A 57671-nucleotide genomic window follows, 5' to 3' on the forward strand; every position below is an offset into this window, starting at 1 on the left:
TTTAGTTCCGTAAGACAATATGTTGTTCAGTAAATTCAGGACTAGAGGCTTGCCCAGCTATCCTTCCTCTGGCTCGCTGGTTACATCCTCTGGCTCGCTGGTTACATTGTCACACTCCGGATTGTTGTCCTTGCGGATGGTGCCTATCAAGGTGCTCACCACCACGCAGCGGTTTTCGCCCTGGGAGTAGGTGCTGCTAACTACAAAGCGACCCAGTCGACGGGCGCGGCCATCGGATTCAAAAACCGCCCTTCCGTCATTGAAGGTGTTAGCCACAGTTACAAAATTGTTCAGGCGTAGCCGCTGACAGGGGGTAGGTTCATCGCAGAGGCCCTCCTCATCCTGGATAACCAGAGTCGGCACGTTTGGCTCTGAATTGTCCACCCCCACCACCCAAGCTCGGCCCAGGAGAGAAGCTCTGGCGTTGGTGCGGGCGGTGCGCAGGGCGCGCTCCACCTTGTTTTGGGCATCCTCCAGTTGGATCCGCGCCCAGATGTTGATCCCGGAGGGGACGGCCAGCACGGCCAGAATGCCGATAATAACCACCACCGCCAGGACTTCTACCAGCGTAAAGCCCAGGGATCGAAGCGGCTGAGCTCGGCCAATTGCTTTTTTCTCCAAGGCCAACATGGTGGACATTCCCCCTAGGAGAGCTGACGGTTGATAACACCGCGGGCAGGAACCCGTGTTTGCATTGGCAGCAAGTAGCGCGACACCTCTGAGATATCGACGCTGGTGGCATTTCGGATGTAGCGACGGAAAAGGCCAGGGTTGGCCCGCTCCATGGCCGTGGCGGTGATGTTGATGATCACATCCTGCGGTCGGTCAGCACCGGGGCTTTGCCGCACGCAAACGTAGAAGCCCACGTCGTTTTGGTTATTTCCCAACCCCGAGAAGGTGACGCCGTTGGGTCTGCCGCCGCCAAAGGCATAGCCCTGCGGGCAAGCGGGTGCAACCTGCGGACTTCCCTCCCGGCTGCTGAAGATGTTGGAGACCAAAGTTGTCAGGCGGGGGCCATCTGTGCTGCCGGCAATCGGGATCTGGCGTGCTCGGGCCTGCTCGGAAGGCCAAGCGAGAAAACCATCTCGGAAAGGATCGGGATCTTCGACAAAGAACGGGCTGCGCCCGGCGCAGTCGTTGTTCCCCTGCCTTGCAAAAGGTCTCAGCTCAAAACGCTGGATCCGCGCGTTGCCTTCCCAAGGGGTTGTCGAACCATCCGCCAAGTTGCCAGCGTTGTTGTAGTTGCGGCGCAGGTAGTACACAACCAAGGTGTAGATGCCGCGGCGGCTGACAAGGGTTTCCCAATCCGCATTTTTACCGTTTGTGCGCGGAAACTCAGGAGGTGGTTCGGCGGGCAAGGTGGCACGGCCTTCTCGGATCTGTTGTAAGGTGGGGTTGCCCGCGTAGCATCCTTGCGGGATCGGCTCCAGCTTCCAAAAGGCGACAACCGGGATAGCGCCCGCGGGTTGGCGGATCCAGCCGGGGGTGTAAAGCCGCTGGATAACATCCGGGATCCCGTCTCCATTGGGTTGTTCGGTGTCGTTGTAAATGTAGAGAGCCTCCGCCAGATCCTGCTGGATATATTCCATGGCTTGGGTCAGCTCCGCCTGCACCTGGGTGCGCCCTGTCTCCTCCCGATCCAGCCGCATCGTCTCGATGACAATCATCGCGGTGGCCAGGAGAAAGATGGAGGCAACCAGCAGTGAGACCAACAGCTCAATGAGGGTAAACCCTCTGCTGGCTTGGCGGCGAAAGATCAACACAGGCCAACACCTCCATCTTTCAACAGGTTTTGCAGGAAGGAACTTAGGCTCTACCTCAGGGTACAGCAGGTCAGTTAGGCAAGGGGAAAGCCCGGCACCTCTGGTTGGGATCCTCGCCGCTGGCAATGGCTATCTGCCGGCAAACATCTCCCAAGTTGGCAGCAGGGTTAACTTCTACAAAGGAGGTGGCTAGTGGAAAGAGCCAGACATTGGCATTGGCCAAGTTCTGGTTAGCCGAAACCACCTCCGCCCTCAAGCCAGGCAGCGCTCGGCGAGTGTTTGGATCAAAAGAAAAGCGGTGGTAAACCCTCACCCCCATGAGAAAGCTGCAGGGCACCCCCTCAATGACCCTGTTTTCACGGCGGTCGATGCAAGGTGCCCCTGCGTCGCGGAAGGTTTGGATGACGTACTCTTCCGGATTCCGCCCCGGCACTTGAACTTGGGCCAGGCGAAGAGAATAGTTGTCTCTGTGCATGTAGTTGCCGGCATTTGCATCGGCGGGCATTTCGTCAGGGGGTGGGGTGTCTGCCAGCGGGTCGGCTCCTACCATAGGCAGTTGGGCCAACCGAACTGGATCCTGAAAAGCCCTTGGAGCAGCAGCCAGCTCGATATCCACCAGGGTGCGGATGCGATCCACCTCCTCCTGGGCCAGGCGATTGGCCAGCTCCACCCGCTCGCTCATGGCCCGCCGGTAGGCAACTAAGGTAAGGGCAGGGGCAAGAGCAGCCATGGCCAGCGCCACGATGATCACCGAAGCCAACACCTCGATGAGGGTAAAGCCCTCTGCTGCTGGTTGCCGCCAAATCCGTCCCTTGTCCATAGATCCCTCCCTGCTTTGCCCCTACCTTGAATCTACCCCTGGCCGAACGGGTTGATATCAGTTGAACTCATTGCAGCCGCCAATCTGGGCAGACGGATCCAACGGCACATCCGGCTGGTTCTGAAGCTCGCAGCGCAGCCGCCGCACATACGGATCCTGTGGATCCAGCTCGCGCAGGAACTCGGTGCGCGCGTTGGAGGGGAACTGGAAGCGGGCCGACACCGGGCCAGGGCGGCGGGCAATCTGCAGGCCCACGTCATAGCCGAAGCGGCGATTGGGCGGGAAGTAGTAGTCGAAGCCCCGCACAAAGGTTGGATCCGGCACCAAGTTGGGCGGCTCGAAGCTGTGCTGCAGGAAGGGCCCGGTGGCATAGGTGCTGTAGTTGAGCTGGATCATCGAGCCGCTGAAGAAGAGGTCGGTATTTCTCCACAGCTCGTTGAGGCGCAGGAAGTTGTGCATACCGCCGGCGGTTTGATCCAGCCGCGACGGGAGGACACCGCTAACGGCCACCGCGTTGACCCGTGTTTCTCGGGCCGGCTGCAGTTGCCAGTTTTGGCTGCCATTGTCGTTGCGGCGGCGCTGGTTCACATCGGTGGAGGCCAGCTCCTGGAAGCGAGGAATGGGAATGGGCCGCCGCGTCACCTCGTCCAGGATCACCCCCAGCACCGGGTTGTTGCCGGCAAAGCCGGTGGTGGGACTGTTCAGATCCAGGGTGAAGGGCTCCACATCTACCCACTCAGGGTTATTGCCACCGCCGCCATCCCGGTCGATTTGCACCTGGATGGTGTTGCCGTTGGGCTTGACGTAGAAGCACAGGCCGTTGCGGATGTTTTCACTCCCCCTGTGATCGATGTAGTAGCCGTCCGCGTACTTGGATGCGGGGGTGTAACCCTGCGCCGCAGCATTTTTGTTGACGCGGGCGTAGGGGTTGAGCGCCATCTGGGGCTGGATCTCTAGCCCTGGCTTGTTGGGATCCAAATCAAACCCAAACAGCGGATCCCGATCCAAAACGTTCGTCGGCTCGCCTGGATCCCAAGCGCCATTGCCGTTGAGATCCTCAAAGGTGGGATCAGCACCTCCGATGGTGCGCAACGTGCTGGGGCGGCTGGCACCGGTGTAGGCGGTGTACTTGAAGCGGTCGTTGAAGTTGGGGCGGAACACGCCGGGTACCCAGAAGCCACCGTCGGGGCCAACTTTTTCTTCAGAGTCGCAGCGGACGCTTTGATCCTCTTTGAGCAACCTCCGCCGCAGTAGCCGCGCCCAGTCATCGGTGCCTGGAGCCAGGTTGCCAGCAATCGGCTGAGCGACACTTTCAGCGGGGCGGATGCCCGGCTCTTTGCTGGGGTTGGCGATCTCGCTGAGCAACACGTTGCTCCTCAGGCCGTTGCGGGCGGCGTAGGCCGGCTCGCCGAAGATCCAATTGAAGGCCGCTTGCAGCGCTTCGGCAGGGCTGGGCCACTTGGGCGGCTTGGGCACCCCTGCCTTCACCTCCAGCACCGGCGAGAGCTGCGGCTCCAAGGCAATGGTCACGCCTTCAGTAGAAGCCTTGGCCACGCTATGCACGCTGACCGTCTCGGGTTCTGGATCCGCTTGCACCTCCCGAGCAGGTCGCAGCTCCACCGTGTTGGGCTTGGCCGCCATCCACTCGCCCAGAGGGCTCTTGGAGGGAGCTTCTGGGGCAAAAATTGCCGGCCCGCAGGGAGGCCCCTGGCAGGTGAGATTTTGCGTCTGCGTCTCGGTTGCTGGACAGGTGGGGCTGCTGGTGCTGGCAATCAGGTTGCGCGTTCGAGTTTGGGTAACCGTTCTAGTTTGGCCGCAGGCAACCTGAACCTGGCTGCAATCTGGGGGTGACCAGGGGCTCCACTCGCTGTAGTTGCAAGTCTTCGGGCAGGTAACCGTTTGGGTTTGCGTCCGGGTGGTGGTCCCGCAAATCGAGGTGCAGGTCTCAGTGCGGCTCTGAGTTATCCGCAGGCCGCCGTTGGCCACCGTGCACGCAGGAGTCCAGTCTGTATAGGTGCAGGTAGCCCCCGGAGGTTGGCAAGTGATGGTTTGGTTTTGGGTTTCAGTAAAGGGGCTTTGGCTGGGACACAGCGGCGTAACCGTGCGGCTGCGGCTCTGCGTAATGGGAGCCCGGCTACACTGCTGCTGCTGGGTACACTGAGGCGTCCAATCCGACCAAGGCCCGTAGTTGTACTGAGGGTAGCAGGTGATCGTCCGAGTTTGCGGCGTTGGCGGAGTGCCAGAGCAACCGGCAGGCAAGGTGGCTGTTTTGGTCTGGGGGATGGTGGTGGGTTGACAAATATCGGTTCTACAAGCGGGCGTCCAGTCAGTCCACCTGGGATCACAATTGAGGCTGACCGCGCAGGAGCGCTGAACAGGATTTTGATCTTGATCTAGCTGGCTACCCTTGATCGGATCTGGCTCGCAAGGTTTATTCACCCCCGGCAGCGGCTTCAGGTAGCGCAGGTCGTAGTCTTCCAGCTCGCTGCCATCGCGGGTGGCAAAGCGCACGCGAGCGTTGCCGCTATTTTCATAGGTCTGGATCTCCACGAGGTAAGGAGAAGGCCCTTCTGCAGGCGCGCACTCCAGCTCCAAGCGCAGGGTGAACATGTTGCTGCCGCTATCCTGCCAGGCTTCGGCCCCTGCCGCGTCCGGCCCTAGGTTGAGGGGAGTGCCGTTCCAAACTCCGCGGTTGATGAAGGTGGCTGGCTCCGCGGGGTTGGGAGGAGTGTAGCCGGGGTTGCGCCGGATGATCAACCGCACGCCATCATCGGCATCGAGGATGCGGTAGCTCTGCAGGCCCGGCCAGCGCGGATAGATCTCCCCTACCCAGCGAACGACGAAGAAGTCGTTGCCGTTGTTGTTGCCGCTGCCGGATCCACCGCTTCTGCGCCGCCAGCAGGAGCGCAGGAAGTTGAACTGGTTGGGGTTGTTGAATACGAGCTCGCTAGTTCCTTCTCCGTTGGGGAGGAGCCTGTATCCAATGCGAGGGTTGCCGACAGGCTTATAGGAATAGCCGATATCATCCGCATCGATGGGCGCGTTCGGCAGGCGGTTGTTGCCGTCCGGCTCTCCGCAACTGGGCATCCAGAACCAGTCGCCGCGATCCCGCCGATCAGGACTGGGATCAGGCGGGTTGAAAGGTGGCCGAGGCTCCCAAAGATTCGGCGGCGAGAGAATCGGCACCGACAGGCGGCAAAGGGGCTGCAGGATGGTGAGGGGTGGCTGAAAAATAGTATCAATCAGCGTGGCGTTGCAAGCAGGGGTGCTATTATACAGCCGCCGCTTAAAGGGAGAGTTGGAATTCAGATCGTTGCTCCCGCCGAACCGGTACTGGAAGCCGCCCCACCAGGGGAAACCAGGGCCGCTGCGGGCAAAGCTGCTCGGATTGACGGTGCCATCCGCATTACTGATAGCATCGCGCACGCAGGCCCAGCGCTGCCCACCGCTCCCATTTGGATTACACGTGGGCGCACTGCTGGTGTAGCGGTTGTTGTACTGGCCGATGGCGTCCGGCATCGGTTCCCCGTCGACGGGGAATATCGGATCCGGCCAGCGCACCGCCCGCAGGTAGGGCAGGTTGGCCTCTTGGGCTTCTGGAAGCAGGGGGCCTACGGCTCCGGTGTCCCCAAACCCTGTGTCGCGTTTGTACCGGTTCTGCGGGCTGCTGAGCCAGCCGTTGTAATACTCGGCCAGCAGGCCGGCGCCGCCCGGATTCGGACAAGGCCCGAGGGGAGCCACCATCACCCAACGGGAGGTATCCAGCACCGGGTTGCCCAGGGCCGAGATGCGCACGCCAAAGTTGGCATATTCCCGATCCGGCGCCCGCAACTGCCGCACCTCCGGCACGCCCAGACCCACCGTCCGGTCGGCCTCATTGGAGTTGGGATCGGTGCTGTTGCGGCGGGCAAAGAGGGTGTCGCGGGCAAACACATCCGGCCAGCCGGGCTGGTTGGTGTTGTCGCCCAGGTTCTGGGCCCCATTTGTGTTGTCGAAGCGCAGGACGCCACCGTTGCCCGGCCAGTTGTTGCCCCGGATCACCAGGGCCTGGTTGAGGAAGGAGGTGTTGGCCCCTAGGTTTGGCCCACTGCAGCCGTAGTAGTCGTTGCGGCGAGGGGCCGAGGCCCGTCCACCTGCGTAGTCTTGGCCGGAGGTGTAGTTGCTGCCGCCGCCATCGAGGGTGCCATCCTGGACAAAGCCGTCGTCGATGCTGCCGTCGCAGAAATCGGCGGAGAGGATATTGACCGAGTCGCCTATGACCTCGCTGGGCCGCCAGAGATCCTGGGCTGCCCGGGCAAAGCCCCGATCTTCATCCCTCCGGAGCCGCCTGTAGAAGTTGTCGTAGAGGCCGTTTTCCCCAAATCTGAGGCGAGTGGTGAACTCCTCCAGCTGACCGCCTCCCCTCGTCTGGTGCAGGTTAAAGTTCCCCTGGATGTAGACGGGGTTGTCGGAAACGAAGGAAAGGCCGAAGACGGCTTCATCGAGGTTGAACCCACCCCGCGCCAACACTGCCCCGTTGCGCAGCCGGAAGCCATAGGGCCGCCGATCCGGATCGGGGTAGTAGTCCACCGGCTTGGGGCTAAGCCCCTCGTTGGAAACAGGCGGATCGCCGACCGGTTGGTTGCGACCGGGCTGGCCGGCATTCATGATGAAGGGGAGAGTGCCGCGAGCATTTGCATCTCGCCAGGCGGTTTGATAGCTACCGAAGTTGGTCAAGGGCGGGCGGGCGATGGCATCTTCCCGCACCGCATCTTCCCGGAAGGCGTAGAAAATGCCCCCCTCGCGGCCTTCTTGCACGCCGGCAGGCAGCCAAGTATCTCCGTTGATCAGCCCGTTGGCCTGGCCATTGACGTTGTTGGTCAAAAGGGCCAGGTCGATGTTGAGGGCCCGCACCGCCATCGCCTCGCGGCCATCGTAAAACACCGAATCTTTGAAGGGCACGCGATGGCACTGGTCGCCGACCTGGATCAGCTCCATCTGGTTGCTGTTGGGGTGCCTGCCACCGAGTAGGGTGCTGCTGGGGCAAGTGGCAGCAGCGTGGGGCAAACGCCAGTCGCCGATGGTGGGGCGAGGCCGAAGAGCCACTCGCTCAAGGTCGGTGTCGGTTACCGCCCGGTAGGTGGCAGGCGGCAGCCACGAGTAGGCGCCTCGCCGCGCGCTCTCTATGGGATCCGCCTGGTTAAAGTCGCTGGTGGGGAAGATGTAGCGCAGCGGCAGATAAAACCGATTGGCCGCCTCTCGGTTCCCGGCACGGCTGGCTTGAATGTCGTTCCAGAGGGTTTGAGCCGCTGGATCCCCGGCATTGGCAGCCGCCTCAATGCGGAGCATGTTGTCGGCCAGCATGCCCAACATGCAGCCTGCCGTTTGCAGTGTCGATTGATCCGCCAAGCTGAGGTTTGTCGGGTTTTCAATGATTCGCCGCAGCTCCGAGAAGTTGCCAAAAGCCGTAATAAACGGATCCGGGTGGATGCGGCCCGCCTCTTGACGCGGCGGATAGGCCCCATCGGGATCGCCAGCAAAATTGGCCAGGTTGGTCAGCGCCGTCCACAGTGGGGTGCCAGGCTGTAGCTGCCCTTCCATGGGCGAGGGATCATATTCCCAAACGTTGGTGCCCTCGCCGGTAAAGAAGTTGATGCTTTGGGGGCCGTTCCGGAAAGTGGAAGCCCGCTGCAAGCTCCAGGGAGTGCCGGGGTGAGCCACCGTGGCCAAGCAGGCAATGGGAAAGCGCCCATCTCGGTGGCTGTAGTGGTAGACGGCCGTGGCCTGCACCGCCGCTGGGTTATCCCGTAGCGTTAGGCGTTGCCGCGCCTCGTTGCTGATGAAAATGGCCTGTAACCTGGTGGGGTCGGGGTCCTCGGGATCCCCGGGCGGCACCAAAGGCAAAGGCAAAGAATCGGTGCGGGTTAGTTCCAGCCGCTGCCCCACGATCACCCGCAAGCCCTCCACACGGGCCCGCCGCTCCCAATAGCCATCCAAGCCCACCTCGGAAAGGGCGCCTGGGGGTGGGTTGTCTGCAGTGAGGGATTCCCCCAGCTCATTTCTGGCATCATCCGGGATCCGGCCACCTGCCCTGGCGTTGTTGAACTCTTCCGCAAAAGTGGGCACGTTGCAACCGTTCTGCGGGTCGGGCGTTACGGGTGGACGTTCGTAGCTGGCCTTGGGCCCAAAACGGTTGTCGGCCCGATAGACATCGTCCACGTAGGGAGGGCAGACCTGGTCGGAACCGGACTGAAAACCACCGGCCTTAATCCGTCCGGGGTTCTCCCGCCGCTTGGCGTTGAGAGGAGAAGCCGCCCATCCCGCTGCGTCTTGCTGGTAATTCCCTCGGGGGCGGATGCGGCCAAAAAGGTGCAGCTCCAGCGGATCCAGGGCCACACTTTCCGGCTCTACCCCGTTTTGCACCGAGTCAAAGTTCAGGTTGTTTAGCTTAGGAGGCGGCTCGTTGGGCGGCACATCCGCCACGCCAGGGTGGGCATCGAAACTGAGAGAGTCGCTCACCTGCTGGCCGGCGTAGCCAATGGCTCCTGCCACCAGCTCCCCGAAGGCCGTAATCTCCGAGTTATCTGCAGGCATGTAGAAGCAGGATTCCTGCGAGCTGATCAGGAAAGCCCGGAACAAGTTGTTGGGGGCATAGCGGAAAAAGAGGCTGCCGCCGGCGTAGATGGCGCCGTTCCAGTTGTAGCCGGGAGTGAAGAAAAACTCTAGGTCGCCGCGGCTGAAGGCCCCCCACTTGTTGAGCAGATCGCGCTTGCGATCCTGCTGGAATTGCAAAGCCGAGATGGCGCGGGTGGTGGAGTCGGCCCCTTGAATGGGCAAGGTGACCGCGAAGACCTGGAAAGGCTTGTACAGCGCCGATCCCACCTGGAACCAGTCTCCCACGTTGGGGTTGATCGTCTGCTGAAGGGGGTTATCGTTGCAGCCAGCCAAGGCCGAGCCCTGCAGGGGGCCACTGCGGATCATCAGGCGCCGCGCCCGCTCCGTATCCGTTAGCCGGCTGTCCTCAAAGTCCCTGCCGCCGGCCCGACGGGTGTTGAGAATGGTGTAGGCAGTTACGGAGTCGTTGACGCCGTTGTTGTCGGTGTCCACCAAAAACCACCAGGCCGGCGCCCGCACCGGCACGGGCAGGGTTTGCCCGGGGTTGTTGGGATCCTCTACCTCGATGTTGGTTGTAATTACGAACTGGGTTTCATCGGGGAGGATGTAGGGATCGTTCTCATCCCGCGGGATCAGCTCTCCCGCCCCATCGTTAATCAAAGCCTCAACCAATTGGGCATCGGTGGGGTTGCTTGCGGGCAGGCGGGGATCGCGTATCAGGTAGTCGATCTTGGCCCGTGCCCGGTCGATGGCGGCGTTCAGTTGCCGGCTAACCGTCTGCCCCGCCCGTTCCACCTGGGTTTGGATGTTGCGCTGGGTGGAGCGGGTCAGCAGGCCCACCGTGACCAAGCTCAACACCAGCACAATTAAGATGGCGACCGGCAGCACAAAGCCGCGCTCGCGGATCCTGCGCCGATCCACCGGGATCTTCAGAGAGCTGAGCAAGCGCAGGACGAGTTTGAGCAACAGCGGGGAAGGAGCAGACATGGCTGTATCCCGGAGTAGGCGAGTGCCAAGATAGCAACAGTATGCAAGGGATCCCGAGTCTCAGCCATCCCCACCTCTGGGGGGAGGTGCCAGCCTGTTTTTTACAGAATCCCCAGTTGCTGCGCCTTGAGCAGGGCAGTGACGCGGTCGGTGGCGTCCAACTTCCGGTAGACAGCGCTGGCGTACTCTTTCACGGTTTCGATGCTGAGGCCGAGGCGGCGGGCAATCTGCTTGTTGGCCAGGCCCTCCTTCATCAGTTGCAGCACACACAGCTCGCGGGGGGTGAGCTTGGGCAGTTCTTTGGGGGCGGGCAGCCAGTCTCGGTCGGGGTTGGCCAAGATCTGGCGAATGACGCGGGCCAGCTCCGCTGGGTCGGTTTCTTTGGAAAGGTAGCCTTTGGCCCCGGCGCGGCGGGCTGCCTCAATCAGACCCGGCTCCTGAAAGGTGGTCATCATCACCACCACCACCGGCAGGCCCAGCTCGACAATCTGCTGGCAGGCCAGGATCCCGTCTCCATCCGGCATGCGCACATCCAAAAGGGCCACCTCGACGGGGCAACGGCGGCAGTACTCAACGGCCTGGGATCCCGTCTCGGCTTCGGCCACCACCTCAAATCCTTGCGCTTGCAGGGCAAACTTTAGCCCCAGCCGAAACAGGGGATGGTCGTCGGCAATCAGAACCCGGACAGGGGAACTCATGGCAGGGGATCCCGGCCTATGAGAGGGCTAAGCTTAATCTGCCCAAAAGAGGGAGCTAGCCCTCACCCCCAGCCCCTCTCCCTCAGGGACAGGGGAGCTAGTTTTTCACAAAGACCATGCCGCGGGCGCCGGGGTTCAGGGTGGGATCCAGTTGGGTTTGGGCGTTGTAGAGGGCGCCTGTCAGATCGGCTGCTTCCAAAAAAGCGCCGCGCAGGTCGGCCCCGCGCAGATCGGCCTGGCGCAGGTTGGCTCCTGTGAGGTCGGCACCGACGAGGACGGCCCCGCGCAAGTCGGCGCCGCTGAGGTTGGCCACCTGCAGGTTGGCGCCGGTGAGATTGGTCTGCTGCAGGTTGGTCTGGCTGAGATCGGCTTCCCACAGAAAGGCCCCGCCCTGATCCGAGCCGCGCAAGTTGGCGCCGCGCAAATCGGCCAAGTTGAGGATCGCCTGAGAGAGGTCGGCAGCTTGCAGGTTGGCCTGCCTGAGGATGGCTTCTTTCAGGTTGGCGCCGCTCAAATCCACTCCCGGCAGCTCGGCTCCCGTCAGATCGCAGGCGGGGCAATCTTTGCTGGGGGCAACAACCTGGGATCGGCCCAGTTGGGCATCCAGCTCCAGTTGGGCAAAAACAGGAAGTGCCGCGATCCCGACCACCCCGCCGAGGAGACCGACCCAGCACTGGGACCATGCCATTTTTTTCACGGGGATCCCTCCTGGCTGACCCTCACCCCCGGCCCCTCTCCCAGAGGGAGAGGGGAGCTGGAGATCAACCTAGAACTATAGCCGTTGGCGGGAGATACGCCATCAAGTCTCAACCCGGCCTGGAGGCGGCTGGCAGCGGGGGCAAAAGTGGGCCGAGCGGCCCGAGAGCTTACTCCGCTGAATGGGGGTGCCACAGAGGCGACAGGGATCCCCTTCTCGACCGTACACCCACGCCTGCCCCTGGTAGTTGCCGTTGAGCCCACGCAGATCCCGGTAATCGCGCAGGGTGGTGCCCCGCTGCTCCAGCCCCGCTTGCAACACCCGGATCAAGGCTTCTCGCAGGCGGCTCTTGGCAGCGTCGGAAAGCTGCGAGGCAGGTGTCAAGGGGTGGATGCCGCTCAAAAACAGGGCTTCGTCGGCGTAGATGTTGCCCACTCCCGCTAGCAGCGACTGATCCAGCAGGGCGGCTTTGATGGGGCGGCGGCTTTTCCGCAAGGCGGCTTGGAAATAGGTTTCTGAAAAGGCGGGCGAAAACGGCTCTGGCCCCAGCCTCTGCAAAGCCGTGATCACCGCCTCCGGCTCCACCCCGGCGGGCACCAGCCACATCTGGCCAAAGGTGCGCGGATCCACAAAGCGCAGCTCCCACCCCTGCTCCAAATGCAGCCGGACGCGAGTGTGGATCGGCAAAGGCGCGGATCCCTGAACCCAGAGCAGTTGCCCGGTCATGCGCAGATGCACGCCCAGAACCGCTCCAGAGTCCAGGGATCCCAGAAGATATTTGCCTCGCCGCTGCCACTGGGTCAAACAGCTGCCTGCCAGCCCCTGCGCAAACTCGTCTTTGCCGGGGTAGGCCACGGTGCGAGGGAGAAGCACCTCCACCGCCAGGATGCACAGACCGAGGGTGAGGCGCTGCAGATCCCGCCTGACGGTTTCAACTTCCGGCAGCTCGGGCACAGGAAGAGGAAGCCAAAGAGCTTGGTTGAGTTGGCAGGGGCAGCCTTAGCTGGAAGCTTTGGCTTTGGGCTTGGGCTCCTCCACCACTTCCAGCTCATCTTCGCGGAAGTTGTTGGTGTTGATGTTGTAGTAGTTGATCTTGTCGAAGCGGACGATCACCGGGTAGAGAATGCCGCTGGTATCCACCGCCGCAACCGTTCCCACATCCCGATACCAGTAGGATTCTTTCCGCAACACCCGGACTTTGGCACCACGCTGAATCGCCATAGAGGTTCTCTCCATTGACCTGCCCTTCAGATTACCCTAGTCCGTGAGAAGGCTGCGATTTCCGAATTTTTGTAACGGGGATCCCTGTGGCTTCCCTGCAGGTGGGAATCTTCTGGACGCTGGTGCCGCCCCTGCGTTAGGGCAAAGCCCAGCCCCCAAGGCTGCCACTCCCCTGCTGCCGTCGGAAGCGGCTGGTGTTGCGATGTGAAGAAATGCAAACTATACTGAAGGGCAGGTGCTCCTCTTGTAGCCCTTCCCAAGCCCTAACTGGAGGTTTCCATGTCCAACCCCAACTTGTCTGAGCCCAAGTTTGGCTTTAACGAGTACGCCGAGCGCCTCAACGGCCGCGCAGCCATGATTGGCTTTGTGCTGGCCATCGTTATTGAAGCGGTAACGGGCCAAGGCGTCGCCTCCTGGCTAGGTCTAATTCAGTGATCCCCCTCAGGCCCTAGCACCAGATCAAGCCTGCCGTGGAGCAGGCTCTTTGTTCTTTAGCTGATCCCTTCTTGGCGCTTGGCAATCGGCATGCGCCAGCCGGTGCCAAAGGCTCGATCGGTAACCCGCAGGCCAGGGGGAGCCTGGTGGCGCTTGAACTCAGCATTCTGCACCAGCCGCAGCACCTGCTGCACCGTGTCAGGTTCAAACCCCTGGGCCACCAGCTCAGCGGCCGACTGGTGCTGTTCGATGTGCCGCTGGAGGATAGCGTCCAGCAAGTCGTAGGGAGGCAGGCTATCGCTATCTTTCTGGCCAGGTCGCAGCTCTGCTGAGGGGGGCTTGGTGAGGATGGGGAGGGGAATCCGTTCCTGGTGGCGGTTGATCCAGCGGGCCAGGCGGTAGACCCAGGTTTTGGGCACATCGGAAATCACGGCCAGGCCGCCGGACATATCCCCGTAGATGGTGCAGTAGCCTACCGCCAGCTCCGACTTGTTGCCCGTGGTCAAGAGCAGCCGGCCAAACTTGTTGGAGAGGGCCATGAGCAAGGTGCCGCGAATGCGCGACTGCAGGTTCTCTTCCGTGATGTCAGAGGGCAGGCCGGCGAAGGGCTCAGCCAGGAGGTGCTGGTAGCTCTCCATAATCGACTGGATGGGCAGCTTCAGGGTAGGGATCCCCAGGTTCTGCGCCAGTTGGTAGGCGTCCGTCAGGCTGCCTGGGCTGGAATAGGGAGAGGGCATGAGCACCCCCAGCACCCGCTCTGGACCTAGGGCGTCGGCGGCAATGACGGCAGTTACCGCTGAGTCAATCCCCCCCGACAGGCCCAGCAACACCTCGCGAAAGCCGCATTTGCTGACGTAGTCGCGGGTGCCCAAGACCAGCGCCTCGTAGAGCTCCGCTTCCGGCTCCGTTGGCCAGCGGGATCCCTGAACTTCCGGGCCTTCCTCAGGAGGGTGAACCAGCGCCTCCACATCTACCATCAGGCAGTCCGGCTGAAAGGCAGCGGCTTGGGCCACCACCCGGCCCCGGCAGTCTAGGGCGCAACTGGCCCCGTCGAAAATGAGGTCGTCGTTGCCCCCCACCTGGTTGACATAGAGGATGGGCAGGGCGTGCTTGCGGGCCAGGGATCCCAGCATCTCCACCCGCAATTTCTGCTTGCCCAGGCTAAAAGGCGAGGCCGATAGATTGATGAGCAAATCGGCGCCGCAGCGGGCCATCTCGTCTACCGGATCCCGGTGGTAGCGGCGGTGCTGCCAGAAGTCGCGGTCGTTCCAGATGTCTTCACAGATGGTGAAACCCAGGCGATAGCCGCCGTACTGGACGGGCTGGGGCTGGGATCCCGGCTCAAAGTAGCGGTCTTCGTCGAAGACATCGTAGGTGGGCAAAAGCGACTTCTGGAACCAGTGGCGGATCTGCCCCCCCTCTAGCCAGGCCGCGGCGTTGTAGAGAGGCCGCCCCTCCGGCAGGGGGTTGGGCTGCACGGATCCCACCACCACCGGAATGCTATCCCGCAGCCGGTCAGCCAACTGCTGCAAAACTTGGCCTGCCCTCTCGACTAGAGCAGGGTAGAGCAGCAGGTCCCGGGGCGGGTACCCCAACAAGGCCAGCTCAGAAGTAATGGCCAGCTCCGCTCCTGCCGCTGCCACCGCCTCGACCGCCGCACGGATGCGCTCGGCATTGCCGCTGAGATCGCCAACGGTATAGTTGAGTTGCAACAGCGCTACCTTCACTTGGCCCCCTTGGCCGAGAATGGCGGACTCCACGATGATAGGCCAGCTCAGGTCGTTCGGCTTGCCCACAGGCGGGTCGGCTACTCCGCTGTTGCTGGCAACTCTGTTTCGGCTTCTGGATGGAAGTAGCGGTAGATCTGGCGGGCCAGCTTGGGGCCAATGCCAGGTACTTGGGCCAACTGCTCCTCAGTAGCCATCTGGATGCGGGCAAGGGAGCGAAACGCCTCCATGAGCAGCTTTTGGCGCTGCTTGCCTAGGCCAGGGATCTCCTCCAAAACAGAAGCCTGTTGGCGCAGTTTCCGCTGCTGGCGATGGTAGGCAAGGGCAAAGCGGTGGGCCTCATCCCGTAGGCGCTGCAATAGCAGGCGAGCTGGATCTTGGGGTGGCAGCCGCAGCGGCTCGGGATCCCCAGGCCGAAAGATTTCCTCCTCCCGCTTGGCCAAGGCAATGACCGGCAGGTGATCCAGCCCCAGCTCCGCCAGAACAGCCATCACTGCAGCCAGTTGCCCTTTGCCCCCGTCGATGAGCACCAAGTCCGGCTGATCCTCAGGGGTCATTTTGCTAAAGCGACGCCGCGCCACCTCGGCATGGCTGGCAAAATCGTCGGAGTGGCCAGGACGCACCTCGGGGTTGCGAATCTTGTAGCGGCGGTAGTGCTGCTTGGCTGGCAGGCCGTCGATAAACACCACCTGGCTGCCCACCGCATCGGATCCCTGAATGTGGGAAATATCGTAGGCTTCCAGGCGGCGGGGGGCTGACGGCAGATCCAAAACTTCTGCCAAGCGCTCCAGGGCTGCTGCCTCCCGGTCTGCCAAGCGCTGGCTGCGGGCTAGCTCTAGCTGGGCGTTCCGCTCCACCAGTTCGATTAGCTCGGCTTTGCTCTGCCGCTGCGGGGCAAGGAGGCTGACCTTGCGCCCCTTTTTCTGGCTCAGCCAAGATTCCAAAAAATCGCGATCCGGCAACTCATACTGGGTCAAAATCTCTGAGGGAATTTCCACCGGGTCGCAATATTGGTAATGTTCCTGCAAAACCCGCTGCAAAATAAGAGCCGGGTCGTCGCCGCGGTTTTCGGCCACAAACCCTAGCCGTCCCACCAACTTGCCCGCCCGCACCTGAAACAACTGGATGCAAGCCCGCGAGTCGTTCATGGCCAAAGCTATGGCATCGCGGCTGGCGGTAGAGTTGGGCAAAGAGACCTTCTGGGATTGGCCCAGTTGCTCTAGGCCGCGGATTTGATCCCGATAGCGCGCCGCCGCCTCATAGTTTTCTTGCTGCGCTGCCTGGGCCATTTTCTCCTTCAACTCACGGATAAGCTCGTCCGTCTGGCCTTGGAAGATCATCGCCACTTGAGCAACGGTCTTGCGATACGCTTCCGGGCTAATCAAGCCCTGACAGACACCAGGGCAACGCCCGATGTCATAGTTCAAACAGGGGCGGTCCTTGTAAAGCGGCTTGGGGCGCTGGCGCAAGGGAAAAATGCGCTTTACCAGACCGAGGGTGTAACGCAGCAGGCCCACATCGGTATAGGGCCCGTAGTACTTATCTTGATTTTGGTTGAGACGGCGGTGGCGGGTAATGTAAATCTGCGGGTAAGGCTCTGACCACGTAATGCACAAATAGGGGTATTTTTTATCCTCTTTGAGGAGAACATTGTAGGGCGGCTGATAGGTTTTAATGAGATTGTCTTCCAGGGCTAGAGCTTCGCTTTCGTTATCAGTGACGATAAACTCGATCTCGCAAACCTGAACTACCATGCGCTGAATACGAGGAGACAGGTCGCCGGTAAAGCGAAAATAGGATCGCACGCGAGATCGCAACTTTTTGGATTTGCCCACATAGAGAATCTGGTCGGTGGCATCCCGCATCAAATAGACACCAGGTTCGGCAGGAATCTCCTTAAGGCGGCTTTCTAGAACCTCAGGGTTTTGAATCAGAGGGACAGTCATACAGCTTCGCTCCAACAGGCAAAGCCAGGGATCCCAAGGCTTTCATTCAGTGATGACCAAGTCACTCCCATCTTAAAATCATCCCATCGCCCAGTTGGCTGCAGTTCATTTTCTGGCCGGCTAAGTGTAGCTATCACTCGACTGAAAAACCTCCCAAGCGTTTCGCAACGCTGCCGGGCCGCAGCCCTGCCGCCCCTAAGCCCGTTTCCTTCGGGGGAGGAGATGTGACAGACGGTTTCGCGACAGCTTGCAACGCTCCCACCGGGCACTTCCCCCTGGAGAAGGGGGAGAGGTTTTCTGTCAAGTTGTTAGAACTTGTTTGCCAAGGTCGCCTATTGAATGACTTGGCTCATGTAGTTTCTCCAAGTTTGGGCGGCGATGCTGCTGCTGCCGCGGGTGGGGCTGGCGTCGTCGTTGCCCAGCCAAATGCCGGTTACCAGAGGCGGATTGGGCGTGTAGCCGACAAAGAGCAGATCCCTGTTGGCGGTGGTGGTGCCCGTTTTGCCGGCCTCCCCGATCCCAAGGCGGGCAGCGGTGCCGGTTTTGCCCGCCTCCCCGATCCCAAGGCGGGCGGCGGTGCCGGTGCCGGAGCGGATCACCCCTTGCAATACGGCGGTCATCTGCTGGGCGACGCTCTCCGACAAAACCAGCCGCTGCGAGCGGGGATCCTCGCGACCGGGGTAGATCTCGCGGCAGGTGCGAAAGTCGTCGGGGTTGGCGCAATCGCTGCTATCCAGGATGCGGCGGATGGTGTGGGGCCTAGACCAAAGGCCGCGATTGGCCAAAGGGGCAAAGGCCGCGGTCAGCTCCAGCAGGTTCACCTCCATCGTGCCGAGAACCAGGGAAGGATAGGGCTGTAAGGGGGATTGGATGCCCATTTGCCGCGCCATGGCCACCACCCGCTCCAGCCCTACCTGTTGGGCCAGCCGCAGGGCGATCACGTTTTCGGAGAGGATCAGGCCGCGGGCCAAGTCCATGGGGGCACTTCCCGAGCGGCAGCCCTGAAAGGTGAGGTTGCCCCAAGTAAGCGGCTCACAGGAGAGCACCTGCGACAGCGGGATCCCCTGGCTGAGGGCAGCGGCATAGGCGAAGACTTTGAAGGTGGATCCGGGCTGCCGTTGGGCTTGGGTGGCACGGTTAAAGGGGCTGGCGGTGTAGTCGATCCCGCCCACGAGAGCTAGGATCTCGCCGTTGCGGCTGTCGAGGCTGACCAAGGCGCCTTGGTTGAAGCCCAGGCGGGATCCCACCTCGCGCACCGTTTGGGCCAGGGCCTGCTCCGCCAGCCGCTGGTAGGGCAAATGCAGCGTCGTCTCGATGACGAAGTTGCCCTCTGCCGAGAGATCTTGCCCCAAAAGCTGCCGCAGCTCCTGGAAGACGGTGCTGTAGAAGTAGGGGGCAACTGTCGAGGTCTGGGAGCGCAGGTTGGGGTTGAGGGTGAGGCGGCTGCGCCGGGCCCGCCGAATCTCCTCTTCCGGGAAAACTTTGAGCTCGCTGAGGCGATCCAACACCCGATCCCGGCCCCGCACGGCGGCCTCGTAGTTGGCGACGGGGTTGAAGGCGTTGGGGGCGGGCAGAATGGCGGCCAGGGTGGCGGCTTCGGAAAGGCTGAGCTGGCGGCTGGGGATCCCGAAGTAGAACTGGGCGGCGGTCTCAAAGCCGTAGAGGCCGTTGCCCAGGTAGACGTTGTTGAGGTAGAGGGTGAGGATTTCGTCTTTGCTGTAGCGCCGTTCCAGCTTGAGGGCGGCGACGGCCTCCCGCAGCTTGCGGCCAAAGGTGTTGCCTGAGCCGGTGTAGTCGCGCAAGACGGTGCGAGCCAGTTGTTGGCTGATGGAGCTGCCCCCCTGCTGCACCTCCCCGGAGCGCAGGTTGACCCAAAAGGCGCGGGCAATGCCCAGCAGATCGACCCCGAAGTGGGAGTAGAAGCGGTGATCTTCGGCGGCCACCACCACTTTGGGCAGAATCGGGCCAAAGGCTTCCAGGTTGGGCAGCTCCCGGTAGAGATCCCCCTGGTGGCGGCGCAGCTCGGTTTGCCGATCCCCGGCCAGGACGATCAGGGGGTTGCGATCGGCGGCCAGCGGCGGTTCTACTGAGAACTTGCTCCACTCATGGCCGATCCAAAGCCTCGCCCCCAGCCCCAAGAGCGCCATCAGGATCAGGCAGCCGCGCACCCCGTACACCTGCGGCGGCGGTGGATCCAACACCTGAATAACCACGCTCTCCGGATCCCGGGGCGGGCCAAGGCTGAGTCGCTGGCCGTGGCGCAGGATCACCCGCCGCACCCGCTCGGCGCCGCCAAAGGGCTTGAGGCGAAAGACGCCGTTGGTGGAGTCTTGATCTTCCAGTTGGTAGCGACCAGCGTTCCACCCCAGCCAGTAGAGGAGGGGATGCAGAGGGATCCGCCACCCCAAGCCAGGCAGACGCCAGCCCGGACGCGGGCGAATGCGGGCGTGCAGATGGCTCACCGCAGGGGCGGGGATGCGGATGGTGGCCACCGTCTGGCTGCGACCAAGAATGTCGGATCCCTGCAGGACAAACACCTGGGGAGGCTCTCCTGGGCAGGTGATCTGCAGGCGCACCGGGCGTTTGGGGGGAGCAGGCTTGAGGAGGGCCGTAGGCCCGACCGGAAAGGGCCTCGCCAGGGTCTTGAAGAAGCGAGCGACGGTGCCCCGTAGGGAATTCTTGTCTTCAGAAGCAGACATGGCTCAATCTCCCCGCAATTCGCGCGCGCGGCGCAGCAGCTCCTGCAGGGTCTGGCCGGGACGAGGGCCGGCGGCGGCTGGAGTGGCTCTGGGGGCTGGGCGGGGCTGGGCAACGGGGACGGTGGGCGGGGGATCCCAAACGGCCATGTAGAGGTGGCCCTGGGGGGTGCGCTCGACCACGCCAGACCAGGGGCCGACGCGGAACTGGACGCGCTCAGAACGGTTTTCCCGCACCGCCTGCAGTTCTCGCTGCAACTGGGGGGGCAAGGGGGCCTGCAGCATGTCTTCCAGCAGCCCTTCCGCCTGCGGGGCGGGCACGTCGTCGGCGACGGTGGCCTCGATTTGTTGCAGCGCCAGGCTGGATTCGTCGTAGGTGAGGCTCAAGTTCATGCTGCCCAAGCGGTACAGGTCGTAGACGGTGTTGGGCCGAGCGCCTCGCCCCTGCTGGCTGGGGGATCCCAGGGCGGCCCGCACCACCTCGCGGGAAGTCTGGAGAGGGAAGGCGCGCAACACCGGCCCGCTGTAGGGTTCTAGCTCCGGTGCCGGATCCCGACGGGTTGCGCCCTCGTCCTGCCCAGCACTGCTGCCAAGGATATCCGGAACGAGAACTTCAGGGGCCGTATCGGGCTGCGCCTCCGCTCCTGGGCGCTCATCCTCTAACTCCGTGGCAGCTGGCGAGGGGCGAGAGCCGGAGAGCACCGGAGCCGCAGGGCGCTGCAGCAACCGTCCCAACCCCCAACTCACCAAGGCCAAGCCCAGCAAACTGCCCCCCAAGAAGGGGATCAGGCGGGCCCAGAGCAGGGATCCCCTGTTCTCGCTGGCCATTGTCGGGGGCGCAAGCCGCAGCGTGCCGGCCGTGGCCAGGGGGGGCGCCGAGGGAAAAAGCGGGCCAGAGGGGATCGCTGGAAATTGAAGGGCAACAGCCTGGGAAGCTCCTCTGGGGGATCCCTGCGCTCTGGCTTGGATGCGCTCCAGCTCCGCCAACACATTGGCCACCGTGGGCGGACGGGCGGCCGGATCTTTGGCCAAACAACTGAGGATCAGATCCGACAAACCGGCGGGCAGCGCCAACGGCAGTCCCAGCTCTTCCAAAGGCAGGGGACGCTGCTTGTGGTGGGCCTGGTACCAGCCCGGGAAAGATTCGGTGGTAGGCTGGAGGGGCATCTGGCCGGACACCATCTGGTAGAGCATGATCCCGAAGCTGTAGATGTCGGAGCGGGCATCCAGCGGCAACCCTTCCAGTTGCTCCGGGGAGGAGTAGGCCAGCGTCCCCAGGTAGGCGTGGGTAAGGCTGAGCGACTCGCGGGTGTTGAGCAGCTTGGCAATGCCAAAGTCCACCAGCTTCGCCAGCTCCCCCAAGCTTTCGTCGGCCAGCACGATCACGTTGGCCGGCTTGAGGTCGCGGTGGATCACCTGGATCCGCTGTCCTTCCAGGAGGATCCCTTCGTGGGCTGCTTTGAGCCCCAGGCCAATTTGGCGGGCCAGCCGAAAAAAGCGCTCCAGCGGCAGAGATCCCGTCGCCAGAATGTCCTTGAGGGTTTGGCCGTTGAGGTATTCCATCACATAGAAAGGCACCCCATCGGCAGTGATGCCGTAGTCGCTTACCTTGACAATGTGCAGGCTTTTCTGGCCCAAAGCGGCGCAGGCTTTGGCTTCCCGCTCAAAGCGCAGGCGGGCCTGCTCGTCCATCGCCGGCTGGGAGAGCAGCTTAACGGCCACTTCCACCCCGCCAAAAAGCAGATCCTGGGCCAAGTAGACCCGCCCCATGCCTCCTTGCCCCAGCAGATGGGTCAGGCGATAGCGCTGGGCCAAGAGGCGACCCAAAAAGGGATCCGACGCAGTAAACATAGGGAATCGCGGCGGTAGAGAGAACAGCGCAGAGCCCCCGCAGGGATCCGGCCAGAGTGGGCTACCTCTACCATAAGCACTGGGGCCCCAATAGGCTATGCTCACCCCCGTCGATCCGGTTGCTTGGAATGTCTTTGCCCGTCGTTTACCACCCCGACTACAGCGCCCCCCTGCCGCCGGGCCATCGCTTTCCCATGCCCAAATTCCGCCTCCTGCACGAGCTGCTGCTGCGGGAAGGGGTGATCCGCCCTCAGCAAGTGCATCAGCCGGAACTCCCCCCCCTGGCTTGGATCGAATCGGTGCACACGCCAGAGTACGTGCGGGCCTACTGCGAGGGATCCCTGGAGGCCAAACTGCAGCGGCGCATCGGCCTGCCCTGGAGTCCCGAGCTGGTGCAGCGCACCTGTCGCGCGGTGGGCGGCACCGTCCTGACCGCCCAATTGGCCCTGCGCCACGGCCTGGCCTGCAACACCGCCGGCGGCACCCACCACGCCTTTCCCGCCTACGGCTCCGGCTTCTGTATTTTCAACGACCTGGCCATCGCCGCCCAAGTCCTGCTGCAGCAGGGGCTGGTGCAAAAGGTTCTGATTGTAGACCTGGATGTGCACCAGGGCGACGGCACCGCCTGGATCTTCCGCTCCGAGCCGCGGGTGTTTACCTTTTCCATGCACTGCGCCGCCAACTTCCCCGCCACCAAGCAGGCCAGCGACCTGGACGTGCCCCTGCCGGTGGGCCTGGAAGACGAAGCTTATCTGCAAACCCTGGCCGACTACCTGCCCGATCTGTTGGCTCAGGTGCGCCCGGATCTGGTGCTCTATGATGCGGGGGTGGATCCCCACCGCGAAGATCTCTTGGGCAAGCTGGCCCTCAGCGACGAGGGGCTCTTCCGCCGCGATATGCAGGTGCTGGACACCTGCTTAAAGCGAGGCTACCCCGTTGCCTGCGTTATCGGCGGCGGCTACGGCAACGACCTCGCTCAGCTTGTCTACCGCCACTCGCTCCTGCACCGGGCTGCCGGCGAAGTGTACCGGCAATACCGTCTCTAGCTGGCCGCGAACTAGGCGTATTCGGCGATCACCACCGTGATGTTGTCCCGACCGCCCCGCTCTTTGGCCGCCTCGACCAACTGGCAGGCCAGTTGATCCAAATCCTCCACCTTCAGGCAGTACTCGGCGATGACCTCGTCATCTAGCTCTTCGGTGAGCCCGTCACTACACAACAGCAGGCGATCCCCAGGGCGCATTGTAATCGGCTGAACAGCAGGCGGCCCTGCATCGGGGCGGCCCAGGCAGCGCTCGAGAATGTGGCGCCAGGGGTGCATGCGGGCTTGCGCCTGGGTCAACTCCCCTTGGCGAACCGAGCGAGCTACCAAGGTGTGATCCTCCGTCATCTGCTGCATCTCAGATCCGCGGAGGCGGTAAAGGCGAGAGTCGCCGATGTGAGCGCTCCAGCAATTGTTGTTGGGATCCACCAGAGCCACCACCACGGTGGTGCCCATGTCGGCCCGCTCCGGGTTTTCTCGTTGGTCTTTAAGAATGGCCTCGTTGGCCGCTTCTATCGCCTCGCTGAGCAGCTTGGGCGCTGGCACGGTCTGCCAACCCCGCTCAAGGCACTCGCGAATGACCTCGACCGCCAACAGGCTGGCTGTTGCTCCGGCAGCGTGCCCTCCCATGCCATCGGCAACGATGAAGTAACGTCCTTCTGGATCACAGTAGTAGGCATCCTGATTGCTGCTGCGGACCTTGCCTGGATCCGTAGCGCAGGCATATCGTCGCATCACATCAGTGGCTCTGATCCATTTGCCTTTAAGAGTACCCTGACCAGCGCCAAAGCGGCGAGAACGGCCAAAGCCAGGGTGACGATCGCTAAAGTAGCATGCCCAGCCGAAAATAGCTGGGTTGCGCTGAGAAAAAAAGTTGCAAACAACACCGCGTAGATAACTCCCCGTCCGGTGCTGTTCAGCTTGCGCAGCAAACGCTCTGCCTCGCTGGATCGCACCCGCAGGCGTAGCTCCCCCTGTTCCAGCTTGCTCAAGGTCGCTTCAAGACGGCGGGGCAAGCTGAGGCTGCTGCTGGTGAACTCTGCCGCCTGGCGGCTGACCTGGGCTAGCAGAGTCTCCGTCTCCGGTTTGCTGCCGTTCATCAGCTCCTCCGCGAAAGGCTTGGCCACTTCCAGGAAATTGAACTCCGGATCCAAGCTTTTCCCCAGCCCCTCCAACGTGGTCAGGGCCCGCATCACAAAGGTAAAGGTGGCGGGAAAGCGAAACGGCTGATCGTAGGCCAGCTCGTAGAGGTCTTCGCTGATGGCCATCACCGAGATCTCGTCGGAGCTGTTGGAAAAGGGCTTGTCCATGAAGTGATCCAACATGTACTGCACCGAGCGGCGTACTGGCGCCAGATCGGCAGTGGGCACCAACACGCCCAGCTCCACCAGCGAGGCCACCACCAGGTCGGCATTTTTGGCCACCACAGCCGCCAGCATGGCCACCAACTTTTCCTTGATGCCAGGGCGAATGCGCCCCATCATGCCGAAGTCGTAGAAGATCAGCGTGCCATCCGGCTTGACGGCAATGTTGCCAGGGTGGGGATCGGCGTGAAAAAAGCCGTCTTTGAGCAGTTGCCGCAAATAGGCCTCTGCCCCCAAGCGGGCCAAGAGCTTGCGATCCAGCCCCGCCGCGCTCAGGGCTTCGTAGTCGCTGATCTTGATCCCTGGCAGGTATTCCAGCGTCAGCAGGCGGGGGGAAGTGTAGCGCCAGTACACTTTGGGGACGGCAATTTGTGGCATGTCCCGAAAGTTGCGGCGAAAGGTGTCGGCGTTGCGGCCCTCGTTGAGGTAGTCCACTTCCTCCCAGAGGGTGCGCCGACACTCTTCGTAGATGCCGATCCAGTCGCGGCCCGGCCCGCCCCAACGGGTGTGGTACTGAAAGAACTCGGCAATACCGCGGCAGATCTCCAGATCGATCGTGAACAGGCGGGTCAGGCCCGGACGCTGCACCTTGACCACCACTTCTTCGCCGGTCTTGAGCTTGGCCCGATGCACCTGCCCCAAGCTGGCCGCCGCCAAGGGGGTGGGATCGAAATAGCTGTAGATCTGCTCAATGGGCTTGCCCAACTCTTGCTGCACGATGGCTGCCACCTGTTCGTAGCCAAAAGCAGGCACCCGATCCTGCAGCTTGGACAGCTCCTCGACGTACTCGGAGGGGAAGAGATCGGCCCGGGTGGAGAAAAACTGCCCCACCTTGATAAAAGTAGGACCGAGGTGGAGCAGCGTCTCGCGGATCCAGATGGCCCTGGCGCGGCGGCGTTTGGCTTTGCGCTCCGCTGTGGGCTGCCCCCCGTAGCTCCACGCCTGCTGATCCAGCCAGAGGTAAAACAGCCAGGTGAGCACAAATCGCCAAATATCAATGAGGCGGCCCCAGCGGGTGTAGTTTTCTCGAGCCCAACGGTAGGCGGTATAGGGCTTGGCGGGTTCGGATCCCAAAACGGCTCGGGATGGGAGTGTGCTGGCGTTCAAGCGTTTCGACTCCGATACTTCTGCAATTCGGAGCGCAACTGCGCCACCTCTGCCCGCAGGTCGTCTAGGGTTGCCTGCAGGTCTTCTGCCTTGAAGGGGGGTGCCGCCATTTCCTGGGCAGCTAGCGATGCTTCCGCCTCAGCCCGGGCCATGACATCCTGGGCAAAGGTCTGCCAGCCCTCTTGGAGCTCCGCCCACACCTTGCCCACTTCCCCGGCAAGGTCGGCAAGGGTGCTCTCCAGGCGCTCTCGCAGCACGTCGGCCACCGCCTTGCCGACAAAAAAAGCCCGCACAACTGGCTTGTTCATGTAACCCAAGTGTTAAGAAGCATCACCCAGATTATAACGAATCTTGCCCCAACCAAGCCGAAGAGCCGATCCACCCGAACGGCGTCGGATGATCGGCTTGAGAGCTTGGCAAGGGCGCAGTGGGTAGGAGGCCCAACCCTCAGCGGCGGTTGGTGGTCATGTCGGGGATCTTCAGATCGAAGACGCTGATGTTTTGCCGCGCTGCCGGCTTGGGATTGAGCATGCGGGCCATGTTGAGGAAGTTTTCCGGATCCCCGGGCTTGGGAGGCCGAGTAATCCGGTAGGTGCGCACCACTTCCCGCGTCGAGCGCTTCACGCCGGAAACATCCCGCCACCGCGCCCCGTAGCGGGGGTTGAGCAAGTTGGTCGGCTTCTCGGAAAGGCGGCGGCGCTGGTAAGGCACCACATCGTCCCCGAAGGCGGCGTTGTACTCCTCACTGTCGACAACGGCGTCGATAAAGCCGTTCAGACCGCGGGTGGCCAGGATGATGGAGTACTTGATGCGCTCCTGCTGGCTGTAGGTGGGCCGGCCCAGGAAGCGCTGGAAGGTGATCTCGACGAAGCGGTAGTTGTCGTTAGGAACCATGACCAGATCCCGGTACACCTCCGACTTGCCCAGGCCACGGATAAACTCCTTCACCGAGATCGCCCCGTTGCGCAGCTGGGACTCCAGCGCTTTTTGCCGGTAGCTCTCCAGCATCAGGTGTTCGCTGAAGATCTGCCGGTAGGCGGCGCGGATGACATTTTCGATGCCCGTCGGGTCGTCGGGGCGATAGGCGGGCGGGGTTTCGTCGCTGGGTACAAAGTAGCGCTCCACCCGCACGCTTTGCGTGGTGGGGCGATCGGCAAGCAGCGGAAGAGTCATAGGTTATGCTCCTGAGGAAACGAAACAACAAAATGGCAGGGGTTATGGTTCAGCAGCCAGCTCCTGCTGGCTTAGGCGGGCGCGTAGGGGAATCAAGGGATCCGCATCCTGCAAGGCCATTTGCAGGGCTGCCTCGACGGCAGATCGCAGGGACGCCTCTCCCAGCCGAGCCAAATCCGTCAGGGATCCGACGGCGGCATAGCGAACTCCCCAGTCGGCGTCGCCCAGGCATTGCCGCAACAGGTGCAAGGCTCGCTCTTGATCGGAGAGGGGCCGCCGTGCCGCTACCTGTCCCAGCCCACGGGCCGCCGCTCGCCGCACGCTGGGGGCGAAGTCCGCCACAATGGCTTCCGCCAAAAAGGGGTAGGCATCGCCGTGGCCGATACGGGCCAACGCCCGCACCGAATAGGCGCGCGCCCCATAGTCGAAGCCATCGATGTTGGCCAGCAAAGGCCCTACCGCCGCCTCCCCAAAGCGCAACACCTCTTCCAGCGCGGCCTCCCCCACGGCAGGGCGGTTGAAGCCAAAGGCGCGAATGAGCAGGGGGATCCCTTCCACGTGGCCCAAGGATCCCAGCGCTCTCACCACCCGCAACAGTTCTTCCGCTGAGGTGGCCTGTTCCAGTTCAGCGGCCAGTTGAGCCACAGCAGCGGGAAGCACTTGCGCAGCCGAGGAAGAGGACATAGACAACCCAGAGGCCAAGGTAAGTAAAAAACTAACGAAACATCCAAGCGAGCCAATAGGGGGGGAGAGCCCCAAGCCCTTTCACGTCTAGAACAGCCTGTCCAGTTGCGGGATGATCGCTGCTGCCACCCGATCCGGCGGCACTCGCCCTAACTGCAGCGCCACGTCGAACAGTCGCTTCAGAGCATTGATGCGCAGGTTAAGCGCCACATCGGCTGTCGCCAACAGCGGCGCCCCTGCCACCCAGCCGGATTCTGCCAGATCGAAAAGGGCCGCCTGGCGCAGGCTGAAATTGGGGTGGGCCAGCAGCGCCACCAGAACTTGGGTCAGCTCCTCGGCTTGTGTAAAGCGATAGAGCACCCAAGCGGCTGCCGAACGCACCCGCTCCGAGGGGTGGCTTAAGAAAGGCCGAATCGCCGCCTCGGCCTCGGTGGCGTTGAGCTGGCCCAGCGCCTCGATGAAGGCTTCCCAGGGCTGCTCCTGCTCCCGCGACTGCAGCAAGGCCAGCAAGGGAGCCACCGCCCGCCGGTCTCCCAACTGGGCCAGGGCATAGGCAGCCTCTTCCCGCACATGCAGATCGCTACAGCCAAGGGCCTCGATCAGGCCGGGCACGGCCCGCACGTCGCCAATTTGCCCAAGGGCTTTGGCCGCATTGCGCCGTAGCGGGTAGCCCCCCAAGGCGGTGCGATCCCGCTCATCTCGCAACGCCAACAGCAGTGGCTCTACCCCCCGCGGATCCCGAACCGTGCCCAAGTACCAAGCGGCATAGTACCGATCTTGCGGGTCATCCCCCTGCAGCCGCGCTATCGCCTGCTCCCAGGTGAGCGGCTGGGGCAGCACCGCCGTGTTGGATGTCATGGGAACCCTTGCAGAGCCGTCCATGGAATCGAGGCCACCTTGCCGATGACTGCCGTTGAGCAGAGGGATCCCTTACTCAGCAGCGCCGTTGCTCTGGGCAGGGGCCGCCGATAGAGCAGTGACCTGCACGATTTTGCCGCCCATCCGCAGAATGCGCTGCATCTCCGTGGACAGCCGGCTGTAAGGAACTGTGATGCTCATGGTACTGCGACGCACCTTAGCCGAGGTGGCCAGAGCATCGGGTGGGTTGAGCAGGCCAGTGTACTCAACCTTGTAAACCCGGCTGCCGGCTTCCGTCAAAGTTTCAGGGCCGCTGGTGCTTTGACCAAACATCGTTTTCCCCCGAGTCGAGTTCAACTTTGTGCGGCACCTGGGCACGAAGACCTCCTGACCGCCAGAGAGGCCGCAAAAGCCACCTCTAGAGGCAGAACTGTACCCAGGCACAAAAGCTTGGGAAGCAGGCAGACAACCTAGCTGGCTCGAAGAGAGCCGCGGCGCCGAAAACCTGGAAACGACCAGCTCAGCTCCACTTGGGCTGCTGCCTGCTCTGTAGGGGCACTCAATTGGAAGACGAAGAAAGAGATCGCTCCCCCAAAAACGGGATCTCTACTCTGGCATCCCTTAGCTAAGGGCGTTGATGGCGTAGTCGAAGTAAATGGCTGCTTCGTTCGCCGCTTGGCCCTTCAGCATGCCCAGAGCACGGCTCTTCATGTGCTGCAGAGCTACAATGTACCAGCTCGGGGAGAGGTTAAAGGAGCGGTTCACCTCCCGCAGGCCCGCCACCAGGTATTCATCGAGGGGGCCCGTGCCGCCTGCAACCAGCGAGTAGGTGATAAAGCGCAGGTAGTAGCCAATGTCGCGGGCACACTTGGCCTGAAACACATCGCCGTGACCCATTTCGCCCGGCTGGGTCAGGTAGGGGAAGCGCTTGAACACTTCCTGCACCGCTTCGCGCACCAGCGTTTGTTGGTTTTGGGTCAAGACACGGGCCGCTTCCAGAGAGGCAGCAGCGCGCTGGTAACGACCATTAACGGCCTGCAGCTCGCTGGCATTGAGAAAACGCCCTTGATTGTCAGCAGCGGCAATCGCTTCGGTAATGACAGTTTTCACCTTGCAACTCCTAAATGCGTTGACTGTTAGCAAAAGTCTTAGTTGAGCAGCCGGCACTCCTCCAAGTTGGGAATGCCTGTCTGCCTGTCGGAAAAAAGGGATCTAGGCGATCTCACGGAGCTTTAAAGAGGGACGACCGCTTTTAACTTAAACAATGGCGGCAGCCGCCTTGTCGAAGTAGCTGGCCACCTCGCTTTGCAGCGCCGAGCAGTCGCCAGGGGTGATGCCGTTCGGATCCATGATCTTGGCCAGGGCTTCCTTCTTCATGGCCGCAATGGCGTTGGCCATGGAGCTGGTGGGCACCCCCAGCGCAATGTAGGTCTCCCGCAGGCCGTTGAGGCAGCGATCTTCCAGCACCGAGCTATCCCCCGCCAAGGTGGCGTAGGTGATGTAGCGCAAGATGATCTCCATGTCCCGCAGGCAGGCGGCCATGCGACGGTTGGTGTAGGCATTACCGCCAGGGGCGATCAGATCCGGCTCCTGGGCAAACAGGGAACGAGCCGCGTTGGTTACGATTTGGGCGGCGTTGCTGGTCATGCGGTTGACAGCATCCAGGCGTTTGTTGCCTTCTGCCACCAAAGCCGCCAGACGGTCGAAGTCTTGATCACTTAAAAAGGCACCGCGTGCATCTGCCTGAGCGATCACCCGGGTAAAGGCGTCTTGCATGATGGATCTCCTTCTGGTCTTTCCAAAAAGCGATGGGCGACTGGCTGAACCTCTCAAAAGTGGGATCCCAAACTCTGTTGTTTGCGGGATCCTCCTTGCCCAAAAACCGGGGATCCTGTGGAGCGGGTTGCTCAAAACTACCCCCACCGAAGCCCCAGATTTTGAGACAGGTCAAGAACCTCTGCGACTTTCAGACAGCCGAGCATCCAGGTCAATTTTATAGCGTGGGAGGGATGAGTGTTTTGTGAAGATTTACAAATAAACAGGCACCAGAGTGTCTGCTTGGCCGCCAATCCTCTGGCTCTGTTGGGTCAGCAGGCCAGAAACTGGTCGGCGAGGGCAGTAAAAAAATGTAAACATTCGTTTCACTTGTTTTGAGATAAAGGCAAGCCTCTTGCCCACACACTGCAGCAGTCAATGTTGCGGGGTACCTATGCCTTGCAGGGCAGCTTTGAGATCCCGGCAGAAGTGGGCAATTTGTTGCAGCCCTTGGGCGGGGGTGGGGGCCTTGGCCAGCCGTTGCACAAAGGCACTGCCCACGATCGCCGCATCCGCTCCCCAGAGAGCAATCTGGCGGGCCTGGTCGGGGGTGGAGATGCCGAAGCCTACCCCAATCGGCAGGGAGGTGTATTGGCGCAGTTGCTGCAGCAAGGCCGGGATCCGCTGCTCCAGGGTGGCCCGTTCGCCGGTGACGCCGGTGGTGCTGACCAGGTAGATAAAGCCGCTGGACTGTTGGGCAATACGGCGCATTCGCTCGGCGGGGCTGGTGGGGGCCACCAGCAGGATGAGGTCGATCCCCTCCGCCTGCGTTGCTTCCCGCAGGGATCCGGCCTCTTCCAGGGGCAGGTCGGGGACGACCAAGCCGGCACAGCCGGCCTGGCGCAGTTGCCGCACAAAGGTGGGGATGCCGAGCTGGTGGATGGGGTTGTAGTAGGTGAACAGGACGAGGGGAGCCCGCAGCGAGAGGCCCCGCAAGCCCTGCAAGATGTCGCCCAAGGTGACGCCCCGGCTGAGGGCGCGGGTGGCTGCTGCCTGGATCACCGGCCCATCGGCCAGGGGATCCGAATAGGGCACCCCCAACTCGATGAGGTCGGCGCCGTTCTCCTCCAAAACTTGCAGGGCCGCAAAGGTGGTTTCCAAGTTGGGATCCCCGGCGGTGAGGTAGGGGATGAGGGCGGCTTCGCCGCGGCTGCGCAGCGCCTGAAAACACGCGGTGATCCGGCTGGGCATGGGATCTGTCCAAGCTGAGGAGATGGAGAGCACCCCCTACTGTAGCGCCTGCCCTAGGGGAGGGGCACAAAATCGTAGCCGGTGCCGGAGCGGTTGCCCCGTTCAATGCGCACCAGCACATGGGGAGCATCGCGGTCGCCGGAGGGCAAAAAGCGCACCTCCCCGGAAGCGCCGTCTGGCAAGCGGAAGTTGGGGTCGCCCAGGGCAGTGAGAATGCCGCTGCGGCTGGGGGATCCCTGCCGAATAGCCTGGAGAAAAACACGGGTGGCGTCGTAGGCCAGTGCCGTGCGCCAACTCACCTGCCCTCCCCACATCTGGGCTGCCTTCTGGGCAAAGCCGCGGTTGCGGGGCACGTCGGGATGCCAGGGCACCGCCACCACCAGCCCCTCTACTGCTGCCCCCCCTTCCTTGAGGGTGGTGAGACTTAACAGCGCTTCCCCGCCCCCCCGGGGGAGGGGCTGGGCACGGGCAGGGGGCTCGCGGGCGCCGGCCCGGGCTTTTTCGGCCACGGAAGCCGTGGGCGCCAAGAAAGCCGCCTGAGATCCCTGCCCCAGAGCTGTCTGCAGGCTGGCCTGGGGGTTGAAATCGGCTGCCGACAGGTCGAAGGTCGCCAGCACAACGCCCCCTTCGCTGGTCAGGGTAGCGGCAAAGGCGTCGCGCAGGCTGGTGCTGTAGGCGCTGTTGGGGTTGTAGAAGATGGCCACCCTCTGCAGGCGCAGTTTGTTAAGGACATAGCGGGCCAGTTGCGTGCCAGCAATCTGGTCGGAGGGGACGGTGCGAAAGATGGCGTTCCCCAGCAGGCTGATGCGGGTGCTGGTGGAGGTGGAGGAGATCATGGCCAGGCCGGCAGACTGATAGATCTCAGCCGCCGCCAGGGTGGCATCGCTGGCGTTGTGGCCGATCACCCCCAGGATCTCGGGCTGGCCCACCAGGGCTTTGGCCACTGCCGCCGCTCGCTCTGGGTTATCCCCGTCGTCGGCAATCACCACCCGCAGCAGCCGCCCTGCAATACCCCCTTGCTGAAATAGCTCCTCTTGGGCCTGGGCCACGCCGCGCAGGGTCTCCTTGGCGCGGTTGGGGTTGCTGGAGATGGGCACCACCACGGCTATGCTCAAGGGGTTGCCCTGCTGCTGGGCGCGGGCGTTGTTGAGGAAAATGCGAGCTTCCGGGTCGTTGCGGTTGTTCTGTAGCCCCATCTCTAGGAGCGGGATCGCCGCGCCGAAATTGCCCTGGCGCAACAGCTCTGCTGCAGCCACGGCGGCGGGACTGCTATCGGCAAACAGGGTGCGCTCGCCGCTGGTTAAGAGCAGATCTTGGGCCCTACCGCCCAACCCTGGCAGAGGGATCCCTTCTGGCCAGCGGATGTAGCCCGCCTGCCAGGCGCGATGACCACCCCAGAGGAGCAATAGCCCTAGGGCAATGTAGACGATAGGGGGTGGAGACTTCGCAGCCATGGGCCCCAAGGAAGAGAACAGCAGAATCCGGACAGCAGGGGTACCGCTCACGCCTTCAGGAAGCTCTTGGACCCCCCCTCTTCAAGGATCTTCAAGAACTTTCTTGAAGCATACGCTAAGGATCGGGACGGTAGGAAGGGCTGTTGCGGTATTGGCGCTCCAGTTGCTCCACAATGGAAACAGGAACAGATGGGGTTGCCGGGGGCTCTTCTGGAGGTGCGCCGGCCTGTGGCTCGGTCTCCAAGTTAGCCGGCTGAGAGGTGGCCCAAACGACTCCTGCGATCAGCAAAAGAACCAAAGCGGCAGCGTAAAGAAATGCGGCAATGGCCATTGGGGCAAGACTCTAGCTTTCCCTTTCCATGATAGAGTCCCATGATAGAGGTTGTCGAAAACCCTTTGCCTCAGGATCCGCTCGAGCAAGCCCTGTGGGACTGGCACCGGGGCCAGGCGAGGGGATCCCTGCTCTTGCACGCCTACAGCGCCGAGGGGATCCCGCTGGCAGAGGAGCCCCAGGTGGTCTCGCCGGAGGTGTTCTTCACCCAAGAGCTGCCGGAGGTGGAGGCCCTGGCCTTAGAGCTCTGCCGCGGTCGGGTGCTGGACATTGGCGCCGGCACGGGCCGCCACAGCCTGCTGTTGCAGGAGGAGGGGTTTGCCGTAGCCGCCCTGGATCGCTCGCCGGTGGCGTTGCAGATCATGGCCGAACGGGGGGTGCATTGCCGCATCGCCGCCGACCTGTTCCACTGGGAGGGGCCGGAAGAGCCCTTCGATACGCTGCTGCTGCTGATGAACGGCGCCGGCCTGGTGGGATCCCTGGCGGGGTTGGAGCGCTTTTTAAGCTTGGCCCGCCACTGGGTTCAGCCCACCGGCCAGTTGCTTGTGGATTCCACCGATCTAGCCGATCTCAGTGAAGAGGGCGACGCGGCGGATCTGCCGCAGGTAGAAAGTTCAGCTAATTCTGAAGCCGAGGATCGGGAGAAGGGGAGAGACTGCAGAACAGCGGGCGAGGCAAAAGCCAGGGTGGTGAACTTTGTGGCCGAGTACGGCGGGCAGCGCGGGGATCCCTTTCCCTGGCTGTTTGTGGATCCGGAAACCCTGCTGCGCTGTGCCCACGCCAACGGCTGGCAGGGACAAATTCTCTACCAAGAGCCGGAGGGGGCCTTTCTGGCACGGCTTGCGCCTCTCTAAGCGCAGCCCCTTAGTGGGAAAGGATCTGCGACAAGAAAAGGCGAGAACGCTCTTCCTTGGGGTTGCTGAAAAACTCTTGGGGGGTGTTTTCTTCCACGATCTTGCCGCGGTCGAAGAAGACAATCCGATCCGCCACCTCGCGGGCAAAGCTCATCTCGTGGGTTACACACACCATGGTCATGCCCGAGCGGGCCAGCTCCCGCATCACGTCCAGCACCTCTTTGACCATCTCCGGATCCAAGGCCGAGGTGGGCTCATCGAAGAGCATCACCGCCGGATTTATGGCCAAAGCGCGGGCAATCGCCACCCGCTGCTGCTGCCTCCCCGAAAGTTGACCAGGATACTTCTCGGCTTGCTCGGCGATCCCCACTCGTCTCAACACCTCCATAGCCCGTTCAACTGCCTCGGCCTTTTTCTATCTATTTCTATGAGCGCAACTGCTGAAGCGAGTGGAGCTAGCTTTCTGGCCCGCCATCGGCGGAACATCGCTGTCTCTCTGGCCCATCGTCTAGAAGCAGCCAGGGCAGCCAACAACACCCACCTGCTGGAGTTGCTGGAACAGGAGCAACGGCAACCAGCAGCAGAGTCCAGCGGCAGGGATCCCTCTGTTTCGGGTCTATGGCGCCACCTTTGGGAGGGTCTGAGCATCGGTTATCGGGCTTTAGGCGGAGGTGGGATCCGCTTGTTAGGATTGACCTAAACCACGGGAGAGGCGCGGGGATGGTTTGGCAATTGCTGACGTGGCCGGCCCAGAGCTTGCTGTGGTTGGCGGAGCAGATTCGCGAGCGGGCCGAGGCACAACTCGACAGCAAAGAAAACCTCCAGAAAGAACTCACCGCTCTCCAGATTCAGCTCGATCTGGGGGAGATCGATGAAGAGACCTATAGCCAGCGAGAAGAGGAGATCCTGCTGGCTCTGGAAGCCCTGGCCCAGGCCGAAGCCGGCAGTGCCGACGAGGATCCCTGAGTTCTGCGGGGGATCAGAACATGGGAGAATAAGCTTTGGTTGACCTCATTTTCCTACCCTGGGTTGCTTTCCATGGCCGAATCCCGCGAAACCTTAGTGCTCCGCGACGAGCAGAACCAGCCTCTGAAATGCGAGATCCTGAGGCAGGTGGTCATTGAGGAACAAGCCTATGCACTGGCCACGCCCGTGGACGCCGTGATCAAAGTTCTGGTTTGGGAGGGGGAAGAAGAGCCCGGCCAAGCGGTGAACGGAGATGCGGACATGGAAGGGATCCTGGATGAGCCGGATCCAGAGGAGCTCCAGGCTGCTATCCCCACCATCCAGGCCGTCTTGGAGGAGTTGAACTTGACTCTGCAGCAAAACGGCTTCGACATCCTGACGGTGCAGGGAGAGTTGCCCCCTGTTGAAGAGGAAGATGTGTTCGAGCTGGGCGAAAGCGAGGAAGATGCCCAGGAATTCCAACTGCTGGCTACCTTCTTCTACAAAGACAAGAAATACGGCATCTTTACGCCCCTCGACCCAGTTCTGGTCTACGTGGCCCTGCCTGACGAGGGGGATCCCTACCTACTGAACCCAGAGGACTCGCCAGCCCTGTTCGACCAACTCAATGCTGTGCTGCTCGATCTGGACGAGGTAGTGGAAGAGGAGGAGTACGATGATGAAGAATATGACGATGAAGACGAGGACTAGGCAGCTCGGGGTTTCTGCCTGAGAATTGAAGGCACCTGGGCCAAAAAGCCCAAAGGTGGAAGTACCAAGCCTCTTGCCCCAATGCAGCCCCTTGGTTGCCGCTCAAGTCGATTGGGCGGAGTCTTTTTGTTGCCAGCGCCAGCTAGGGGAGCGGCAGATAATGGAAGGAGGCCCTCGTTCAGTTCCCCAGGCGTTGCCCGATCCCAAGGAGCAGCAGGGATGCAACCGGTTGACCTGACCACCCTCCGTGCTGTGCTGGCAGATCTAAAAGGGGCTGAGGCCGGGGGGGATCCCTTGCTGCCTGCCCGCGTGGAGTGGATCCAGCAGACGGATCTGTGGACGGTGGTGATTGGCCTGCGCACCCTCAAGGCGCGTCCTTGCTTGCTACTGTCTTGGCATCCTCAGGCGGCCCGAGTTCACCTCTGTCAGGCTCCCCCCAAGGAAGCAGAGGACTTGCCCTTTAGCCAACACCTGCAACGGCACCTGCGGGGTTTGGCGCTGACGGAGCTGGCGCTGCTGGACGAGTGGGAGCGGGTGATTGACTTTCGCTTTGCCCCTCGCCCCGCGGATCCCCCTCAACGCCACCTTTATCTGGAAGTGATGGGCAAGTACAGCAACGCCATCTTGGTGGACGAGGGGGGCATGATCTTGGCCTGCGGCCACGGGGTAAGCGAGCGACAGTCGCGGGTACGGCCGGTGCAGCCAGGTCTACTTTACGAAGCTCCCCCTGCCCTAAGCGATCCCATCCCCCAGCGAGCCGAGCCCTTCTCCCAGTGGCAAGAGCGTCTTGCCCTAATCCCTGGCCCCATTGCTCAGCGGCTGCTGCGCTGCTACCGCGGCCTGAGCCGGCATTTGGCAGAGGCCATGTGCCTGCAGGCCGGGATCCCACCCCAAACCCCCAGCAACCAACTCTCGCCCCAGGAGTGGCAGGCCCTGTTTTTTTGGTGGCAGGACTGGCTGGCCCGCCTGGAAACGGCTCAGTTTAAGCCGGCCCTTACCCCCCAGGGGTACACTGTTCTCGGCTGGAGGGGCTCTGGCGGGGATCCCTCTACACCCAACTTGCATCAGCTCCTGGAAGCCTACTACCAAGCCCAGCTCAACCGCGAACGCTTTGAGCGAGAGCGGCAGCGCCTGGGGCAAAAGCTGGCTGCCCTGCTGAAAAAACTCCGCCAGCGGCAAGAGCACTTCGAGAGGATGCTGGCCGACTCGGCCCAAGCGGAAGCCTCCAAGCAGGCTGCCGATCTGCTCATGGCCCATCTCCACCTCTGGCGGCCAGGGCTGAGCTTGATGGAGCTGCCAGACTTTTTTAGCGGCCAGATGGTCAAGATCCCGCTGGATCCGGAGAAAAACGCTGTTCTCAACGCCCAGGCCTACTACCGCAAGCACCGCAAACAAAAACGAGCCCAGGAGGCCGTCCAGCCCTTGCTAGAAGCTGTAGCGCAAGAGATCCGCTACCTGGAGCAGGTGGAAGCGACCCTGCAGCATCTGGGAACCTATCGGGATCCCCAGGACTTGGCCGCCCTTCGAGAAGTTGAGACCGAGCTGATTCAACAAGGCTACCTAGAGAGCCCCAGCCGGGCAGAGGGATCCAGACGGGCCTCTTCAGCCAGCTTCAACCCCTATCGCTTCACTAGCCCCAGCGGCTTCTCCATCTGGGTGGGGCGCAACAACTGGCAAAATGATCGGCTGACCTTCCGCGTGGCCCAAGACCAAGATTGGTGGTTTCACGCCCAAGAGATCCCCGGTAGCCACGTGCTGTTGCGCCTGCCTCCGGGCGCGGTGGCCGAAAGTGAAGATCTGCAGGCGGCTGCCGATCTGGCGGCGTATTTTAGCCGCGGTCGCTTCAGCGACCAGGTACCGGTGGTGTATACCCGCCCTAAGTGCGTCTTCAAACCCAAGGGATCCCCACCCGGCATGGTGGTTTACCAGCAGGAGCAGGTGCTGTGGGGCCGTCCCAGCCGTGCCCAGTTGCTTGTGGAAAAGGAGGGGGCGCCCAAGCCGGAGGTTCCAGCAGAGCTACAGCCCTCTACTTGGGGTTGACTACGGATCCCATAAACAGCACAGTTTGCGCCTCCCGGTTGGCTCCGGAGGCCACAATGGCAAACCAGAAGGGGCGATCTGCTACGAACTGGAAGGGCTCTTGCCGGTCGCTGGCGGTGCGGGAGACGATGACCCCGGTGGCGGCTGCCGCCCCGGATCCCTTTTCATCTACTTCGATGGCCGCCTTGTGCAAGACTCTACTGACCTGCGTCGGCTCTGGGGTCATCTGGCTGAAATCGGCCTGAGGGGAAAAGGCGATCCCCAGGCCCAACTGTTGCAAAGCCGGCACCAGATCGGTTTCGTAGGCCAGCTTAAACTTGGGGAGCCGCAGCGAGCCGGGGCGGGTGGGCAGGGATCCCGTCCATTCTTGCCAAGTTTCTGGGCTGAGCTCCTGTCGCAGGGCTTCCAGGCTCACCCCTGGCTTGGGCAGCAGGATCACCATAGCCAGTTCCCCTTCCCCATAGGGCAGGCGCACCACCTGGAGCTGCTCGGTCTCCCGGTAGCCGTAGCGACCGGATTGGGCCATCAGCGGCACTTGGACACGGCGGCCATCTGGGCGGGTAAAGGGCTGGGGCTCTGTCAGGGCCGGATCGAAGGGTTGGGTCCACTCTCCCTTGAAGTAAATGGCGTTGAGCAAAACCAGCCTGTCTTCCCGGCTGAGGCGATCCACGATGCGGTCGATCTGGCCCTGGGTGCGCTCGGCTACCCAACGGTTAATCGCCTGCACCGTCTGGCGGGATCCCAGCTCCACCCGATTGGCCACTGCTTGGTAATAGGTGGCCAGCGCCTGCAAAAAGGGAGGCCGCAGGGTGAGGGTTTGATCGACCCAAAGGCCGTTGGCAATTTGCACCTGGATCGGCCCTTCTGCTTGGGATCGCTCCACCAGCCAGCGCGCCATCTGGGCATTGGTCCAGTTCAACTCATGGAGGGAGAGGTCTTGGGCCTCCAGCACCTCGGCCATGGCCGCCTGCGTTTCCCCAGCGGCGCCGTTGTACAGCATGCTCAGAGCCAAGTGAATGCTCAAAGGAGAGAAAAAGAGGTTCTCTTGCGGCTGCTGCTGGAGCAGGCGATCAAACAGCTTTAGCGCAAAGCGACTTTGGGCTTGTTGGGCCACAGCCTCTTCTCCATAGCCTTCCCCATAGGTCACGGTCGGCTCAAACGGGATCCGCACCGGGGCCTCCTGGGATCCCATCCCCTGTGCGGGCCAGAGACCCAAAAGCAATAGGCCAAACAGAGCCAGAAGCGAGCTCCGGCTCAGCGAGGATCTGCTCAAAAGGTCTTTCATGGGGTCTCTCCTGGCCGGGTGGGGAACGATAGATAGACTCTATGGCTATGGTATCGGGTTGGGGGTGGATGGCTCTTTGCGCTTGAGGAGAGATCGACAGGCCAAAGCCCGCAGGAGATCCCGGCCAAACTGGCTACGGATCCCCTCCCTCTTCAACCTAAAGAGCAGGGTAGGATCAAGCCTGCACAGCTAGCTCGGCAGGAGACAAGGGATGAGTTTGCGGGCAAGGGAGGGGCGGCGCTCTCGCCGGGTTGCCACAGCGGGCGGGATTGCCTTAGGCCTGGCTCTGCTGCTGGGATGTACTGCTGGGGGATCCTCATCTTTAGAAGCCCAGGAGACGGCAGCCGTTGCCAACGCGACCTCGGCCAAAGGAGAGCCCCAGCACCTGCCGGTGGCAGCAGAAGTCACCATCGCTGGCCGGCGCTTTGAGCTGGAAGTGGCCCGCACCCCTGAGCAACAGCGGCTGGGCCTGATGTTTCGCACCGATTTGCCGCCTGATCGCGGCATGTGGTTTCCCTTCGACCCGCCCCAGCCGGCTGCCTTCTGGATGTTTAACACCCTGCTCAACCTGGACATTATCTTTCTCCGCCAAGGCCAGGTGGTGTACATCGCTGCCGATGTGCCCGGTTGCCCCGCCCAACCCTGCCCCGTCTATGGGCCACCCTCTGACCAGTTGGTAGATGGCGTGCTGGAGTTCCGCGGCGGGACGGCGGCGGCCTTAGGTTTGCAAGTGGGAGATACGGTTGAGATCCGCGAGCTTCCCAGCTCCGCCCCTTGATCTCTATCTCCCCTCTCCCTTTGGGAGAGGGGCTGGGGGTGAGGGCTGGGAAAGGGGCTGGGGGTGAGGGAAGACAAGCTTGCAGAAGAGGTTGAGACCATGCTCCTGGGATCCCAAAAGCTGCCGTTGGCCGTCTTGCTTGCGGCCTGGGATGATCTTTTCAGGGATCTTTGCGATGATTTTTGAGGGTCGCCAACTGCTTTGAGATTGATGCCAAGAGGCGACCGCGAGCCCAGGATGGTTTGGCTACTGCCGGCAAAGCCCTATGGATGTTAGCAGCGTAACTCAGTGGCTGGGGGTTGGGGTCGTTGCCCTGGCTTCCGTCCTTTGGGCCGAGGTTGTGCGGGATGGGCGCCATTGGCTGGCCCACCAGTGGCCCTGGCTGATGCCCAAGCACACTCTGCACCACCGCCTGTTTCGCCCCGATCTCAGCGTGGTAGACCCGAAGCTGTACCGAGAATCCCAGTGGCACCACGATGTCCCCGAAGCGGCGACGATGATCCTGGCCGGGATCCCTTGGGTGGTGCTGTTGGGACAGGGATCCTGGCTGTATGGCCTAGCGGCGGCGGTGGGGGTACTCTACTCGGCCAGTTTTCTGGTTGCCGGCATGTTGCGCGGCTGGGGGCTGGCCCTGCAGACGGACATTACCCACCAACCCGGGCCTTTCCCTGCTCCTCCTGCCCAGTGGCATGTCAACCGCGCCTACCACTGGCGGCACCACTTCGACGATACCAACGCCTACTTTTGCGGCACCCTGACCTTAGTGGATCGGATCATGGGCACCAGTCTCTCCTTTAAAGGCAAGCGCGTGGCCGTCACCGGTGCCTCTGGCACTCTGGGCCGGGCCCTCTTGAAGCACTTTTCCCGCCATGGGGCCAAAGTCATCGCCCTCAGCTCCCATGCGGATTCGGTCGCCATCGAAGTGGACGGCCAGCCCCAGCCGGTGGAGACCATCCACTGGCAGGTGGGTCAGGAGGGATCCCTGGCCGGGCTCCTGGAACGAGTCGATATCTTGGTGATCAACCACGGCCTCAACGTGCATGGGGAGCGGGATCCCGAGTCGGTCCACCAGTCCTATGCTGTCAACACCTTCTCCGCTTGGCGCCTGATGGAGCTGTTTTTCCAAACGGTGCGCGGCAATCGGGAAATGGCCACCAAAGAGGTTTGGGTGAACACCTCCGAAGCCGAGGTCAGCCCTGCTTTTAGCCCTCTCTACGAGCTCTCCAAACGGGCCCTGGGCGATCTGGTTACCCTACGCCGTCTCGATGCCCCCTGTGTGGTGCGCAAGCTCATCCTCGGGCCCTTCAAGAGCCAGCTCAACCCGATTGGAGTCATGTCAGGCGATTGGGTGGCCGCCCAGATCCTGGCCCAGGCCAAGCGCGATTGCCGCAACATCATCGTTACCATCAACCCCCTCACCTACCTGCTTTTCCCGCTGAAAGAGTTGGCCGTCAGCACCTATTTCCGCTTGTTCAGCCGCCGCTCTTCTCGCCCAGCTCTTCTGGGTCCGGCCGCCGGGATCCCTTTGATTTAGGGGGGCCGCAAATCCTGGCCGGCTCTATGGCATCAGGCGCAAAACTGGGGTAAGACAAGAGCAGGTTCCTTGGCGGCAGGGGATGGGATCCCTTGCGCTAACCCGAACTTTTGGGGAGCGAGAGGGCTCTTCCGCTCGATCTCCCTTATGAACCCTGGGTGTGAGGAGTAGGAGTGAGTGTAAACATGGTGCGACAGTGGGTGAGCGCAGTCCTCTGCGTGGTGGGCGGGGCTTTAATGCCGGGGCTTTTGTCCGGCTGTGCCATCCCGATGCCTTCGGCATCCGCGGGAGTTTCTGAGATCCAGGTGCGCTTGGTGCATGTGGCCCCCAATGCCCCTCGGATCGACTTGGAAGTGGGGGGGGTAAGGGCTGCTCAAGGTGTAGCCTATGGCTCGGTGAGCGAGTACGTGCGTATGCCGGCGGGCGAGTACGACATTGTTTTGTTTTCAACCCCTGAGACGACCAGCCCTGGCCAGCCCGCGAGTTTTAAGGACTCCGTTCCGCTAGCGCGAACGGTTGCGGCCAGAACTGTGGCCAACCTCAGAGGCGGGGGAGTGTTCTCGGTGGTGGCTGCTGACGAGCCCAATCGCGTGACGGCCTTAGTTTTGGAAGACAACATCAACTCGCTGTTTGACCAAGCCCTGGTTCGGTTTGTTCACGCTGCCCCTGATGCGCCGGCCCTGCAATGGCAGGGGGAGCAAGGGCGGGTGCTGATACCTCAGTTGGCCTTCGGGCAAGTTTCCACCTTTCAAGCCATGCGACCCGGCTTTACCCAAATTCAGGTGGCCATAGCTCCTTCAGCCCCCGCGCCAGGTGGGCAGTCGTCTCCTGGCCGGAGCATTCCCTTGCAACGGTTTGACCTCCAGTTAGAGGCAGGGAAAGTCTATACCCTTTACGTGGCGGGGCTGATGCGCAGCAATCCGGGCCTAAACTTGGTGCTGGCAGAGGAAACGCGGGCTCGTAGGCTCCTATAGCAAGGCTGCTTGCGGCTTGATCCTCTCTATACTGTGAGACTAGCCAGTCGTCTCTAGCTTTGGGGACACAGCCCGTGGATGCCTTATTTCAAGTGGTGGTGCTCAGCCAAACCCCAGATCCCGAACGGGTGATCTACCAGGCGATGCACCAAGATCACAGCCCTGATTTTGTTACCCCAGAAAGCCGGATCCCGGAAAAATATGGCGAGGCCGTGGTGCGGCATCTGCTGGAGGGCAACCGTGGCCACTATGGGCCGCTGGAGCACCCTCAGATCACGTTTGGGGTAGGCTATTTTCCCCATGCTGTCATGCAACAGGCCCGTACTCATCGGGTGGGAATTTCTTTCGACGTTCAATCTTTTCGATATACAGGCCAGCAAATTGCCGATTTGGGCAAAAGACTCTTGTCTGGGCCCCGGAGAACGCCCCCCAACCCCCCGCCCGGCCCCCCCAACCAGCCCCCTAGCCCCCCGTATACGGGGGGCTGGGACGAAACTTCTGCTTTTGCCGACAAAACCGGGGCAGAGTTAGCTTTGCAAGAGTTGGAAACTCTATTTTACGTTCCCGCCAGCGTCAAGGAAGGCAAAGCCAAAACCCGCCAAGGCTTCAAGCCCATCTCTCCCGAGGCCCTAAACATCATTCTTGAGCAGTATCGCAGCCAGGCCATTGCCTATTATCGCCTGGTCGAAGAGTGTGGGGTGCCCTATGAGGATGCTCGTAACATCATCGGCTACGGGATCCGCCAACATTTTGTAGTGTCTTTTAATTGCCGCAGCTTGATGCACTTTCTGGATTTGCGGGCTAAGGAGGATGCCCAGCGGGAGATCCGCGAGCTGTGCGAGTTGATGTGGCCCCACTTCGAGGCTTGGTGCCCCCATGTGGCCGCCTGGTACCGCCAAAACCGCTGGGGCAAGGCCAGGCTTTCTCCCTAACAAGTTCCCAACCATTGGGGACGACTATGGATCCCAAAGCTTATGAACAAATGGCAGGCCTAGAGGATCGACATTGGTGGTTTGTGGGCCGCCGACAGATTCTCAGCCGGGTTATTGCAGGGATCCCTCTTCCTCCCTCAGCTTGTATCTTGGAAGCGGGATGTGGCAGCGGTGGCAACCTGGAAATGTTGTCTCAGTTTGGCCAAGTCTGGGCCATGGAAAGAAGCGAAATAGCATTGCCTTTGGCCCGGGCTCGTGGCATTGCGATTGTGGAAGAAGGCGAATTGCCGCATCGGATCCCTTTTGGCTCTCAACAATTTGATTTAATTGCTCTGCTGGACGTTCTGGAACATTTAGACGAAGACACAGCAGCTCTGGAAGCCCTCATCCAGAGGTTAAAGCCATCTGGCTACATGGTGATCACGGTGCCGGCTTATCCCTGGCTGTGGAGCGCCCATGACGAGCTCAATCACCACAAGAGACGCTACACAGCGGCACAACTTCTCTCCTTACTCAAGAGCGCCGGCTTGCAAATTCATACCTTTACCTTTTTCAACAGCTTTCTCTTCCCTCTGGCAGCAGGGATCCGCCTAGCCCAGAAAATACTTCGCCTGCGGGAAAGTCCAGACTTGAAAATGCCGCCCCTTTGGCTCAATCAACTTCTAGCAGAGATTTTTGCCGCGGAAGCCTATTTGATCCCCAAGTTTTCGTTGCCCTTTGGCCTGTCGTTGTTGGCGGTAGCCAGCCCTATTGCGGCAGCGGGACGGAGCCCTTTGAAAATTGCTCCTCTGGGAAACTGAGCCTCTTAATCCTCAACTTCTCGCCGTTATTACCAGTTTTTTGAGTCAACTTGGCCGATCGCGCTAGCGAGACGGAGTCCTTGCAGCCTCAAGGGGATAATCTTTTCATAAGATTGTTCCCAGTCTTCGTTTTTGGAGGAGATAGCTCTTGGCCGATCGCGCTAGCGGGACGGAGTCCTTTCGCACCAGGGAGACGGAACCTTTGCGCAGCTACGCCCTTCGCTTGGATCCGCATCGTCTGTGGGTGCCCCTAGCTTGCTTCGGGGATGGCCTTTGTATTTGGTTGGCCTTTGGGGCAGGTTACTGGCTGCGCAGCTTGCGCCCTCACCAGCTTTTGCCGTGGGATGTTTATGCCGGCCTGGGATTGCTGACCGTTCTCAGCTACTGGGGCGTTCAGGCCGGTTTGGGCGGATATGGCGAATCGAAGCGCCTATCCCGCTTTGAGGAATGGGCCAGTTTGCTGCTGGGGCTGGGGGTGACCTTTGGCCTGGTGTTGGCAGGGGCCTTCTTCGTGCGCTCTGTCTCGCTGTCGCGCTTGGTAGTGGGCTATGCCGGCCTGCTGGCCCTGCTCGGCCTGACGGGGATGCGGTTAGCGCTGCGGCTGGGCATGGGCTGGCTGTATGCCCGCGGCCAGGGGCGGCGACGGGTGATCTGGGTGGGATCCGGCTTGCTGTTGGCCGAGGTGCTGGAGCGGCTAGAGCGCTGCCCGGCTTTGGGGTTTGAGATCAAGGCTTGGGCCGTGGCCGGGGATCCCTCGGCGCCAGAAGCGGGGCCTCTGCAAAAGCTGGAGCGCCTGGATCCCGCTCATCTGGTGGCCTATGTGCAAGCTCACCCTGAGATCCAAGAGGTGTGGTTTGGGCAGCCGGAGCTGGCCAACGCGCCCCTGCTTCTTACTTTGCAGGCTCTGTCGGTGCAGGTGCGCCTGGTGCCAGATATTCTTGGCTTCTTAACGGTTAACCTGCAGTTCCACTCTCTGGACGGGATCCCGCTGCTGACGCTGCGCCACCCCCCTTTGCGCTACGCCCACAACCGTTTCCTCAAGCGAGCTATGGACATCTTGGGAGCTTCCCTGGGCTTACTGTTGCTCAGCCCCCTGTTTGTGGTCATCGCCGTGCTGGTGGCCTGCAGCAGCCCCGGCCCCATCCTGTATTGGCAGGAGCGGGTGAGCTTGGATGGGCGTCGCTTTTGGATTGCCAAGTTCCGCACCATGCGGGTGGATGCTGAAGCACCCGGCCAGCCGCGCTGGACGCGCCCCGGGGATCCGCGCCGAACCAAGATAGGAGCCTTTTTGCGCCGCACCAACCTGGATGAGCTGCCCCAGCTTTGGAACGTTTTGAAGGGGGAAATGAGCTTGGTGGGCCCCCGCCCGGAGCGGCCCTACTTTGTCGAGCAATTTAGCCAGGAGATCCCCAAGTATCTGGATCGGCATTTGGTCAAAAGCGGCCTCACCGGCTGGGCTCAGATCCACGGCCTGCGGGGAGACACCAGCATCGCCCGCCGCACCCAGTATGATCTCTACTATGTGCAAAACTGGTCCCTGTGGCTGGATCTGCGAATCCTGGCCATTACCCTTTGGCAAGGGATCCGCGGACGGCTGACCGGATATTAGGGGTTAGCGTATGCCATTCTCCCCCCAAGAGCTGCTCTACGAGGGCAAGGCCAAGCGCATCTACCGCACTGCCGATCCCAGGGTTTATCTTTGCCAATACAAAGACGACGCCACCGCCTTCAACGCCCAAAAGCGGGGATCCATCGCCGGCAAGGGAGAGGTGAATTGCACCGTCTCCAGCCATGTGTTTGCCTACCTGGCGCAGCAAGGGATCCCCAACCATTTCTTGGCCCAAACCGGCCCCACCGAGATGCAGGTGCGAGCCTTGCACATCCTGCCTTTGGAAGTGGTGGTGCGCAACCGCACAGCGGGTAGCCTCTGCCGACGGCTGGGCCTGGAGCAGGGCCTTCCCATCGAGCCGCCGCTGGTGGAGTTCTATTACAAAAACGATGCCTTGGGGGATCCCTTGGTGACCACAGATCACATCCGCCTGTTGCAGCTGGCCACGCCGGAGCAGGTGGAGCGCCTCGGATCCCTGGCTTTGGCCATCAACAACCATCTGCAGGCTTTCTGGCGAAGCTGCCGCCTAGAGTTGGTGGACTTTAAGCTGGAGTTTGGCCTGGACGAGAAGGGAGAGATCCTGCTAGCCGACGAGATTAGCCCCGATACCTGCCGTCTTTGGGATCTGGAGGGATCCGAGCCGCGAGTGCTGGACAAGGATCTCTTTCGCTTTGATCTGGGGGATCCAGTAGCTGGCTATCAAGAGGTGTTGCAGCGGGTGCTTCAGGCAGTGGGATCCCAATTCCTTCTCTCCTAGAGGGAGAGGAGCCAGGGGTGAGGGACTATAATCGCCTCAGCGATCCCACTCCCTTAACGCCCGAGCCTCCTTTCGCTTGTCGGGATCCCGCCATGACCTCTCCCCGCCCCCCCTACCCCGGCGAGCGTTTCCGCCGCCAACTGGCCGACCTGCTGGATGCCTGGGTGGAGCAGGGGTTGATTGAACCTGAGCAGCGGGATCGGCTGTGGGAGTACTACCAACTGGATAGCTTGCCCCGAGCGGCCGGCAGCCGTTTTGTCTTGGTGCTGCTACTGTTTGGCGCAGTTCTGGTAGGCCTGGGGGTGATCTCCTTTGTGGCGGCCAACTGGGCTGCCATTCCCCGCTGGGCCAGAGCCTGGGGGTGCTTGGCCCTCATGGTAGGGCTGCAGGTGGCGGGCTTCCAGGCTTGGCAGCAGGGATCCCAGCGTCTGGGTAGCGCCCTGCTGATAGCCGGTGAACTGACCCTGGGAGCCTGTATTGGCCTGATGGCCCAGTGGGTTCAGCTTGGGGGATCTGCGGCAGGCTTGTTTTGGGCCTGGGGGATGGGCGGTTTGGCCATGGCCTACGGCTTGCGTCACAGCCCCAGTGGTGTACTGGCCTGCCTTCTGCTGGGCTTGGGGATGGTAGCCGACTTCGTGGATTGGGGGACTGTCAACTTCCTCTATCCTTGGTTGACCCTGGGCCTGCTGGTTCCTCTGGCCTATTGGTGTTGCTCTCGCTGGGTTTTTGCCCTGGCCGTGGTGAACTTTGGCCTGGCGTTGCAAGGGTTAGCCGAGCGTTTGGGCAGCTCTTTCCAAGGTTTAACCCTTTTGCATCTGCTTGGTGTTGCAGTTGTGTGGGGGTTGGGTCTGTGGCACCAACGCCATAAGCCTTGGCTAAGCCGGGTTTTAACTGAAGGAAGGGATCCAGAGCTTCCCGGCGAGCTGGAGCAAGGCTTGGATTTGGCCCCGACAGCCCAGAACTTGGCTCTGCTGGGGCTGGGTGTCCTGCTCTATGTCTGGAGCTTTGTCGGGACGTGGGTCGATCTTTCCGAGGATCCCCTCTGGAACGTTGGGGATCCCTGGGCGAGCTTGTCGGCAGTGGGGTTGCTGCTGCTGACGGGCTGGGGCTGGTGGCAGGGTTGGCAGGAGAAGAGATCCCAGCCCGTTTCGTCTTGGCTGAAGGATGCTGCTGTTCTGATTTCTCTGGTTGCCTTGGCGCTTTTGCTGGGGATCCGCAGCGCCCTGCCTTTGAACCTAACCGCAAAGGTAGCCTTGGCCTTCTTTGCTCCCTGGATCGTGACCCTTTTGCTCGTGGGATTGTCGGTGGTGCTCTGCTGGGAAGGGCTGCAGCAGGGGCGGCGGGGGCGCTTCTGGCAGGGACTGTTGGGGCTAACCCTGGTGGTGCTGACCCGCTTTTTCGAGTACCCAACCGGCCTGTTGGCCAAGTCGGCGGTGTTGGTGGCCTGTGGGATCGGGGTAATCTGGCTGGGGCTGAAATTTGAGCGGCGGATTTTCTCCCGTCTCTAATTCTTGCCCTTCTAGGAAGCCAAGCCCCGCTACATGATCAAGCAAAGGAAAAAGCTGGAATTGAGCTGGAATTCACAAGAATTTACAAAGTTTAAGGAACCTGCTTGTATTCCCCAACGTCTTTGCTAGTGTATTCTCAGCTTTGGCTTGAGCTGAGAAGGAAGTGGGCATCTCTATCAAGATAATGAAAGTAGGACTGCGTTTGGGCATTTTGGCTTTGCTACTTACGCCCCTTTGGGAGAGTGGTTCTCTTTCGGGTGTTGCCTTGGCTGAAGATCATCTTTTAGTGGCTCAGGCCCCGGAGCCAGCTAGGCAGCCTATGCCTTCTGTGCCTAGATCGATACCCTCCCTAGTTCCCATAGCTCCGGTAGTATCCTCAGAAACTGTAGATGAGCTATTCCGCCAGGTTCCTTTCCCCCTTTCGCCAAGACCTCTGCCTGGCCTTCCGTGCTCGAGACCCATGGTGTTGCGCTCAGTAACCCTCAGCGCTCCTCCGCCAAACCCTGCTTCCCCCCTTCAATCGGAGGTTCCACCCAAAGTTTGGGAAACTCTCCAGGGCCCTTTCGGGACAGTCAACTGGGGAGATCGCCGACCCGATAAAGTCTTTGCTCATACCTTCCAATGGAGCCCCCCTTGTAAAACAGGCTGCCGGCTGGGAGGTACCCTGACATTTGCCTACCGCAACAATCTGCCGGCTAGCAGTAGCAGTGCTCCGGATGCGGGCAACGACAAGTACTACGTGTACAACGGCGGCACTCTAACTCAATCGGGGTTCTTATATGCTTCACCTGTGAGTTCGGCCGGTCAGACTTTTACCAAAACCCTAACGCTCTCTCCCGCTGAAGTTGCCAACAACAGAGTTACGTTGGTGGTTCAAGACGACACGGCTGTTTTGGAAGCTAAGGTAGAGCTCAACTACTGCTGCTGTGAATGTGAGTTCCCTATCTGAGGCAAGTCCTTGGCAGCAGTAACGGCAGAGGGGGGGATCTAAAACTCTCCCTGCCGTTTTTCTTTCCCTTGGCCAGTTTCCCGAGAGCTAGCCAAGAGAATTTAGCAGCGAGCCCGGGCAAAGATCTCCTGCAAGATCTCGTCGGCTCCCTGCTGCTTCAGCTTCTCCGCCAGGGCCACCCCAACCGCTTCCGGATCGGCGGTGGATCCCGTCTGGGTATCGCGGATGAGCCGTCGCCCCTCTAGGTCAGCCACCATGCCGGTCAGGTGCAGCTCTTCCCCTCGAACTTGGCTGTGGACGCCGATGGGCACCTGACAGCCCCCCTCCAGCGCCCGCAGGAAAGCTCGCTCGGCCAAACAGCGGGCTGTCGCCTCCGCATCAGCCAAGGGTCGGATGAGCTCCAGAATCCGCTCGTCCCCCTGCCGGCACTCGATGCCGAGGGATCCCTGGCCAACCGCGTACAAGAACACGCTGGGATCCAGCACCTCGTGGATCCGGTCGGTTTTGCCCAGCCGCTTTAGGCCGGCCACCGCCAAAATCAGGCCGTCGTACTCCCCCCGCTCCAGCTTGGCCAAGCGCGTGTTAAGGTTGCCCCGCACGTCCTTAAACTGCAAGTGGGGAAAGGCGTGGCGCAGTTGGGCCAGTCGCCGCAGCGACGAAGTGCCAATCACCGTCCCTTCGGGCAGGGTGGCCAGTTGGTAGCCACGCAGCTCCTCCCGCAGCACCAGCGCGTCCAAAGGATCCTCCCTTTGCGTAATCGCCCCTAGTACCAGGCCTTCCGGCAAACGGGTGGGCAAATCCTTAAGGCTGTGCACTGCCAGATCGCTGCTGCCGTTGAGCAGGCTGACCTCCAGCTCCTTGGTAAACAAGCCCTTATCGCCAATTTTGGCCAGCGCCACATCCAGGATGATGTCTCCCTGGGTGGAAAGGGTGTGCAGCTCTAGCGGCAATCCCGGATGGTGGGCCTGCAACTGCTCCATCACCCAGTGGGTCTGGGCCAAGGCCAGCTCACTTTTGCGGGAGGCGATCCGCACCGGCTGGGCAGCCCCTGCCGAGGGCCGCAAGGGAGTTGAGGCCAGTTCGCTCATGGCTGCTGCAAAATCCGAGAACACCGTCTTTCACGCTAACTGACTTTGCGGCGCCGCACGGCAGCGACCTTCAAGATCCTTAACCAAAACTGCCATTTCCCCCCGATCCAGACTTTACTACGGGGATCCCAGCCGGTAGGATAAGTAGACGGATTCTCCGCCGCGGCGGGGAGAGTTGTGGTCTGTCAAGCCTCCTTCTCCAAGGTTGCTAGAGGACAATTCTCTGTAAGCACAGGGCCCCCTGATTTGCTTGGTAGTCTGCCTGGATAGGTCTTATGGAAGAAAACAACGTCGGCAACGGCACTCAGTTACTGCTCAAGCGCACCATCCCTGTCAAGGTGGTGGTCACCCCCCTTTGGAAGAAAGAAATGCAGGAGCAATTGGAGCGGCAGATCGAAGCCACCGATGCTCAGATGCAGCAACTGGAGTTTCAGGGCAAGCGGGCCATTGCCGAGCTGGAGAAGCAAAGCCCTAACCCCAACAGCCCCCAGGTGCTCCAACAGGTGGAAGCGGTGAAAAGCCGCGTGAACGAGCAAAAGATCAAGCTCTTGGATCAAAAAAACCAGTTGCTTCAGCAGATCAACCAACTGAACAACCTGGAGCTGAACCAAGAGGTGCTCCAGGGCAGCGTGGAGAGCTTCTTCCGCGTGCAAAAGGGAGACAACCTGATCCAGAAAATGCAGGTGGAGATCCTGCTGGAAGATGGGGTGATCAAGGAAATTCGCGGCAACCCATAAGCTCTTCATATCCTTTGGGAGGACAGGGATCCCTTGCTGTGGGGTAGCAGATCAAGACCTTTGGTCTTAACCCAAGTCGGTGGCAACACAATAGGTGACAATAATTAACGGCCTCTTAACAGCCGCTGGGCTCAAGCTTGGGACGGCTGGTGCGTACGGGCAAAGTTGTTACCTACGAGATGCTCGCCATGTCTGAGTTTGTCTGGTCAGAGCCTGCCCCCCTCGAGGACCTACATCTTCCCGATTGGTTGCTCACCTCGGCTCAGCGCCGCCGTCTCAAAGCTTTCCTGGTTCTGGCGACGGTGTGGGGGCTGGTCAGCCTGATGCACCAGGTAGCGGTAGCCCGCTGGTTTACCGTTGGCCTGGCCACCTTCATGGTCATCCACATCAACCGCCTGTTCCGGCTGCAACCGGCGGCTCTGCCGCCCCCCTTGAGGCTTTACCCTCCTGGAACAATGGCCTGGGATCCCGCCGCCGCCGAAACGGCCTCCCTGCCTTTGCCTGAGGTGGGCGGGGCTCAGCCCTTAGCGCTGGCGGGTTCTCCTCTGCCGCGAGTGGCGGTGTTGATCCCGGCCAAAAACGAAAGCGCAGTGCTGCCGCGGCTGCTGCACAGCCTCACCCAGTTGGATTACCCCAGCAGCCACCTGGAGCTGTGGGCCATTGACGATGCCAGCAGCGATGCTACCCCCGACATCTTGCAGGAAGCCCAAAAGCGGATCCCTCACCTGCGAGTTTACCGACGGCCACCAGGGCGAGGAGGCGGCAAGTCTGGCGCCCTCAACGAGGTGCTGCCCCTGACGCGGGGGGAGATTATCTTGGTCTGCGACGCCGACGCCATTGTGCCCCCGGATTTGCTGACTCGCACCCTGCCGCTGTTCGGCCAGACCCCCCGCCCCGGCAGACGGACAATCGGCGCCGTTCAGGTGCGCAAAGCCTTGAGCAACCCCAACGTCAACTTCTGGACCCTGGGCCAGGTGGCGGAGATGGCCTCCGATGCCTACTTGCAGCAGCAGCGGGTGGCCATCCGCGGGATTGGGGAGCTGCGAGGCAACGGCCAACTGGTGCGACGGGATGTCCTGGAAAAGTGCGGCGGCTGGAACGAGAACAGCCTCACCGACGACCTGGATCTTACTTTTAAGTTGCACCTGGCGGGGGTGGATATTGCCTTTTTGACGGAGCCGGCCATCGTCGAAGAGGGAGTCACCTCTTGGAAAAGCCTTTGGCACCAGCGTTGCCGCTGGGCGGAGGGGGGCTACCAGCGCTACCTCGACTACTGGCCAGGGATCCTCAGCCGCCGCCTGGGCATGGCCAAGACAGTCGATCTCTGGGCCTTTTTCATCTCTCAGTACCTGCTGCCGATGGCCTTAGTTCCCGATACCCTCTGGGTGCTGTTGACGGGCCACTCCTCGGTGCTGCTCCCCTTGAACGCCCTGGTCATGGGATCTGTGACGGTGGCCTTCTACCGCGGCCTGCGCCAGGTGGAGGGGCTGCGCGGGCGAAAACTCTGGTGGCGTACGGCTCTGGGCTTGGTGTACATGCTCCACTGGCTGCCGGTCATGATCGTGACCACGGCTCGTATGTGTGTGCAGCCCAAGCGGTTGCGGTGGGTAAAAACGGTGCACCATGGCCTCTAGTTCTGCTGTTGGGGATCCCCCAGATCCTGCTATCCTAATCAAACGCCAGCTCACCAAACTACCCAGCCCGACTATGGCCCGCCTCTACTACGACACTGACGCCAACCTGGATCTGCTGGACGGCAAGACCGTCGCCATCATCGGCTACGGCAGCCAGGGCCATGCCCACGCCCTCAACCTGCGCGACAGCGGTGTCAACGTCCTCGTCGGCCTCTACCCCGGCAGCCCCTCTTGGCCCAAAGCGGAGCGGGACGGGTTGACGGTCAAGACTGTAGCAGATGCTGCGGCTGCCGCCGACTGGGTGATGATCCTGCTACCGGACGAAGTGCAAAAGACCGTCTTCCAGAGCGAGATCCGCCCGCATCTAAAGCCGGGGAAGGTGCTCCTATTTGCCCACGGCTTCAACATCCACTTCGGGCAGATCCAGCCGCCCGCAGACGTGGATGTCATCATGGTCGCTCCCAAGGGCCCCGGTCACCTGGTGCGGCGCACCTACCAGGAAGGCCAGGGGGTGCCGTGTCTGTTTGCCGTCCATCAAGATGCCTCCGGGATGGCGCGGGAGCGGGCCATGGCCTATGCCAAGGCCATCGGCGGCACGCGGGCCGGCATTTTGGAGACCAGTTTCCGCGAGGAAACTGAAACAGATCTCTTCGGCGAGCAGGTGGTGCTCTGCGGCGGCCTCACGGCTTTGATCAAGGCGGGGTTTGAGACCCTGGTGGAAGCAGGCTACCAGCCGGAGCTGGCCTACTTCGAGTGTCTGCACGAGGTTAAGCTAATCGTGGATCTCATCGTCGAGGGGGGCCTGGAAAAGATGCGCCACAGCATCTCCAACACAGCAGAATACGGCGACTACACCCGTGGCCCCCGCATTATTACCGAGCAAACCCGCGCTGAAATGAAGCGGATCCTGTCAGAAATCCAAAGCGGCCAGTTTGCCCGCGAGTTTGTCTTGGAAAACCAGGCCGGCAAGCCCGGCTTTACGGCAATGCGCCGCCGCGAGGCGGAGCACCTCATCGAGAAGGTGGGCAAAGAGCTAAGGGCCATGTTTAGCTGGCTGAAGCAATAGCCAGAGGTCGTCTCACAGGCAAGTCTCGTGCTGGATCTGAAGCTGCTGCGGGATCGCCCAGAAGAGGTACGCCAAGCCCTGGACAAGCGCGGGGCCAGTGTCGACCTGGACGGCATTCTCCAGTTGGATCGGGAGCGCCGCCGCTTGGAGGCCCGACGCGGCTCTCTGCAGGCAGAAAGCAACAGCCTCGGCAAGAAGGTCGGCGAGCTCATCCGCCAGGGAGCGGATCCCCAGGGAGCGGAGGTGGCGGCCCTGCGGCAGCAGGGGGCAGATCTCAAGGCCGAGATCGCCCAACTGGAACAGCGGGAGCGGGAGCTGGAGGAGGAGGTGCGCGCCCGGTTGCTCACCTTGCCCAACTTGCCCTTGCCCAGCGTGCCGGTTGGCCAGGATGAGGCCGACAATGTGGAGGTGCGCCGCTGGGGCGATGAGCTAAAACCCACCCACCCCGTCCTTCCCCACGACGAGGTTGCCGAAAAGCTGGGCCTCCTGGAGGTTGGCCGTGCCGTCAAGGTAGCCCAGAGCCGTTTTGTGGCTATGGTAGGGGCAGGGGCGGCTCTGGAGCGGGCCTTGATCGCCATGATGCTGGAGCGCCACATTGCCGCTGGCTACACCGAGGTGATCCCTCCCTTTTTGGTCAACAGCGCTGCTCTGGAGGGGACAGGGCAACTGCCCAAGTTTGCCGCTGAGAGCTTCCGCTGTGCCGACGACGACCTCTGGCTGATCCCGACGGCGGAAGTGCCCCTCACCAACCTGTACCGGGAGGAGGTGATCCCAGCCGAGCGCCTGCCGCTCTATTTCTGTGCCTACACACCTTGCTTTCGCCGCGAGGCCGGCAGCTATGGCCGGGACACCAAGGGCCTGATCCGGCTGCACCAGTTTCAAAAGGTGGAACTGGTCAAAGTTACCCACCCCACCCAGTCGGAGGCAGAACACGAAAAGCTGGTGCAAGATGCCGAGGCCATTTTGCAGATGCTGGAGCTGCCCTACCGGGTAGTGGAGCTGTGTACCGGCGATCTAGGTTTTTCAGCAGCCCGCTGCTTCGATCTGGAGGTGTGGTTCCCCTCCCAAAACCGCTACCGCGAGATCTCCAGTTGCTCCAACTGCTGGGATTTCCAGGCCCGCCGCGCTAACCTGCGCTACAAAGAAGCAGGGCAAAAGGGCACCCACTTCGTCCACACCTTGAACGGCTCCGGCTTAGCGGTGGGACGGGCTCTGGCCGCCCTGTTGGAAAATCACCAGCAGCCGGACGGCTCGATTCGCATCCCCCAGGCGCTGCGTCCTTTCCTCAGCTCCCGCTTCCTCTCGGAAGACGGCGCTCTCCGGACTGCTCCCTGAGCCATTCTGCCGCGGTGCTCCAGCAAGCCATAGCTGTGGAGAGTATGAGAGTATGTCAATCTAGATAGGGATCCCTACCCTGCCAGGGTTTATGTTGCCCAAGCATCGTCCCAAGCAACTCTCACTAGGCCCTCTGGAATCCGAGATCCTCGATATCCTTTGGGAGCTGGGCAGTGCCAGCACCCGCCAAATCCACGAGCGCATCTTGGCCGATCCCGACCGAGAGTTGGCCTATGCCTCTGTAACTACCGTTTTGCGGCGCCTAAGCCAGAAGGGCTGGGTGAGCTGTGAACGTCGCACCGATGCAGAAGGGCGGAGTCTGCCGATGTTGTGGCGGCCCCGTCTTTCTCGCCAGGAAGCTGCCAGCCTCAGGGCCTTTGCCCAGTTGCAGCAGTTTTTGGCGGTGGGCGACCCAGACACCGTGGCAGCCTTTGCCGATAGCCTGGATCAGGCCAGCGTGTCCCAGTTGCAGGCGATTGCCGAGCGGTTGCGGGCGGCCCGCGAGGCCAGGAGGGATCCCCAATGAGCCACTTGGGCATGTTGCTGTTGGGTTTGGCCCTGAGTTGGCTGTGGCGGGCCCAGGTGCGGCTGGATCGAGCTGGTTCCTGGGCCCAGCGCTGGCAGTGGGCCTGGATCCACTTCTTGCTGCCGCCGCTGTTTTTGCTAATGACTGCCCTTGCTTTGGCTTGGATGGGGCCGTGGGGACAAATGGCCGGGGCAGGAGGCTGGTTCTGCTACGGCTGTGCGCTGCTGTTGCTGGCGCTGGCTGCAGGCGTGGCCCTGCGCTGGGCTTGGGAGTACTGGCGCGTCTGCCGACGCGCCCGCCTGCGGGCTCTGGCCCAAGTCAATTTGTATGGCTCTTCGGCCTATGTCTTGAATTTGGAGATCCCTTTTGCTGCCCAAGTGGGGGTATGGAAGCCGCAATTGGTGGTCAGTCGCGGCCTGCTGGAGCAGTTGGATGAAGAACACCTGCGGGCGGTGCTGGCCCACGAAGAGGCCCACCGCCACTACGGCGATACCTTGTGGATGTTTGCGGTGGGCTGGCTGCGCCATCTCAGCGGCTGGCTGCCGAATACAGAGGTCCTCTGGCAGGAATTGCTCACCCTGCGGGAGCTGCGGGCAGATCGCTGGGCGGCCCAACGGGTGGATCCCTTGGTGCTGGGAGAGGCTCTGGTGCAGGTGGTGGGCTATGGCATGGCGCAGCAACCGGCAGCGGCTTGGGTTGGCTTTGCCCTAGAAATGGGATCCGGTGCGGGGGGACGGCTGCAAGAGCGCATCGATGCCCTATTGCAGCAAGAGGAGTCAGGCCCGGTCGCCTCCCACCTTTCCCTGCAGGGTTGGGCCTGGCTGGGGCTGGCTCTCCTGCCTCTGTTGGCCATCCCCTTTCACAACTGAGGTTGACGCCATTCCCCAGCTTGCCTTGGCGCGCCGGTGGGCAGCAGCTTTACAGCCGCTTGAACCATGGCCTGGACAGAGCCAAGAATTTCTTCCTCCGCGGGAGTTGCTTGATGGCCTTTTTTTTCCTACGATGGAAAATACTTCGATCCTCGGTAGCTCAGCGGTAGAGCGGTCGGCTGTTAACCGATTGGTCGCAAGTTCGAATCTTGCCCGAGGAGTTGGGCGGGGGGATGCAAGCTTGATGTTCTCCTCAGCCCGAGAGGACGAGGATTCTTTCTCGCTTGTCGCAAGCTACGCGGACGGGCTGGCGCCGCTGCCACCGCGCCCCCTTTTTCCCACCCTATACGGGGGGATGAAAGGGAGGCCGGGGGCGCCATCACCCCGACTCCTGGGCGACGGCAGGGACATCGAAAGCGTGGGCAGTCGACTCCAGCCTGCAGGATGTCGAGATGGGGAGACTTATCTCCAGGACTAAAGTCCGGGGCTTGTGCCTCCCGACTTGCTGGTCACCCCTAGTTGGGGTTGGGATGCCGCTGCTGAAGGAACGCTTCGATTTATAATGCCCTCTGGCCGTTTCACCTATTCCGAGGGTAATTGCTGTGATCGACCTGTCGCGGATCCCTGCCCAACCAAAGCCAGGCCTACTTAACCTCCTGATTGAGATTCCGGGCGGGAGCAAGAACAAGTACGAGTTTGACAAAGACATGGGCGTAATGGCCCTAGACCGGGTGCTCTACTCTTCGGTGCAGTACCCCTACGACTACGGCTTTGTGCCCAATACGCTGGCAGGGGACGGGGATCCTTTGGATGGCCTGGTGATCATGGATCAGCCCACCTTTCCAGGGTGTGTGATTGCGGTGCGCCCGCTGGGCATGCTGCAGATGATCGATGCGGGGGAGCCGGATGAGAAGTTGTTGTGCGTGCCCGCTAAGGACCCTCGCTATGCTTCCGTAACCAGGCTGGAAGATATTGCCCAGCACCGCCTGGACGAGATTGCCGAGTTTTTCGCCACCTACAAGCGCCTGGAGAAGAAAGAAACCCAGATCTTGGGCTGGAAAGGCCTAGCCGAAACCGAGGCAGTGATCGCCAGCAGCATTGCCACCTACCAACAGTCCAAGTAGCTCCCCAACTTTTCTGGACTGAAGCTCCCAGTTGGCGCCAATCTGTTCTGGCTTGGATTCCTCGAGCTAGCTTAGGGTTGGACTCGATGGCTTCTGCTATGGCCGATACCCTTCAGCTTTGGCTTTACCACCTGGAACAATGGGCAACGCAACTTGTCCAAGGCCAACTGCAGCACCTTTCTCCGCTGAGCCTGCTGCTGGTGGGTCTGGCAGGTCTGGTCACCAGCCTTTCTCCCTGTATGCTCTCCCTGTTGCCGGTAACCATCGGCTACATCGGCGGCTACGCTCCCACTACCCCCGCCGCTGCCGGAGAAGTGCGCTGGCAGGTTTGGGTGCAATCGCTAGGCTTTGCGGCTGGCGTGGCTTTGACGCTCAGCGGGCTGGGCTTGGGAGCAGCTTTGCTAGGCCGGGTTTATGGACAAACCGCTGCCTTTGGATCCCTAGTGGCGGGAGGGATCGCCATCCTCATGGGCCTGAACCTGCTGGAAGTTGTCCCCTTGCGCTTCCCCGATTGGTTTAACCGGTTGGAGATCCCTGGCCAGTGGCCTGGGCTAGGCCGGTCGGTGTTGCTGGGATCCACCTTTGGCCTGGTAGCTTCTCCCTGCAGCACGCCGGTTTTGGTGGCCCTGCTCGGCTGGGTCTCCACCACAGGGCAGCCCTGGGTGGGGGGCGGGCTGCTGCTGGCCTATGCGCTGGGGCTGGTCTCGCCGCTGCTGTTGGCGGGGGTGTTCGCCGGCTCGATGAAGCAACTGTTGGCCCTGCGGCGCTGGTCGATCTGGTTTACCTATGCCAGTGGCGTGGTGTTGGTGGGCTTTGGCACCGTGACGATCCTCTCCGCTTGGGCCTAAGGGATCCCTGCTGCAAGCTAAGATGGGGCTGCCCTCCAGTTGGGGGGCAGTTCAGATCTTGAGCTGACAACTTCCCATGGTTATTCCCTCTCTGCCGCTGTCGCGGTGGCTTTCCCCCTTGCGTCGGTACTTTCGCCATGAGCTGCTGCCGCTGCTGGCGGATCTGCGTCTGGCCATCGGCCTTTTCTTGGCAATTGCCCTTTTGAGCGCGGTTGGCACGGTCATCGAGCAAGAGGAAACCGTGGCCTTCTATCAGGCCCACTACCCCGAGCATCCGGCCCTGTTTGGCTTTCTCACCTGGCGGCTGATCCTCA

The 57671-nt window shown here is 61.6% G+C and carries 50 protein-coding genes, 1 tRNA gene and 1 pseudogene (1 of these 52 running past the window's edge); 25 read left to right on the forward strand and 27 right to left on the reverse strand.

Features of this window, described 5'->3' with window-relative positions:
* Positions 1 to 57 precede the first annotated feature (57 nt).
* From NW848_RS07400 to NW848_RS07435, 8 genes are all read right to left on the reverse strand, one after another.
* Positions 58 to 639: a Tfp pilus assembly protein FimT/FimU gene (locus tag NW848_RS07400; protein ID WP_414508690.1), complete on the reverse strand. Its 582-nt coding sequence runs from the start codon at positions 637 to 639 to the stop codon at positions 58 to 60.
* Positions 640 to 644: 5 nt separating this feature from the next.
* A complete protein-coding gene (locus tag NW848_RS07405; RefSeq protein WP_414508691.1) occupies positions 645 to 1763 on the reverse strand; it encodes a type II secretion system protein J in 1119 nt (372 codons plus the stop codon).
* A 70-nt stretch (positions 1764 to 1833) separates the two neighbouring features.
* A complete protein-coding gene (locus tag NW848_RS07410) occupies positions 1834 to 2583 on the reverse strand; it encodes a prepilin-type N-terminal cleavage/methylation domain-containing protein (protein WP_414508692.1) in 750 nt (249 codons plus the stop codon).
* A gap of 57 nt (positions 2584 to 2640) precedes the next feature.
* Positions 2641 to 10164, reverse strand: coding sequence for a hormogonium polysaccharide biosynthesis protein HpsA (gene hpsA, locus NW848_RS07415; RefSeq protein WP_414510859.1), 7524 nt, complete (start codon positions 10162 to 10164; stop codon positions 2641 to 2643).
* 101 nt (positions 10165 to 10265) lie between these two features.
* Entirely contained in the window at positions 10266 to 10862 is a 597-nt protein-coding gene (locus NW848_RS07420) for a response regulator (RefSeq protein ID WP_414510860.1), read from the reverse strand.
* A gap of 97 nt (positions 10863 to 10959) precedes the next feature.
* A complete protein-coding gene (locus NW848_RS07425; protein WP_011429117.1) occupies positions 10960 to 11550 on the reverse strand; it encodes a pentapeptide repeat-containing protein in 591 nt (196 codons plus the stop codon).
* A 111-nt stretch (positions 11551 to 11661) separates the two neighbouring features.
* On the reverse strand, positions 11662 to 12513 hold the full coding sequence (locus NW848_RS07430; protein WP_414510861.1) for a DNA-formamidopyrimidine glycosylase: 852 nt from the start codon (positions 12511 to 12513) through the stop codon (positions 11662 to 11664).
* A gap of 45 nt (positions 12514 to 12558) precedes the next feature.
* Entirely contained in the window at positions 12559 to 12780 is a 222-nt protein-coding gene (locus tag NW848_RS07435; protein ID WP_011429119.1) for a photosystem I reaction center subunit IV, read from the reverse strand.
* A 279-nt stretch (positions 12781 to 13059) separates the two neighbouring features.
* Here NW848_RS07435 and NW848_RS07440 point away from each other — a divergent pair, with 279 nt between their 5' ends.
* Complete coding sequence (locus NW848_RS07440) at positions 13060 to 13215, forward strand: chlorophyll a/b-binding protein (RefSeq protein WP_414395779.1); 156 nt, start codon at positions 13060 to 13062, stop codon at positions 13213 to 13215.
* 56 nt (positions 13216 to 13271) lie between these two features.
* Here the strand turns inward: NW848_RS07440 and NW848_RS07445 are convergent, their stop codons facing one another.
* From NW848_RS07445 to NW848_RS07460, 4 genes are all read right to left on the reverse strand, one after another.
* A complete protein-coding gene (locus NW848_RS07445; RefSeq protein ID WP_414508704.1) occupies positions 13272 to 14942 on the reverse strand; it encodes an NAD+ synthase in 1671 nt (556 codons plus the stop codon).
* A gap of 80 nt (positions 14943 to 15022) precedes the next feature.
* Positions 15023 to 16888: an excinuclease ABC subunit UvrC gene (uvrC, locus tag NW848_RS07450; protein WP_414508696.1), complete on the reverse strand. Its 1866-nt coding sequence runs from the start codon at positions 16886 to 16888 to the stop codon at positions 15023 to 15025.
* 332 nt (positions 16889 to 17220) lie between these two features.
* A complete protein-coding gene (locus NW848_RS07455) occupies positions 17221 to 19587 on the reverse strand; it encodes a transglycosylase domain-containing protein (protein ID WP_414508697.1) in 2367 nt (788 codons plus the stop codon).
* Between the two features lie 3 nt (positions 19588 to 19590).
* Positions 19591 to 21435: a serine/threonine-protein kinase gene (locus tag NW848_RS07460; protein WP_011429124.1), complete on the reverse strand. Its 1845-nt coding sequence runs from the start codon at positions 21433 to 21435 to the stop codon at positions 19591 to 19593.
* A gap of 128 nt (positions 21436 to 21563) precedes the next feature.
* On the opposite strand from NW848_RS07460, the gene NW848_RS07465 reads away from it, so the two are divergent.
* Entirely contained in the window at positions 21564 to 22481 is a 918-nt protein-coding gene (locus NW848_RS07465; protein ID WP_011429126.1) for a histone deacetylase, read from the forward strand.
* 11 nt (positions 22482 to 22492) lie between these two features.
* Here the strand turns inward: NW848_RS07465 and NW848_RS07470 are convergent, their stop codons facing one another.
* The 12 genes from NW848_RS07470 to NW848_RS07525 all read right to left on the reverse strand — a co-directional run bounded on the left by NW848_RS07470 (position 22493) and on the right by NW848_RS07525 (position 32454).
* A complete protein-coding gene (locus tag NW848_RS07470; protein WP_011429127.1) occupies positions 22493 to 23212 on the reverse strand; it encodes a Stp1/IreP family PP2C-type Ser/Thr phosphatase in 720 nt (239 codons plus the stop codon).
* Complete coding sequence (locus tag NW848_RS07475; protein ID WP_099887270.1) at positions 23212 to 24948, reverse strand: ABC1 kinase family protein; 1737 nt, start codon at positions 24946 to 24948, stop codon at positions 23212 to 23214. The genes NW848_RS07470 and NW848_RS07475 overlap by 1 nt, the downstream gene beginning before the upstream one ends.
* A complete protein-coding gene (locus tag NW848_RS07480) occupies positions 24945 to 25256 on the reverse strand; it encodes a DUF6825 family protein (protein WP_414508698.1) in 312 nt (103 codons plus the stop codon). The genes NW848_RS07475 and NW848_RS07480 overlap by 4 nt, the downstream gene beginning before the upstream one ends.
* 139 nt (positions 25257 to 25395) lie before the next feature.
* A complete protein-coding gene (locus NW848_RS07485; RefSeq protein WP_011429130.1) occupies positions 25396 to 26121 on the reverse strand; it encodes a phycobilisome rod-core linker polypeptide in 726 nt (241 codons plus the stop codon).
* Between the two features lie 42 nt (positions 26122 to 26163).
* On the reverse strand, positions 26164 to 26805 hold the full coding sequence (locus tag NW848_RS07490) for a HEAT repeat domain-containing protein (RefSeq protein ID WP_414508699.1): 642 nt from the start codon (positions 26803 to 26805) through the stop codon (positions 26164 to 26166).
* 87 nt (positions 26806 to 26892) lie between these two features.
* Positions 26893 to 27663, reverse strand: coding sequence for a HEAT repeat domain-containing protein (locus NW848_RS07495; RefSeq protein ID WP_228375394.1), 771 nt, complete (start codon positions 27661 to 27663; stop codon positions 26893 to 26895).
* 72 nt (positions 27664 to 27735) lie between these two features.
* Positions 27736 to 27996 (reverse strand): phycobilisome linker polypeptide, encoded by a 261-nt coding sequence (locus NW848_RS07500; RefSeq protein ID WP_011429133.1) that lies wholly within the window; start codon positions 27994 to 27996, stop codon positions 27736 to 27738.
* A gap of 288 nt (positions 27997 to 28284) precedes the next feature.
* Positions 28285 to 28773: a phycocyanin subunit alpha gene (locus NW848_RS07505; RefSeq protein WP_011429135.1), complete on the reverse strand. Its 489-nt coding sequence runs from the start codon at positions 28771 to 28773 to the stop codon at positions 28285 to 28287.
* Between the two features lie 147 nt (positions 28774 to 28920).
* Entirely contained in the window at positions 28921 to 29439 is a 519-nt protein-coding gene (locus NW848_RS07510) for a phycocyanin subunit beta (protein WP_011429136.1), read from the reverse strand.
* Between the two features lie 414 nt (positions 29440 to 29853).
* Positions 29854 to 30669: a tryptophan synthase subunit alpha gene (trpA, locus tag NW848_RS07515; RefSeq protein ID WP_011429138.1), complete on the reverse strand. Its 816-nt coding sequence runs from the start codon at positions 30667 to 30669 to the stop codon at positions 29854 to 29856.
* A gap of 53 nt (positions 30670 to 30722) precedes the next feature.
* Positions 30723 to 32123: an ABC transporter substrate-binding protein gene (locus NW848_RS07520; protein ID WP_414510862.1), complete on the reverse strand. Its 1401-nt coding sequence runs from the start codon at positions 32121 to 32123 to the stop codon at positions 30723 to 30725.
* Positions 32124 to 32238: 115 nt separating this feature from the next.
* Positions 32239 to 32454: a hypothetical protein gene (locus tag NW848_RS07525; RefSeq protein ID WP_011429140.1), complete on the reverse strand. Its 216-nt coding sequence runs from the start codon at positions 32452 to 32454 to the stop codon at positions 32239 to 32241.
* A gap of 41 nt (positions 32455 to 32495) precedes the next feature.
* Between NW848_RS07525 and NW848_RS07530 the strand changes: the two genes are divergently transcribed.
* Complete coding sequence (locus tag NW848_RS07530) at positions 32496 to 33308, forward strand: class I SAM-dependent methyltransferase (protein WP_011429142.1); 813 nt, start codon at positions 32496 to 32498, stop codon at positions 33306 to 33308.
* A 10-nt stretch (positions 33309 to 33318) separates the two neighbouring features.
* On the opposite strand, the pseudogene NW848_RS07535 reads toward NW848_RS07530, so the two are convergent.
* Positions 33319 to 33720, reverse strand: a pseudogene (locus NW848_RS07535) (amino acid ABC transporter ATP-binding protein); the annotation flags it as partial.
* Positions 33721 to 33735: 15 nt separating this feature from the next.
* On the opposite strand from NW848_RS07535, the gene NW848_RS07540 reads away from it, so the two are divergent.
* The 4 genes from NW848_RS07540 (at position 33736) to NW848_RS07555 (ending at position 37004) form a co-directional block, all read left to right on the forward strand.
* Positions 33736 to 34008 (forward strand): hypothetical protein, encoded by a 273-nt coding sequence (locus tag NW848_RS07540; protein WP_099834698.1) that lies wholly within the window; start codon positions 33736 to 33738, stop codon positions 34006 to 34008.
* Between the two features lie 20 nt (positions 34009 to 34028).
* Complete coding sequence (locus NW848_RS07545) at positions 34029 to 34274, forward strand: gas vesicle protein GvpG (RefSeq protein WP_011429145.1); 246 nt, start codon at positions 34029 to 34031, stop codon at positions 34272 to 34274.
* 72 nt (positions 34275 to 34346) lie between these two features.
* Positions 34347 to 34964 carry a DUF3727 domain-containing protein gene (locus NW848_RS07550; RefSeq protein ID WP_011429146.1) on the forward strand — a complete coding sequence of 206 codons (618 nt, stop codon included), beginning with the start codon at positions 34347 to 34349 and terminating at the stop codon, positions 34962 to 34964.
* Between the two features lie 219 nt (positions 34965 to 35183).
* Entirely contained in the window at positions 35184 to 37004 is a 1821-nt protein-coding gene (locus tag NW848_RS07555; protein WP_011429147.1) for an NFACT family protein, read from the forward strand.
* Here the strand turns inward: NW848_RS07555 and NW848_RS07560 are convergent.
* Positions 36991 to 38289, reverse strand: a complete 1299-nt coding sequence (locus tag NW848_RS07560; protein WP_099835676.1) for a serpin family protein — start codon at positions 38287 to 38289, stop codon at positions 36991 to 36993. The two genes, NW848_RS07555 and NW848_RS07560, sit on opposite strands and share 14 nt — an antisense overlap.
* 211 nt (positions 38290 to 38500) lie before the next feature.
* On the opposite strand from NW848_RS07560, the gene NW848_RS07565 reads away from it, so the two are divergent.
* The 8 genes from NW848_RS07565 to NW848_RS07600 all read left to right on the forward strand — a co-directional run bounded on the left by NW848_RS07565 (position 38501) and on the right by NW848_RS07600 (position 47181).
* Positions 38501 to 39067, forward strand: coding sequence for a DUF192 domain-containing protein (locus NW848_RS07565; protein WP_099812568.1), 567 nt, complete (start codon positions 38501 to 38503; stop codon positions 39065 to 39067).
* A gap of 265 nt (positions 39068 to 39332) precedes the next feature.
* Entirely contained in the window at positions 39333 to 40601 is a 1269-nt protein-coding gene (locus NW848_RS07570; protein WP_414346372.1) for a bifunctional sterol desaturase/short chain dehydrogenase, read from the forward strand.
* A 185-nt stretch (positions 40602 to 40786) separates the two neighbouring features.
* The gene (locus NW848_RS07575; RefSeq protein ID WP_011429151.1) at positions 40787 to 41575 is read left to right on the forward strand and encodes a DUF4397 domain-containing protein; all 789 of its coding nucleotides are present in this window, start codon (positions 40787 to 40789) and stop codon (positions 41573 to 41575) included.
* 74 nt (positions 41576 to 41649) lie between these two features.
* Complete coding sequence (locus NW848_RS07580) at positions 41650 to 42507, forward strand: FAD-dependent thymidylate synthase (RefSeq protein ID WP_011429152.1); 858 nt, start codon at positions 41650 to 41652, stop codon at positions 42505 to 42507.
* A 26-nt stretch (positions 42508 to 42533) separates the two neighbouring features.
* Entirely contained in the window at positions 42534 to 43307 is a 774-nt protein-coding gene (locus NW848_RS07585; protein WP_049749699.1) for a class I SAM-dependent methyltransferase, read from the forward strand.
* A gap of 148 nt (positions 43308 to 43455) precedes the next feature.
* Complete coding sequence (locus NW848_RS07590; RefSeq protein ID WP_099812565.1) at positions 43456 to 44916, forward strand: sugar transferase; 1461 nt, start codon at positions 43456 to 43458, stop codon at positions 44914 to 44916.
* Positions 44917 to 44926: 10 nt separating this feature from the next.
* Complete coding sequence (gene purC / locus NW848_RS07595) at positions 44927 to 45673, forward strand: phosphoribosylaminoimidazolesuccinocarboxamide synthase (RefSeq protein ID WP_414349626.1); 747 nt, start codon at positions 44927 to 44929, stop codon at positions 45671 to 45673.
* A gap of 92 nt (positions 45674 to 45765) precedes the next feature.
* The gene (locus NW848_RS07600) at positions 45766 to 47181 is read left to right on the forward strand and encodes a DUF2157 domain-containing protein (RefSeq protein ID WP_414508702.1); all 1416 of its coding nucleotides are present in this window, start codon (positions 45766 to 45768) and stop codon (positions 47179 to 47181) included.
* A 1050-nt stretch (positions 47182 to 48231) separates the two neighbouring features.
* On the opposite strand, the gene hemC is transcribed toward NW848_RS07600, so the two are convergent.
* A complete protein-coding gene (gene hemC / locus NW848_RS07605) occupies positions 48232 to 49218 on the reverse strand; it encodes a hydroxymethylbilane synthase (RefSeq protein WP_414402927.1) in 987 nt (328 codons plus the stop codon).
* A gap of 275 nt (positions 49219 to 49493) precedes the next feature.
* On the opposite strand from hemC, the gene NW848_RS07610 reads away from it, so the two are divergent.
* The 10 genes from NW848_RS07610 to NW848_RS07655 all read left to right on the forward strand — a co-directional run.
* On the forward strand, positions 49494 to 49955 hold the full coding sequence (locus NW848_RS07610) for a YlqD family protein (protein WP_011429159.1): 462 nt from the start codon (positions 49494 to 49496) through the stop codon (positions 49953 to 49955).
* A gap of 188 nt (positions 49956 to 50143) precedes the next feature.
* Complete coding sequence (locus NW848_RS07615; RefSeq protein WP_011429160.1) at positions 50144 to 51589, forward strand: glycosyltransferase; 1446 nt, start codon at positions 50144 to 50146, stop codon at positions 51587 to 51589.
* Between the two features lie 73 nt (positions 51590 to 51662).
* On the forward strand, positions 51663 to 52655 hold the full coding sequence (ilvC, locus tag NW848_RS07620) for a ketol-acid reductoisomerase (RefSeq protein WP_414402928.1): 993 nt from the start codon (positions 51663 to 51665) through the stop codon (positions 52653 to 52655).
* Between the two features lie 27 nt (positions 52656 to 52682).
* The gene (gene serS, locus NW848_RS07625; protein WP_414347049.1) at positions 52683 to 53990 is read left to right on the forward strand and encodes a serine--tRNA ligase; all 1308 of its coding nucleotides are present in this window, start codon (positions 52683 to 52685) and stop codon (positions 53988 to 53990) included.
* Between the two features lie 91 nt (positions 53991 to 54081).
* Complete coding sequence (locus NW848_RS07630; protein ID WP_011429163.1) at positions 54082 to 54516, forward strand: BlaI/MecI/CopY family transcriptional regulator; 435 nt, start codon at positions 54082 to 54084, stop codon at positions 54514 to 54516.
* Positions 54513 to 55385, forward strand: coding sequence for a M56 family metallopeptidase (locus NW848_RS07635; protein WP_099812561.1), 873 nt, complete (start codon positions 54513 to 54515; stop codon positions 55383 to 55385). Before NW848_RS07630 ends, NW848_RS07635 begins: the two co-directional genes overlap by 4 nt.
* Before the next feature lie 149 nt (positions 55386 to 55534).
* Positions 55535 to 55606, forward strand: a tRNA-Asn gene (locus NW848_RS07640).
* A gap of 384 nt (positions 55607 to 55990) precedes the next feature.
* Positions 55991 to 56509 (forward strand): inorganic diphosphatase, encoded by a 519-nt coding sequence (locus tag NW848_RS07645; RefSeq protein ID WP_041438773.1) that lies wholly within the window; start codon positions 55991 to 55993, stop codon positions 56507 to 56509.
* 98 nt (positions 56510 to 56607) lie between these two features.
* Positions 56608 to 57357, forward strand: a complete 750-nt coding sequence (locus tag NW848_RS07650; RefSeq protein ID WP_011429166.1) for a cytochrome c biogenesis protein CcdA — start codon at positions 56608 to 56610, stop codon at positions 57355 to 57357.
* A gap of 76 nt (positions 57358 to 57433) precedes the next feature.
* Positions 57434 to 57671: the 5' portion of a cytochrome c biogenesis protein gene (locus tag NW848_RS07655; RefSeq protein WP_011429167.1), read on the forward strand. It continues 1199 nt past the right edge of the window; 238 of the gene's 1437 nt are visible here — the first part of the coding sequence; it begins with the start codon at positions 57434 to 57436; its stop codon lies beyond the right edge, outside the window.

The sequence above is a fragment of the Synechococcus sp. RC10A2 genome (assembly GCF_047502605.1).

Coding starts and splice junctions, on each gene's coding strand:
- NW848_RS07400 (WP_414508690.1), bottom strand. CDS start 639: ATGTCCACCATGTTGGCCTTGGAGAAAAAAGCAATTGGCCGAGCTCAG.
- NW848_RS07410 (WP_414508692.1), bottom strand. CDS start 2,583: ATGGACAAGGGACGGATTTGGCGGCAACCAGCAGCAGAGGGCTTTACC.
- hpsA (WP_414510859.1), bottom strand. CDS start 10,164: ATGTCTGCTCCTTCCCCGCTGTTGCTCAAACTCGTCCTGCGCTTGCTC.
- NW848_RS07420 (WP_414510860.1), bottom strand. CDS start 10,862: ATGAGTTCCCCTGTCCGGGTTCTGATTGCCGACGACCATCCCCTGTTT.
- NW848_RS07425 (WP_011429117.1), bottom strand. CDS start 11,550: ATGGCATGGTCCCAGTGCTGGGTCGGTCTCCTCGGCGGGGTGGTCGGG.
- NW848_RS07435 (WP_011429119.1), bottom strand. CDS start 12,780: ATGGCGATTCAGCGTGGTGCCAAAGTCCGGGTGTTGCGGAAAGAATCC.
- NW848_RS07440 (WP_414395779.1), top strand. CDS start 13,060: ATGTCCAACCCCAACTTGTCTGAGCCCAAGTTTGGCTTTAACGAGTAC.
- uvrC (WP_414508696.1), bottom strand. CDS start 16,888: ATGACTGTCCCTCTGATTCAAAACCCTGAGGTTCTAGAAAGCCGCCTT.
- NW848_RS07455 (WP_414508697.1), bottom strand. CDS start 19,587: ATGTCTGCTTCTGAAGACAAGAATTCCCTACGGGGCACCGTCGCTCGC.
- NW848_RS07460 (WP_011429124.1), bottom strand. CDS start 21,435: ATGTTTACTGCGTCGGATCCCTTTTTGGGTCGCCTCTTGGCCCAGCGC.
- NW848_RS07465 (WP_011429126.1), top strand. CDS start 21,564: ATGTCTTTGCCCGTCGTTTACCACCCCGACTACAGCGCCCCCCTGCCG.
- NW848_RS07470 (WP_011429127.1), bottom strand. CDS start 23,212: ATGCGACGATATGCCTGCGCTACGGATCCAGGCAAGGTCCGCAGCAGC.
- NW848_RS07480 (WP_414508698.1), bottom strand. CDS start 25,256: ATGAACAAGCCAGTTGTGCGGGCTTTTTTTGTCGGCAAGGCGGTGGCC.
- NW848_RS07485 (WP_011429130.1), bottom strand. CDS start 26,121: ATGACTCTTCCGCTGCTTGCCGATCGCCCCACCACGCAAAGCGTGCGG.
- NW848_RS07490 (WP_414508699.1), bottom strand. CDS start 26,805: ATGTCCTCTTCCTCGGCTGCGCAAGTGCTTCCCGCTGCTGTGGCTCAA.
- NW848_RS07495 (WP_228375394.1), bottom strand. CDS start 27,663: ATGACATCCAACACGGCGGTGCTGCCCCAGCCGCTCACCTGGGAGCAG.
- NW848_RS07500 (WP_011429133.1), bottom strand. CDS start 27,996: ATGTTTGGTCAAAGCACCAGCGGCCCTGAAACTTTGACGGAAGCCGGC.
- NW848_RS07510 (WP_011429136.1), bottom strand. CDS start 29,439: ATGCAAGACGCCTTTACCCGGGTGATCGCTCAGGCAGATGCACGCGGT.
- trpA (WP_011429138.1), bottom strand. CDS start 30,669: ATGCCCAGCCGGATCACCGCGTGTTTTCAGGCGCTGCGCAGCCGCGGC.
- NW848_RS07520 (WP_414510862.1), bottom strand. CDS start 32,123: ATGGCTGCGAAGTCTCCACCCCCTATCGTCTACATTGCCCTAGGGCTA.
- NW848_RS07525 (WP_011429140.1), bottom strand. CDS start 32,454: ATGGCCATTGCCGCATTTCTTTACGCTGCCGCTTTGGTTCTTTTGCTG.
- NW848_RS07530 (WP_011429142.1), top strand. CDS start 32,496: ATGATAGAGGTTGTCGAAAACCCTTTGCCTCAGGATCCGCTCGAGCAA.
- NW848_RS07540 (WP_099834698.1), top strand. CDS start 33,736: ATGAGCGCAACTGCTGAAGCGAGTGGAGCTAGCTTTCTGGCCCGCCAT.
- NW848_RS07545 (WP_011429145.1), top strand. CDS start 34,029: ATGGTTTGGCAATTGCTGACGTGGCCGGCCCAGAGCTTGCTGTGGTTG.
- NW848_RS07550 (WP_011429146.1), top strand. CDS start 34,347: ATGGCCGAATCCCGCGAAACCTTAGTGCTCCGCGACGAGCAGAACCAG.
- NW848_RS07555 (WP_011429147.1), top strand. CDS start 35,184: ATGCAACCGGTTGACCTGACCACCCTCCGTGCTGTGCTGGCAGATCTA.
- NW848_RS07560 (WP_099835676.1), bottom strand. CDS start 38,289: ATGAAAGACCTTTTGAGCAGATCCTCGCTGAGCCGGAGCTCGCTTCTG.
- NW848_RS07565 (WP_099812568.1), top strand. CDS start 38,501: ATGAGTTTGCGGGCAAGGGAGGGGCGGCGCTCTCGCCGGGTTGCCACA.
- NW848_RS07570 (WP_414346372.1), top strand. CDS start 39,333: ATGGATGTTAGCAGCGTAACTCAGTGGCTGGGGGTTGGGGTCGTTGCC.
- NW848_RS07575 (WP_011429151.1), top strand. CDS start 40,787: ATGGTGCGACAGTGGGTGAGCGCAGTCCTCTGCGTGGTGGGCGGGGCT.
- NW848_RS07585 (WP_049749699.1), top strand. CDS start 42,534: ATGGATCCCAAAGCTTATGAACAAATGGCAGGCCTAGAGGATCGACAT.
- purC (WP_414349626.1), top strand. CDS start 44,927: ATGCCATTCTCCCCCCAAGAGCTGCTCTACGAGGGCAAGGCCAAGCGC.
- NW848_RS07600 (WP_414508702.1), top strand. CDS start 45,766: ATGACCTCTCCCCGCCCCCCCTACCCCGGCGAGCGTTTCCGCCGCCAA.
- hemC (WP_414402927.1), bottom strand. CDS start 49,218: ATGAGCGAACTGGCCTCAACTCCCTTGCGGCCCTCGGCAGGGGCTGCC.
- NW848_RS07610 (WP_011429159.1), top strand. CDS start 49,494: ATGGAAGAAAACAACGTCGGCAACGGCACTCAGTTACTGCTCAAGCGC.
- NW848_RS07615 (WP_011429160.1), top strand. CDS start 50,144: ATGTCTGAGTTTGTCTGGTCAGAGCCTGCCCCCCTCGAGGACCTACAT.
- ilvC (WP_414402928.1), top strand. CDS start 51,663: ATGGCCCGCCTCTACTACGACACTGACGCCAACCTGGATCTGCTGGAC.
- NW848_RS07630 (WP_011429163.1), top strand. CDS start 54,082: ATGTTGCCCAAGCATCGTCCCAAGCAACTCTCACTAGGCCCTCTGGAA.
- NW848_RS07635 (WP_099812561.1), top strand. CDS start 54,513: ATGAGCCACTTGGGCATGTTGCTGTTGGGTTTGGCCCTGAGTTGGCTG.
- NW848_RS07650 (WP_011429166.1), top strand. CDS start 56,608: ATGGCCGATACCCTTCAGCTTTGGCTTTACCACCTGGAACAATGGGCA.